The 57,671-nt window shown below is 61.7% G+C and carries 37 protein-coding genes, 5 tRNA genes and 1 pseudogene (1 of these 43 cut by a window edge); 27 read left to right on the forward strand and 16 right to left on the reverse strand.

Going from position 1 to position 57,671, the window contains the following annotated elements; genetic code table 11:
- Positions 1-9,873 carry the 3' portion of a non-ribosomal peptide synthetase gene (locus AC07XZ_RS18395; protein WP_102686977.1) on the forward strand. 2,463 nt of this gene lie to the left of the window's left edge, so the window shows 9,873 of its 12,336 coding nt (coding positions 2,464-12,336); its start codon lies beyond the left edge, outside the window; its stop codon occupies positions 9,871-9,873.
- Positions 9,874-9,948: 75 nt separating this feature from the next.
- On the forward strand, positions 9,949-10,905 hold the full coding sequence (locus tag AC07XZ_RS18400) for an alpha/beta hydrolase (RefSeq protein ID WP_102686978.1): 957 nt from the start codon (positions 9,949-9,951) through the stop codon (positions 10,903-10,905).
- A gap of 65 nt (positions 10,906-10,970) precedes the next feature.
- Here the strand turns inward: AC07XZ_RS18400 and AC07XZ_RS18405 are convergent, their stop codons facing one another.
- The 5 genes from AC07XZ_RS18405 to pvdM all read right to left on the reverse strand — a co-directional run bounded on the left by AC07XZ_RS18405 (position 10,971) and on the right by pvdM (position 18,895).
- On the reverse strand, positions 10,971-13,451 hold the full coding sequence (locus AC07XZ_RS18405) for a TonB-dependent siderophore receptor (RefSeq protein ID WP_102686979.1): 2,481 nt from the start codon (positions 13,449-13,451) through the stop codon (positions 10,971-10,973).
- A gap of 113 nt (positions 13,452-13,564) precedes the next feature.
- A complete protein-coding gene (locus tag AC07XZ_RS18410) occupies positions 13,565-15,214 on the reverse strand; it encodes a cyclic peptide export ABC transporter (protein WP_085747863.1) in 1,650 nt (549 codons plus the stop codon).
- Between the two features lie 109 nt (positions 15,215-15,323).
- Positions 15,324-16,211, reverse strand: a complete 888-nt coding sequence (gene pvdO / locus AC07XZ_RS18415; protein ID WP_102686980.1) for a dihydropyoverdine dehydrogenase — start codon at positions 16,209-16,211, stop codon at positions 15,324-15,326.
- A 39-nt stretch (positions 16,212-16,250) separates the two neighbouring features.
- The gene (gene pvdN, locus AC07XZ_RS18420) at positions 16,251-17,528 is read right to left on the reverse strand and encodes a pyoverdine-tailoring periplasmic protein PvdN (protein WP_102686981.1); all 1,278 of its coding nucleotides are present in this window, start codon (positions 17,526-17,528) and stop codon (positions 16,251-16,253) included.
- Complete coding sequence (gene pvdM, locus AC07XZ_RS18425; protein WP_102686982.1) at positions 17,525-18,895, reverse strand: pyoverdine-tailoring dipeptidase-like protein PvdM; 1,371 nt, start codon at positions 18,893-18,895, stop codon at positions 17,525-17,527. Before pvdM ends, pvdN begins: the two co-directional genes overlap by 4 nt.
- A 218-nt stretch (positions 18,896-19,113) precedes the next feature.
- Between pvdM and pvdP the strand changes: the two genes are divergently transcribed.
- Positions 19,114-20,739, forward strand: a complete 1,626-nt coding sequence (pvdP, locus tag AC07XZ_RS18430; RefSeq protein WP_102686983.1) for a pyoverdine maturation tyrosinase PvdP — start codon at positions 19,114-19,116, stop codon at positions 20,737-20,739.
- A gap of 58 nt (positions 20,740-20,797) precedes the next feature.
- On the opposite strand, the gene AC07XZ_RS18435 is transcribed toward pvdP, so the two are convergent.
- Genes AC07XZ_RS18435 through AC07XZ_RS18445 form a run of 3 tightly spaced genes read right to left on the reverse strand, consistent with a single transcriptional unit; the run spans position 20,798 to position 25,337 of the window.
- Positions 20,798-22,192, reverse strand: a complete 1,395-nt coding sequence (locus tag AC07XZ_RS18435) for an efflux transporter outer membrane subunit (RefSeq protein ID WP_102686984.1) — start codon at positions 22,190-22,192, stop codon at positions 20,798-20,800.
- 7 nt (positions 22,193-22,199) lie between these two features.
- On the reverse strand, positions 22,200-24,173 hold the full coding sequence (locus tag AC07XZ_RS18440; protein WP_102686985.1) for a MacB family efflux pump subunit: 1,974 nt from the start codon (positions 24,171-24,173) through the stop codon (positions 22,200-22,202).
- Positions 24,174-25,337: an efflux RND transporter periplasmic adaptor subunit gene (locus AC07XZ_RS18445; RefSeq protein WP_102686986.1), complete on the reverse strand. Its 1,164-nt coding sequence runs from the start codon at positions 25,335-25,337 to the stop codon at positions 24,174-24,176. It lies immediately after the preceding gene.
- Between the two features lie 321 nt (positions 25,338-25,658).
- On the opposite strand from AC07XZ_RS18445, the gene AC07XZ_RS18450 reads away from it, so the two are divergent.
- The 7 genes from AC07XZ_RS18450 (at position 25,659) to AC07XZ_RS18480 (ending at position 36,152) form a co-directional block, all read left to right on the forward strand.
- Entirely contained in the window at positions 25,659-26,141 is a 483-nt protein-coding gene (locus AC07XZ_RS18450) for a sigma-70 family RNA polymerase sigma factor (RefSeq protein ID WP_085747855.1), read from the forward strand.
- A gap of 113 nt (positions 26,142-26,254) precedes the next feature.
- The gene (locus AC07XZ_RS18455) at positions 26,255-27,592 is read left to right on the forward strand and encodes a lysine N(6)-hydroxylase/L-ornithine N(5)-oxygenase family protein (protein WP_085747854.1); all 1,338 of its coding nucleotides are present in this window, start codon (positions 26,255-26,257) and stop codon (positions 27,590-27,592) included.
- 588 nt (positions 27,593-28,180) lie between these two features.
- Complete coding sequence (mgtA, locus tag AC07XZ_RS18460) at positions 28,181-30,880, forward strand: magnesium-translocating P-type ATPase (protein ID WP_102686987.1); 2,700 nt, start codon at positions 28,181-28,183, stop codon at positions 30,878-30,880.
- A gap of 54 nt (positions 30,881-30,934) precedes the next feature.
- Positions 30,935-31,651, forward strand: a complete 717-nt coding sequence (locus AC07XZ_RS18465; RefSeq protein WP_085607898.1) for an MgtC/SapB family protein — start codon at positions 30,935-30,937, stop codon at positions 31,649-31,651.
- A gap of 109 nt (positions 31,652-31,760) precedes the next feature.
- Positions 31,761-32,195 (forward strand): chemotaxis protein CheY, encoded by a 435-nt coding sequence (locus AC07XZ_RS18470; protein ID WP_102686988.1) that lies wholly within the window; start codon positions 31,761-31,763, stop codon positions 32,193-32,195.
- Between the two features lie 107 nt (positions 32,196-32,302).
- The gene (locus AC07XZ_RS18475) at positions 32,303-32,929 is read left to right on the forward strand and encodes a response regulator transcription factor (RefSeq protein ID WP_085747851.1); all 627 of its coding nucleotides are present in this window, start codon (positions 32,303-32,305) and stop codon (positions 32,927-32,929) included.
- 10 nt (positions 32,930-32,939) lie between these two features.
- Positions 32,940-36,152, forward strand: coding sequence for an ATP-binding protein (locus tag AC07XZ_RS18480; protein ID WP_102686989.1), 3,213 nt, complete (start codon positions 32,940-32,942; stop codon positions 36,150-36,152).
- Positions 36,153-36,156: 4 nt separating this feature from the next.
- On the opposite strand, the gene dkgB is transcribed toward AC07XZ_RS18480, so the two are convergent.
- A complete protein-coding gene (gene dkgB / locus AC07XZ_RS18485) occupies positions 36,157-36,960 on the reverse strand; it encodes a 2,5-didehydrogluconate reductase DkgB (RefSeq protein ID WP_102686990.1) in 804 nt (267 codons plus the stop codon).
- Positions 36,961-37,180: 220 nt separating this feature from the next.
- Between dkgB and AC07XZ_RS18490 the strand changes: the two genes are divergently transcribed.
- Together AC07XZ_RS18490 and AC07XZ_RS18495 are read left to right on the forward strand one after the other, a co-directional pair.
- The gene (locus tag AC07XZ_RS18490; protein ID WP_085747924.1) at positions 37,181-38,047 is read left to right on the forward strand and encodes a pirin family protein; all 867 of its coding nucleotides are present in this window, start codon (positions 37,181-37,183) and stop codon (positions 38,045-38,047) included.
- 139 nt (positions 38,048-38,186) lie between these two features.
- Entirely contained in the window at positions 38,187-39,629 is a 1,443-nt protein-coding gene (locus AC07XZ_RS18495; RefSeq protein WP_102686991.1) for a mechanosensitive ion channel family protein, read from the forward strand.
- Positions 39,630-39,633: 4 nt separating this feature from the next.
- On the opposite strand, the pseudogene AC07XZ_RS18500 reads toward AC07XZ_RS18495, so the two are convergent.
- Positions 39,634-40,221, reverse strand: a pseudogene (locus AC07XZ_RS18500) (GNAT family N-acetyltransferase).
- 117 nt (positions 40,222-40,338) lie between these two features.
- Between AC07XZ_RS18500 and AC07XZ_RS18505 the strand changes: the two are divergent.
- Both AC07XZ_RS18505 and AC07XZ_RS18510 read left to right on the forward strand, forming a co-directional pair.
- On the forward strand, positions 40,339-41,133 hold the full coding sequence (locus tag AC07XZ_RS18505; RefSeq protein WP_102686992.1) for an exodeoxyribonuclease III: 795 nt from the start codon (positions 40,339-40,341) through the stop codon (positions 41,131-41,133).
- 101 nt (positions 41,134-41,234) lie between these two features.
- Positions 41,235-42,062 carry an arylamine N-acetyltransferase family protein gene (locus AC07XZ_RS18510; RefSeq protein WP_102686993.1) on the forward strand — a complete coding sequence of 276 codons (828 nt, stop codon included), beginning with the start codon at positions 41,235-41,237 and terminating at the stop codon, positions 42,060-42,062.
- A gap of 3 nt (positions 42,063-42,065) precedes the next feature.
- Here AC07XZ_RS18510 and AC07XZ_RS18515 read toward each other — a convergent pair whose 3' ends face one another.
- Entirely contained in the window at positions 42,066-42,395 is a 330-nt protein-coding gene (locus AC07XZ_RS18515; protein ID WP_102686994.1) for a BrnA antitoxin family protein, read from the reverse strand.
- A 346-nt stretch (positions 42,396-42,741) separates the two neighbouring features.
- Here AC07XZ_RS18515 and AC07XZ_RS18520 point away from each other — a divergent pair, with 346 nt between their 5' ends.
- Entirely contained in the window at positions 42,742-44,262 is a 1,521-nt protein-coding gene (locus AC07XZ_RS18520; RefSeq protein ID WP_102686995.1) for a nucleobase:cation symporter-2 family protein, read from the forward strand.
- Positions 44,263-44,383: 121 nt separating this feature from the next.
- On the opposite strand, the gene AC07XZ_RS18525 is transcribed toward AC07XZ_RS18520, so the two are convergent.
- Positions 44,384-44,459 (reverse strand) — tRNA-Asn (locus AC07XZ_RS18525).
- A gap of 228 nt (positions 44,460-44,687) precedes the next feature.
- Between AC07XZ_RS18525 and AC07XZ_RS18530 the strand changes: the two genes are divergently transcribed.
- Complete coding sequence (locus AC07XZ_RS18530; RefSeq protein ID WP_102686996.1) at positions 44,688-44,918, forward strand: hypothetical protein; 231 nt, start codon at positions 44,688-44,690, stop codon at positions 44,916-44,918.
- On the opposite strand, the gene AC07XZ_RS18535 is transcribed toward AC07XZ_RS18530, so the two are convergent.
- Both AC07XZ_RS18535 and AC07XZ_RS18540 read right to left on the reverse strand, forming a co-directional pair.
- Positions 44,915-45,115, reverse strand: a complete 201-nt coding sequence (locus AC07XZ_RS18535; RefSeq protein WP_007956421.1) for a hypothetical protein — start codon at positions 45,113-45,115, stop codon at positions 44,915-44,917. The two genes, AC07XZ_RS18530 and AC07XZ_RS18535, sit on opposite strands and share 4 nt — an antisense overlap.
- A 112-nt stretch (positions 45,116-45,227) precedes the next feature.
- A complete protein-coding gene (locus AC07XZ_RS18540) occupies positions 45,228-46,424 on the reverse strand; it encodes an amino acid aminotransferase (protein ID WP_102686997.1) in 1,197 nt (398 codons plus the stop codon).
- Positions 46,425-46,759: 335 nt separating this feature from the next.
- Between AC07XZ_RS18540 and uvrB the strand changes: the two genes are divergently transcribed.
- Entirely contained in the window at positions 46,760-48,775 is a 2,016-nt protein-coding gene (gene uvrB / locus AC07XZ_RS18545; protein WP_011333338.1) for an excinuclease ABC subunit UvrB, read from the forward strand.
- Between the two features lie 60 nt (positions 48,776-48,835).
- Here the strand turns inward: uvrB and AC07XZ_RS18550 are convergent, their stop codons facing one another.
- Positions 48,836-50,386: an MDR family MFS transporter gene (locus AC07XZ_RS18550; RefSeq protein ID WP_102686998.1), complete on the reverse strand. Its 1,551-nt coding sequence runs from the start codon at positions 50,384-50,386 to the stop codon at positions 48,836-48,838.
- Complete coding sequence (locus tag AC07XZ_RS18555; protein WP_102686999.1) at positions 50,376-51,425, reverse strand: HlyD family secretion protein; 1,050 nt, start codon at positions 51,423-51,425, stop codon at positions 50,376-50,378. Before AC07XZ_RS18555 ends, AC07XZ_RS18550 begins: the two co-directional genes overlap by 11 nt.
- A 230-nt stretch (positions 51,426-51,655) precedes the next feature.
- Here AC07XZ_RS18555 and gltX point away from each other — a divergent pair, with 230 nt between their 5' ends.
- From gltX to AC07XZ_RS18605, 10 genes are all read left to right on the forward strand, one after another.
- A complete protein-coding gene (gene gltX / locus AC07XZ_RS18560; protein ID WP_007956429.1) occupies positions 51,656-53,137 on the forward strand; it encodes a glutamate--tRNA ligase in 1,482 nt (493 codons plus the stop codon).
- A gap of 202 nt (positions 53,138-53,339) precedes the next feature.
- Positions 53,340-53,415, forward strand: a tRNA-Ala gene (locus AC07XZ_RS18565).
- 79 nt (positions 53,416-53,494) lie between these two features.
- Positions 53,495-53,570: transfer RNA gene (locus AC07XZ_RS18570), tRNA-Glu, on the forward strand.
- A 53-nt stretch (positions 53,571-53,623) separates the two neighbouring features.
- A tRNA-Ala gene (locus AC07XZ_RS18575) sits at positions 53,624-53,699 on the forward strand.
- Between the two features lie 78 nt (positions 53,700-53,777).
- Positions 53,778-53,853: transfer RNA gene (locus AC07XZ_RS18580), tRNA-Glu, on the forward strand.
- 183 nt (positions 53,854-54,036) lie between these two features.
- The gene (locus AC07XZ_RS18585; RefSeq protein ID WP_007956432.1) at positions 54,037-54,576 is read left to right on the forward strand and encodes a TetR/AcrR family transcriptional regulator; all 540 of its coding nucleotides are present in this window, start codon (positions 54,037-54,039) and stop codon (positions 54,574-54,576) included.
- A 30-nt stretch (positions 54,577-54,606) separates the two neighbouring features.
- Entirely contained in the window at positions 54,607-55,440 is an 834-nt protein-coding gene (locus tag AC07XZ_RS18590) for an alpha/beta fold hydrolase (RefSeq protein WP_102687000.1), read from the forward strand.
- Positions 55,441-55,487: 47 nt separating this feature from the next.
- A complete protein-coding gene (locus tag AC07XZ_RS18595) occupies positions 55,488-55,949 on the forward strand; it encodes an acyl-CoA thioesterase (protein WP_102687001.1) in 462 nt (153 codons plus the stop codon).
- 35 nt (positions 55,950-55,984) lie between these two features.
- On the forward strand, positions 55,985-56,944 hold the full coding sequence (locus tag AC07XZ_RS18600; RefSeq protein WP_085747839.1) for a tRNA dihydrouridine synthase: 960 nt from the start codon (positions 55,985-55,987) through the stop codon (positions 56,942-56,944).
- A gap of 121 nt (positions 56,945-57,065) precedes the next feature.
- Positions 57,066-57,509: an Hsp20 family protein gene (locus AC07XZ_RS18605; protein WP_011333344.1), complete on the forward strand. Its 444-nt coding sequence runs from the start codon at positions 57,066-57,068 to the stop codon at positions 57,507-57,509.
- Positions 57,510-57,671: the final 162 nt, after the last annotated feature.

Consider the following 57,671-nt stretch of genomic DNA (forward strand, 5'->3'; position numbering starts at 1 on the left):
AGCCCGATCGGCGAGCCGATCGTCGACCTGTCGTGGTACCTGCTCGACAGCGCGCTGAACCTGGTGCCGCAAGGTTGCATCGGCGAGCTGTACATCGCCGGTGCCGGTCTGGCCCGGGGTTACCTGAATCAGCCGGGCATGAGCGCTACGCGTTTTGTGCCCGACCCGTTCAACCCGCAGGCCGGCGAGCGCCTGTATCGCACCGGCGACCTGGCGCGCCTGCGCGGCGACGGGGTGATCGAGTACATCGGTCGTATCGACCATCAAGTGAAGATCCGCGGTTTCCGTATCGAGCTGGGGGAAATCGAAACCCGGCTCCTCAAGCACCCGGCGGTGCGCGAGGCGGTGGTGCTGGCGGTCGAAGGCCCGAGCGGTCAGCAACTGGCGACCTGGATCGTGCCGAACGAGGCACTGCAAGCCGATGCCGAGGCGACGCTGCGCGATTCGATCAAGGCGCAACTGCGCGACGCCTTGCCGGACTACATGGTGCCGGTCAGCTGGGCATTCCTCGAGCGCCTGCCGCTGACCGCCAACGGCAAACTCGATCGCAAGCAACTGCCGCAGCCGCAGGTCGCTCAGGTGCAGGAAGCGTATGCCGCGCCGCGCAGTGAGCTGGAACAGCAACTGGCCGCCATCTGGCAGGACGTGTTGAAGGTCGAGCGTGTCGGCCTCAACGACAATTTCTTCGAGCTGGGCGGCGACTCGATCATTTCGATTCAGGTGGTCAGCCGTGCCCGTCAGGCGGGCATCCGTTTCACGCCCAAGGACATCTTCCAGCATCAGACGGTGCAGCGCCTGGCCACGGTCGCGCAGCAGAGCGACGTGGTACTCGCGACCCAGGGCGATGTGCTCGGCGAGGCGGTCCTGACGCCGATCCAGCAGTATTTTTTCCACAGCGATATCCCGGCGCGTCATCACTGGAACCAGTCGATCCTGCTGACCCCGACCGCACCGCTGGCGGCGACTGCACTGGAGCAGGCGTTGCAGCACCTGCAACGGCACCATGACGCCTTGCGTCTGCGTTACCGCGACCTGGAGGGTGGCTGGCAACAGACCCACGCGCCGGTCGAACACAATCTGGAGCTGCTGCGCGCCGTGACCTTGCAGGACAGCGCGGCCTTGCCGGCGCTGTGCCAGGAACTGCAACGCAGCCTCGATCTGGACAACGGCCCGCTGATCCGCGCGGTGCTGGTGGACTTGCCGGACGCCAGCCAGCGCCTGTTGCTGGTGATCCATCACCTGGTGGTCGACGGGGTGTCCTGGCGGATCGTGCTGGAAGATCTGCAAACCGTTTACCAACAGCTGACGGCGGGGCAGGTTATGCGCCTGCCGGCCAAGACCACCGCGTTCAAGGACTGGGGTGCGCGCCTGCAAGGGCATGCGCGCAGTGCCGTGCTGGAAGCCGAGCTGGATTACTGGCGCGGGCAGTTGAGCGGCGCAGGCATCGAGCTGCCGCTGGACAACCCGCAAGGTCAGTTGAGCAACCGTTTCGAGCGCAGCGTCGATACGCGTCTGGATGCCGAACGCACCCGGCAGTTGTTACAACAGGCCCCGGCGGTCTATCGCACCCAGGTCAACGACCTGTTGCTGACTGCACTGGCCAAGGTGCTGTGTGAATGGACCGGTGCCGAGAGCGCGCTGGTACAGCTCGAAGGGCATGGTCGTGAAGACCTGTTCGACGATGTCGACCTGAGCCGCACGGTGGGCTGGTTCACCAGCATGTTCCCGGTGCGTCTGACCCCCGGCGCCGGTTTCGAAACCTCGATCAAGGGCATCAAGGAACAATTGCGGGCGATCCCCAACAAAGGCATTGGCTACGGCCTGTTGCGATATCTGGGCAGCGCCGAGGCACAGGCTGCCCTGAGCGGCGCGGCGCAGCCGAAGGTGACGTTCAACTACCTCGGCCAGTTCGACAACAACTTCGATGAAGGCGCGTTGTGGGTGCCGGCCACCGAAGACAAGGGCGCCGGGCAGGACGAGCGTGCGCCGATGGCCAACACGCTGACCATCGATGGCCGGGTTTATCAAGGGCAGTTGAGCCTGACCTGGACCTACAGCGGCGATGTGTTCGAAGACGCGACCATCCATGCGCTGGCGCGCGCCTATGAAGAGGCGCTGGCCGAATTGATCGACCATTGCCTGAATCACGCGAGCGGTGGTCTGACACCGTCCGACGTGCCGCTGGCCGGGTTGTCCCAGACCCATCTGGACAACCTGCCGATCGTTGCCCAGCGGATCGAAGACATCTATCCGCTGGCGCCGATGCAGCAGGGCATTCTGTTCCACAGTCTCTATGACGCCGATGCCAGCGCTTATGTCTATCAGATGCTGCTGGACATCGAAGGTCTGGACGTCGCGCGCTTCCAGCAGGCCTGGCAGCGAGTGGTGGATCGCCATGAAGTGCTGCGCGCCGGTTTCATCTGGGGCCGCGACGGTCTCGACACGCCGCTGCAAGTCATTCATCGCCAGCTGACCCTGGAAATGCCGGAAGTGGACATGCGCCACGAGCCGGACCTGGCCGTGGCCATGGAAGCGCGGGCACGCGCTGATCTGGAGCGCGGTTTCGATTTGCAGAACCCGCCGCTGCTGCGTCTGTGCCTGTTGCGCACGGCTGATGATCGCCATCGCCTGATCTTTACCTGCCACCACATCCTGATGGATGGCTGGAGCAACTCGCGGATGTTCGGTGAGGTGCTGCAGGATTACGCCGGCCATCCGGTGCCGGGTGCGCAGGGCCGTTACCGGGACTTCCTGGCCTGGCTGCAAGGCCAGGACAAACAGGCCGCGCAGGCTTTCTGGCGCGGGCAACTGGCGGAGCTGCACGAGCCGACCCGTCTGGCCTCGGCGTGCCCGGGCAAGGTGCAGCCGGGGGCGGGCAAGGGCGTGCATCGCCTGACGTTCGATGCAGCGTTCACGCGTCGCCTGAACAGTTTCTCGCGCCAGCAGCAGGTCACTCTGAACAGTCTGGTGCAGGCAGCATGGCTGTTGATTCTGCAACGCTACACCGGCCAGCCCACGGTCGCGTTCGGCGCCACGGTGTCCGGGCGTCCGGTGGATTTGCCGGGCATCGAGCAGCAACTGGGGCTGTTCATCAACACCTTGCCGGTGATCGCCAGCCCGCAACCGGGCGTCAGCGTGCGCGACTGGGTGCGCAGCGTGCAGGACAAGAACCTGCAGTTGCGCGACTTCGAACAGACGCCGCTGCAAGACATCCAGCGTCTGGCCGAACTCAACGGCGAAGCGTTGTTCGACACCTTGCTGGTGTTTGAAAACTACCCGGTGTCGGAGACGCTGGAGGCCAATCCGGGCGGCCTGCGCTTCGGTGGTCTGGAACACCGCGAGCAGACCAACTACGGCCTGACCCTGATCGCCGGTGCCGGCGAGGTTCTGAGCCTGGACTTCAACTACCTGACCGAGCAGTTTTCCGAGCGCGGCGTAGTCGGGTTGGCCACGCACCTGGAAGTGGTGTTGCAACAGTTCCTTGAGTCGCCGCAACGCCTGTTGGGTGAAGTCGGGCTGCTGTCGGGTGCCGAGCACAACACGCTGGCGCAATGGAACGACAACCACGCCGGGTATCCGGCTGAGCGTCTGATTCATCAAAGCTTCGAGGCGCAGGTCCAGGCCCGTCCGCACGCTGTGGCCCTGAGCCATGGCGGTGTGGCCCTGAGTTACGCCGAACTCAATCGCCGGGCCAACCAACTGGCGCGTTATCTGGTGTCGCTGGGTGTCGGCGCCGAGGTTCGGGTGGGCGTGGCGATGCCGCGCTCGGCGGAACTGGTGATTGCCTTGATGGCGGTGCTCAAGGCCGGTGGCACCTACGTGCCGCTGGACCCGGACTACCCGGCCGACCGCGTGGCGTACATGCTGGAAGACAGTCAGGCGAAGGTCCTGCTGACGCAACAATCGTTGCTGGCGCAACTGCCGCAGACCGATGCACAGGTGGTGCTGGTGGAGGCGGGCGGCGATGCCTTTGCCGATGCGGCTGCCGATAACCTCGACGTGCGTGGCGATTCGGCGAACCTGGCCTACGTCATTTACACCTCTGGCTCCACCGGCAAACCCAAAGGCGTAGCGATTGCCCATCGTAACGTCCAGGCACTGATCCACTGGTCCGCCGACGTCTACAGCGAGGCTGACCTGCAAGGCGTGCTCGCCTCGACGTCGGTCTGCTTCGACCTGTCGGTGTGGGAGATTTTCGTCACCCTCGCGCGTGGCGGTTCGATCGTCATGGCGCGCAATGCCCTGGAACTGCCGGACCTGCCGGAGCGCGATCAGGTGCGTCTGATCAACACCGTGCCGTCGGCCATCGCTGCCTTGCACCGTGCCGGGCATATTCCGAATGGCGTGCGGATCATCAATCTGGCCGGCGAGCCGCTCAAGCAAAGTGTGGTCGACAGCCTGTACCGCGAGACGTCGGTCGAGCACGTCTATGACCTGTACGGGCCGTCGGAAGACACCACCTATTCGACCTGGACCCGCCGCGAAGCCGGCGGCCAGGCCAACATCGGCCGGCCGCTGGTCAACACCACCGCGTACCTGCTGGACGGGCAACTGCAAGCGTCGCCGATCGGGGTGGCGGCCGAGCTGTATCTGGCCGGTGACGGCATCACCCGCGGTTACCTGTTCCGTCCGGGCCTGACCGCCGAGCGTTTTGTGCCGAACCCGGCCTCGACCAGCGGCGAACGGATGTACCGCACCGGCGACCTGACGCGCCTGGGTGACGACGGTCGGATCGAATACGTGGGCCGCATCGACCATCAGGTCAAGGTGCGCGGTTTCCGCATCGAACTGGGTGAAATCGAAGCGCGCCTGCTGGCCCATGACCGCGTGCGTGAAGGCGTGGTGCTGGCGGTGGACGGCCTCAGCGGTCAACAACTGGTGGCGTATGTGGTGCCGGCCCAATCCGGCCTCAGCCTTCAGGAGCAGGATGAGCTGAGCGAATCGCTGCAATCCGCCCTCAAGGCGCACCTGCCGGATTACATGGTGCCTGCGCAGTGGCTGTACCTCGAGGCGCTGCCGCTGACCCCCAACGGCAAACTGGACCGCAAGGCCTTGCCGGCGCCGGACGTCAATCAGTCGGCCCGGGACTATGTCGCCCCGTCAACGGAGCTTGAGCAACAGTTGGTTGTGGTCTGGCAAGACATCCTGAAGATTGACCGGGTCGGTGTGACCGATAACTTCTTCAGCCTGGGCGGTGATTCGATCATCTCCATCCAGCTGGTCAGCCGTGCGCGCCAGCAGGGCATTCGCTTTACCCCCAAGGATCTGTTCCAGCAACAGACCGTGCAGAAACTGGCGACGGTGGCGTCGGTGGCGTCGGTGGAGTCCGCGCAGCAGGCCGACGGCACGCCGGAAAACTACCCGCTGGCGCGTCTGGAGCAGGCGCAGCTTGATGCGTTGCCGGTGCCGGCGGATCTGATCGAGGACGTTTATCCGCTGTCGCCGATGCAGGAGGGCATGCTGTTCCACACGCTCTCGGACAATGGCAGCAGCCTGTACGTCAACCAGGTCAGCTTGCCGATCCAGGGCCTGGATGTAGAGCGTTTCCGGGGCGCCTGGGAATTTGTCATCGATCGCCAGGCGATCCTGCGGACCAGTTTTCACTGGCAGGACGGGCTGGCCAAGCCGTTGCAAGTGGTCCATCGTCAGGCCCCGCTGCAAATGGAGGTGCTCGACTGGCGCGAGCGTGAGGTCAGCGATGAGTTGATCGCCGAATTCGCCAGCGATGATCGTGCCCTCGGCTTCGATCTGTCCCAGGCACGTCTGCAGCGGGTGACGCTGTTGCGCCTGAGCGATGACCGCTATCAGATGATCTGGACCAGCCACCACATCCTGATGGACGGCTGGAGCAGTTCGCGCCTGTTCGGCGAAGTCTTGCAGTACTACTCCAAGGGCAAGGTCAGCGGTGAGAACGGTCGTTACCGCGACTTCATCGCCTGGTTGCAGGCACAGGATCAGGACGCGCAGGAGCTGTTCTGGAAAGCGCGTCTGGCGGCGGTCAACGAGCCGACGGCGTTGAGCCAGGCGATCCATCCGCGCCATTCGGCCGATGTCTCCGGCCACGATGCGATCTACTCGAACTGGGATCAGGCGCAAACCGCACGCCTGCTGCAGTTCTGCCGCGACCTGCGCATCACCCCCAACACGTTGATTCAGGGTGCCTGGCTGCTGCTGTTGCAGCGCTACACCGGGCAGCGCACGGTCACGTTCGGTGCCACCGTTTCGGGGCGTCCCGAAGGGCTGGCGAATGTCGGCAACATGCTGGGTCTGTTCATCAACACCTTGCCGATCATCCAGACGCCGCAGGCCGATCAGCGCCTGGCGGACTGGCTCGGCGAAGTGCAGGCCTACAACCTGGACATTCGTGACTATTCCCAGGCGCCGCTGGCCGATGTGCAGCGCTGGTCCAACCTCGGTGGGCAGGCACTGTTCGACAGCATCATCGTGTTCGAGAACTTCCCGATCGATGATCGCCTGCAAGAAGAAAACGACACCGACCTGACCTTCGGCAAATCCATCGGCCACGGCGTGACCAACGTACCGATGGACCTCGCGGTAATGCTGGGTGACGAGCTGTCGATCGAGTACCTGTACCTGCGCAGCCACTTCAGCGCCGAGGCCGTGGAAGGCATTCGCCTGACGCTGGAAAACACCCTCGAAGCGATGGTGCGTGCGCCTTACGAGCGACTGGGCAATCTGCAGCGCCTGTCGAACGAGCAGTGGCAGGCGATCCAGGCCTGGAGCGCCGAACCGGTCTCCAGCCACGAACCGGTGCTGTTGCCGCAACTGATCAGCCGGCATGCGCAGCAGCAGCCAGAGGCTATCGCCCTGCAGTGCGCCGGATTGAGCCTGAGCTATGCCGAACTCGAACAGCGGGCCAATCGTCTGGCCCACTGCCTGACCGAACACGGGGCGGGCCCGGAAGTGGTGATCGGCGTGGCGCTGCCGCGCTCGCTGGAAATGGTCGTCAGCTTCCTCGCCGTGCTCAAGAGCGGTGCGGCCTACGTGCCGCTGGACATCGATTATCCGCCTGAGCGACTGGCGTACATGATCGAGGATTCGGGCATGGCCCTGTTGCTGACCCAGAGCAGCCTGCGCGCCACCTTGCCGGCGCCCGAGGGACTGCTGCGTCTGGAAATCGATCATCTCGACGAGTCCCGCTACCCCGATCACGCGCCGGTTTCCCGTGTGCAGGAGCAAGGGTTGGCGTATCTGGTCTATACCTCCGGTTCCACCGGTCGGCCGAAGGGCGTTGCGGTCACGCAAGGGCCGTTGAGCATGCACTGTCAGGCCATCGCCGAGCTGTATGAAATGGACGCCAGCAGCTGCGAGCTGCACTTCATGTCGTTCGCCTTCGACGGTGCCCATGAACGCTGGTTGAGCACGCTCTACAGCGGTGGCCGTCTGGTGATTCGCGACGGTTGCCTGTGGACGCCGGAGCAGACCTACGCTGCCCTGCATGAGTATGGTGTCACCATCGCCTGCTTCCCGCCGGCCTACCTCAAGCAGTTGGCCGAGTACGCGGCGGCCAGCGGCATCGCGCCGCCTGCGGTGCGCATCTACTGCTTCGGCGGCGATGCCGTGCCGGACCAGACCTTCGAACAGGTGAAGGCGGCCCTGCGCCCCGAGTACTTCACCAACGGTTATGGCCCGACGGAAACCGTGGTCACGCCGATGCTCTGGAAGGTGCCGGTCAGCCAGCATTGTGAAGCGGCCTATGCTCCGATCGGTCGTGCCGTCGGCGCACGTTCGCTGTACGTGCTGGACGAGGATCTGAATCCGCTGCCGCCAGGTTTTGCCGGTGAGCTGTACATCGGCGGTTACGGGGTTGCCCGTGGTTACCACGGCCGTGCGGATCTGACCTGCGAGCGCTTCGTACCCAATCCGTTCGCGGTCGGCGAGCGCCTGTATCGCAGCGGCGACCTGGTGCGTTTGCGTCAGGACGGCGTGGTCGATTACGTCGGGCGCATCGACCATCAGGTCAAGGTACGCGGTTTCCGCATCGAGCTGGGTGAAGTCGAGGCCAGCCTGCGCCAACTGGAGGGTGTGACCGATGCGCTGGTGATCGCCCGGGACAATGCGTCCGGCAAGCAACTGATCGGTTATGTGGTGACGCCGACGGGCGAAGACGTGGGCGATGAACTCAAGGCCGGGCTGCGCGCCTCGCTGCCGGAATACATGGTGCCGGCGCAGATCGTCTGCCTGAGTGCTTTCCCGGTCACGCCCAACGGCAAACTCGACCGCAAGGCGCTGCCGGAGCCGGACTTCAAGAGCGAGGAATATGTCGCCCCGCGCAACGAGCAGGAAACACTGCTGGCCGAGATCTGGGCCCAGGTGCTGCAAGTCGAGCAGGTGGGCATCACGGATAACTTCTTCGAACTGGGTGGCGATTCGATCCTCAGCCTGCAGGTCATTTCCCGGGTCAGGAACCACCCGACGTTGCAGATGGATCTGAAGCTGCGCGATCTGATGCGCTATCAGACCATCGCTGGCATCGTCGAACAGAACGTGACGAAGGAAGGCGCCGGACAGCCACTGGTGGACGTCACGCAAGTGGCGGGCGAGGGGTTGTTCAATCTGTTGCCGATTCAGGAGTGGTTCTTCGCCGAGGGCATGTCCGAAGCCCATCACTACAACCAGTCACTGCTGTTGAGTGCGCGCCAGCCACTGGATCTGGATGCGCTCGAGCAGGCCCTGGGCTGGATCGAGCAACACCATGACTCGCTGCGCCTGCGCTTCACTCGGGAGAGCGGGCGCTGGCTGCAACGCTACTGCACCGCCAACGAACAGGGCGAGGCGGTGCTCTGGCGCCGTGAAGCCGAGAACAGCGAACAGGTCGAAGCGCTGGCCAACCTTGCCCAGCGCAGCCTCAAGCTGGACGACGGGCCGGTCTGGCGGGTGATGCATGTTGCCCTGCCGGACGGTCAGGCGCGACTGCTGGTGGTGATTCATCACCTGGTGGTCGACACCGTGTCCTGGCGGATCCTGCTCGATGACCTGAAAACCGCTTATGAAGCGTGTGTGCAAGGGCTGGCGCCGCAACTGCCGATTCGTACCAGCAGCTATCGTTCGTTTGCCGAGGCCTTGCAGGCTCAGGCCCCGGCGATTGCCGAACAGGAGCTGGCGTACTGGCTGGAGCAGCTCGATCAACCGGGCGTCGATCTGCCGTGCGACAACTACCGTGGCAAGAATCAGGTGCGCCAGCAGGCGCAGGCGCGGCTCAAATTGTCCCGCGAGCACACCGAACAATTGCTCAAGCAGGCGCCGGCGGTCTATCGCACGCAAATCAACGACCTGCTGCTGTCGGCACTCGGTCGGGCACTGTGCCGCTGGAGCGGTCAGTCATCGGCGCTGATTCTGCTGGAAGGGCACGGCCGCGAGGATCTGTTCGAATCCATCGACCTGAGCCGAAGCCTTGGCTGGTTCACCAGCATGTTCCCGGTGCGGTTGCGTCCGGACAGCGACGATATCGGACGTTCGATCATCGACGTACAGGCGCAGCTGGCGGCGGTGCCGCAGAAGGGCATCGGTTATGGCGTGCTGCGTCATCTGGCGGGCGCCGAGGTGTCCCGGCAACTGGCGGATCTGCCGCAGGCGCGGGTGACGTTCAACTACCTGGGGCAGTTCGACCAGAGCTTCGACGAGCAGGCACTTCTGGTGCCGGCGCTGGAGGAGACCGGTGACAACTACAGCCTGAAGGCGAACCTGGGCAACTGGCTGGAAATTGTCGGCCAGGTGTATGACGGCCAGTTGGCGCTGCGCTGCATCTACAGCAGCCAGCGTTATCGCGCCGGCACCATGGACGCACTGATGCAGGATTACCAGCGTGAACTTGAAGCGCTGATCGAGCATTGCATGGCGCGTGTGGGCTGATCGCTGCACGCTGGATCATTTTTGAGGGGCGTTGCCGAGGCGCGCCCCTTTTTTGCTGATACAAGGATCTTCGCGATGTCGTTACACCCTGATCTGGAAGCCTTTCTCGACCTGGCTCAAGACAGCCAGGATGCCGGTCTGCCGGCGCTGCACCAAATGACCCCGGCCCAGGCCCGGGACACCTTCGAACAAACCACCGCGCAGTTGCGCTGGAAGGCGCCCGAAGACCTGGACGTGCAGGCCATCAGCGCGACCGCTCGGGACGGTGCGCCGCTGGCACTGCGTCTTTATCGTCCGCACGGTGTGTCGGCGCCAATGCCGGTGCTGGTGTATTTCCACGGTGGCGGGTTTGTGGTCGGAAGCCTCGATTCCCATGACGGCGTGTGTCGCGAGTTCTGCCGGCGCACGCCATGCGCGGTGCTCTCCGTCGGCTATCGACTGGCGCCGGAGTACCGTTTCCCGACGGCACTGGAAGACGGTGAGGACGCCTTGTCGTGGCTGGCCGAACACGCGGCTTCGTTGGGTCTGGACGCGGGCCGGGTCGCGTTCGGCGGTGACAGCGCCGGGGCCACGCTGGCCACCGTACTGGCGGTGCAAGCGGTGGTTCAGCCGCACACCGTGGCCATCGCGCCCAAGGCTCAGTTGTTGTGCTATCCGGTCACCGACGCCTCCCGTGCCCATGATTCGCGGGCCCTGTTCAGCGAAGGCTATCTGCTGGAAGACGAGACACTGGACTGGTTTTACGGGCATTACGCGCGCACCCCGGAAGATTATCTGGACTGGCGTTTCTCACCGCTGCTGGCCGAAGATCTGCGTGGCGTGGCCCCGGCCATTGTCGTGCTGGCCGGGTTCGATCCGCTGCTCGATGAGGGCCAGGCGTATGTCGACAAGTTGCGTGAGCACGGTGTGAGCGTCGAGCTCGAGCACTGCCCGGGGCTGACCCACGACTTGCTGAGGCTGGCGTCGGTGATGCCCGATGTCCTGCAGGTACACGAAACCCTGAGCCGGGCGCTGCATCGCGCATTGAGCTGAACCTCAGACAAATTCGCAGGCCAAAAAAAACCCCGCAATGCGGGGTTTTTTCATGGGCGCTGTAATCAGAAGTCTGCTTTGACCGACATCACGAAATTGCGCGGATCGCCGTAGAAGTTACCGAAACCTTCGGTGCCCACTGTGGCGTAGTAGCGTTTGTCGAACAGGTTGTTGCCGTTGAGGGCGACGGACCAGGTGTCATCGATGCGGTAGCCGATGCGACCGTTCCAGACCGCGTAACCCGACTGGGTGATGTTGTCACCGCCCAGTGGCGAGGTGCGGTAGTTGCCGCTCTGGGCGTTGACGCCGGCACCGATGGTGACGCGATCCAGAGGGCCGCTCAGGCTGTAATCACCCCAGACGCGCAGCAGGTGACGTGGTACGTAGGAGTTGTAGATCACGCCGTCCTGGGTGGCGTCGGCATCTTCCAGCACTTTGGTCTGGGTGTAGGTGTAGCCGGCCAGCAGTTGCAGGCGATCGATCACTTCACCGCTGACTTCCGCTTCGAAGCCCTGGGCGCGGACCTTGCCGGAGTTCAGCGAGCAGGAACTGTCTTCACAGCGCGGGTCATCCTGGGCCGCATCTTTCTGAATGGTGCGGAACAGGTTGAAGGAGCTGTTCAGGCGACCGTCGAACCACTCGCCCTTGATCCCCAGCTCGTAGCTCTGGCCGATCAGGGGTTTGAGGGTGCCGCCGTCGATGGTCTTGTAGCCGCCTTGCGGGGTGAAGATATCGGTGTAGCTGGCGTACGCGGTCAGGTTGTCGTTGAGATCGAACAACAGCCCGGCAAACGGGGTGACCTGTCCGGTTTCGGTGGACTTGGTGTTGACCGGGGTGCCTTCGCCGCGGAAGTACTGCACGGAGTCGGTGTCGGACTTGTACCAGCTGACACGGCTGCCCAGCACGAAGGTCAGTGGATCTGCCAGCTTCAGGCGGGCGGTGGAGTAAACACCGTATTGCTTGATGTGCATATCTACCGGACCGCCCCGGGAGGCATTGGCCAGGTAGTAGCTTTCGTCAGGCTGGGGCAGGTGATGGTTCGGGTTCAGTACGTTCTGGCGCTGTGGCAAGGCCGCCACGGCGTAGAAGTCATCCTTGTGGGAACGGCTGGCGTTGGCGCCGACGGTGAGTTCGTGCTGCTGGCCGAACGCGTCGAATTTGCCGTCCACGTAGGCATCGAAGCCGTAGTCGGTCTGCTCGTAGTCGTAGATGCTCCCCAGCATCAGCGTGTTGGAGCTGGTGGCGCCTACCGGCACCGCGCCGCTCGGGAACGCGTACTCCATGTCCTGGGTGTTGCGCGAGAAGACCCCGGCCACTTTCAGGGACCAGTCGTCGTTGAACTGGTGTTTCACGTCGCCGAAGTAGGTGGCGCGTTTGCTGCGCTGGTTGTTCCACGAGGTGTTCAGGCAGGTGGAGCGCTTGAGGTGCAGGTCGGAGCCATCGGCGTAGCGCGGCAGACCGCCCCAGCAAGGCGTGGCGTCGACGTCTTCATAGGCCATGCCCAGGCCCAGGGTGGTGTCGGGGCTGAGGTCGAAGTCCAGGGCACCGTAGTAGATCTGGTCCTTGCGGCTGGCCACGTCATAGAAGTACTGACGGGTCTGCTGGGTGACCACGGCGCGGCCACGGATGGTGCCGGCGTCGTTCAGCGGGCCGCCGGTGTCGACCTGACCGCGATAGTTGTCCCACGAGCCTGCCGAAAGCGACAGTTGGGTGTGCGGGGTGTCCTGGCCGCGCTTGCGCACGAAGTTGACGCCACCGGCCGTACCGCCTGCGCCTTTCATCATGCCGGCAGCACCGCGCAGCACTTCGACGCGGTCATAAATGGCCATGTCGCTGTTGAAGCTGTCGGCTTGTACGTAGCTGCTGCCGATGTCCAGCGGCACGCCGTCGTACTGGTACTGGCCGGTCATGCGGAAACCGCGCGAGTAGAAATACTTGCCGCCCATGGGCGAATCGTAAACGGTGATGCCCGGAGTCTTTTCCATCACTTGTTCGATGGTGTTGAGGTTCTGGTCGTCCAGCATCTTGCGGGTCATGACCGTGACCGACTGCGGGGTTTCCTTCAGCGAGTGCACGCCCTTGCCGATGGTCACGCCACCGGTGGTGTAGGAGTTGCTGCCTTCGGTAGTGGCCGTCAGTCGTTGCCCATCGATGTTGGTCGGTGCCAGTTCCATCGCGCTGCCGGTGGCGGGGGCCAGCAGGGTCACGGTATTGCCGTCACGCTGATGACGGATGCCGGTGCCCTTGAGGATGGCCGCGATGGCGCTGTCGTCCGCATACCGGCCGTTTAGGGCGGTGGAGCGCAGGCCTTGCAGGCTTTCCGGGCTGTAGATGATTTGCAGACTGGTCTGCTGACCGAGCGATTGCAGGGCCTGGGCCAAAGGTTGCGCCGGGATGTTCAGGGTCCATTCCTGGGCCTGGACATACGGGGCGACGGCCAGCGTCATTGCCAGTCCCAGGCCGGTGGTGGCCAGACGGGAGCGGGTAGCACCGTGCATGAGCAGGGCTCGGGTCAGTGGGCGAAGCATGAAGCGGGATGCGGACATGAGGTTAAGACCTTGGCAGGTATAGTTGTTAATGGTTCTTATTCATCTCATTAAGACGAGAAAGCCGCGGTAAACCGGAAAATATTTTTCCGGTCTGGCCGCGGCTTCGTCGATCAAGCGGTTTGCAGTTCGCTTTTGACCTTTCCGGCCTCCATGCGCACCAGTTGATCGGCAACGTCGAAGTAACGGTCATCGTGGGAGATCACGATGATGGTCTTGCCCAGCCGTTTCAGGTCGGGCAGGAGTTCGGTGTAGAAAATCCGCCGGAATGTCGGGTCCTGATCGGCGGCCCATTCGTCGAACACCAGCACCGGGCGCTCTTCGAGCCAGGCGTTGACCAGTGCCAGACGCTTGCGCTGGCCGGTGGACAGATCGGTGGTGGTGAACGCTCCGTCGCGCACGCTGACCTTGTGCGCGATCTCCAGGCGTTCGAGGTAGCGGGTAGCGTCCTGCGGTACTTCGCGGTCTCCCTGGATCAGGTCGTCGAACAGGTAGTAGTCGGCAAAGATCGTGGTGAAGTTCTGGCGGTAGTCGTCACGGTTCAAAGCGGTGATCGGCTGGCCGTTGACCCGGATCTCGCCTTCGGTCGGCGCATACAGGCCCAGCAGCAGTTTGATCAGGGTGGTTTTGCCGCAGCCGTTTTCACCGACGATGAACACGATGTCGCCTTGCTCGATGCGCAGGTTGACCGGTCCGAGGCGGAACGGTTCGCTGCCTGCAACCGGCGGGAAGGCATAACGCACATTGTTCAATTCCAGACGGTTGACGGCACCGGGCTTCTTGCCCTGGTCTTCCAGCAGCAGGTGCGGCTCGGGCGAGGAGAACTGCTCGCTCAGTTCGGCAATCCGGCGGAAGGCAATCTGCGCGCGGCTGATGATCGGCAGTGTGCTGACCAGATGTTCCAGCGGGCCCTTCATGTACAGCAGCACCAGCACAAAGCCGCTCATCACGGCCTTGTCACCGCTCGGCCAGAACGATTGCAGGGCCAGTGCCATACCGATCACCACGAAGAACAGCATCGATCCGAAGGACTTGGCGATCACGAACGTGTTGATGGATTTGATCTGGGTGTCGCAGATCTTTTCGGCAGTCTTCTGGATACCCGACACAAACATGCGCTGGCGGCGCGGGCGATGGATGCGCAGTTCCTTGGCACCTTCGGCGATCGCGTTGTAGTGCTTTTGCAGCTCGTCTTCGGAGTCGCGCGCCGCATAAAAACCGCGCATGCCCTTGGCGCGGGCAATCGCCTGGATGGTGGTGCCGATGGCGATTGCCACCAGCATCATCAGGAACATCGGCCAGGACAGCATCGCCAGATAACCGAGGCAACCCAGGGTCACGGTCATGGAAATGGCCAGCGGTGCAAACGCGAAGGCGAAGTCGCTGATGGTGTCCACGTCGTGGGTCAGCACCGGAATCAGGCGGTGGCTGCGATAGCGTTCGATCTGGTCGATCGGTGCCGACAGCACTTTCTCCCCCAGCTCTTTGCGCAGGCGGGCAATGATGTGCTGGCCGACGTAGTTGGTGCCGATGTCGGACAGGATCGTGGTCAGCAAGGCCAGGGCGCACAGCCCGGCGAAAATCATGACCACGGTGCGGGTCAGTCCGTCGGCCGAGTGCAAGGCGTTGTTGATGGTCGCCAGCAGCACGGTGACGCTCAGGCCGCCGATCATGCCGAGCACGATGGATACGCAGACAATCAGGCGGAAGGGCTTGAGCAGGGCGAACAATTCGTTGATCGCCCCACGCGTTGGCTTGGTCATGGAGGATTCCTGCTTCGGTGCGGAGGGAGTGCCGGTATGTAAGGAAAACGAATGGTCACGTGGTTTCTTTAAACGACCGCAGACGGGCTGCGGTCGCTGACAGGCGGGATCAGAGGTCGCGCACTACGCGAAAGCCCAGCCAGTCGCCCTTGCTGGTCGGCCAGCTGCTGTTGCGGTTGCCGGAACGGGAAAACACCGGTGCTTCGCCCCAGTCGTTGCCGCGCATGACCTGGCGTTCGCAGTTTTCCTGCACCCACGGACGACCGTCGTTGGGTACGCCGGAGTAATCCTTGTGATAACAGTCAGCCGTCCATTCGTAGACGTTGCCGTGGGCGTCGTACACGCCAAAGGCGTTGGCCGGGAAGGTGCCGGCCGGGGACGTGAAGTTGTAACCGTCGGCGGCGCCGTAGGTGTTGGCGTGTTTGGAAATCTGGTAATCGCTGCCTTCGTCGAACGGGAACGGGAACGATCCGGTGCTGCCGCCACGGGCCGCGTATTCGCGGATCGATTCGCTCGGCAGGCGGTAGCTGTGGCCGGTCTTTTTCGACAGCCAGTCGATGTAGCCCTGGGCTTCGGCCACGTTCATGCAGACGGCCGGGTCGCGTTTGGTCTGTTTGAACTCGGGCTTGCCAGCGGTGCAGCGGCGACCCGGGCGATCATCGAAGTCATAGGGCTTGGCGCCGGTCTCGCGGACATATGCATCCCACTCGCCGACCAGCACCTGAAAGCGGCTGATGGCGAACGGTCGGGTGAAGGTCACTTCGTGGCGCGGGCCTTCGTCGGGTTCGCGGCCGACTTCGTCGTCCGGTGTGCCCATGGTGTAAGTGCCGGTCGGCAACACCACCATTTCCGGACAATCCTTGCAGTCCTTGAACACTTTGCCGGGGGCCGGCGGGGTGGCTGCCAGGGCGGCGCCCGGCAGAAGGCCCGCGCACAGGGCGGTCAGGGCCAGGGCGGGCAATGCCTTGAAGGTGATTGAGGCGTGAGGCTTTTTCATGAGTCGTCTCTGTTTAAAGTAAAACCGGGGGCGCAGGGGTCAGGCGCGCAGCGTCTTGCGCAGCAAATCGAGGAAACGGTCCACTTCGGCTTCAGTGTTGAGCAGACCGGGCGCGGTCCGGATCACCGGGCCGACGTCGCGGCTGACGGCATCGCAGACCACGCGGTGTTTCATCAGGCGGGCGGCGATGTCATCGCTGTCACGGCCCTTGACCCGGAAGAAGCTGAAACCGGCAGAGAACTCCGGATCGACCGGGGTCACCAGTTCGACATTCGGCTGTTCCAGCAAGCGCTGCTTCAAATAGCTGTTGAGCTGATGGATGCGCGCCTGCACGTCGGCCTTGCCCAGTTGCAGGTGCAGCTTGAACGCTTCGTCCACCGCCCAGCGATGTTCGAAGGCGTGATAGCCGCCGGGCGTCATGGTGTTGGCGAAGGTCGTGGCTTCGGAGAAGGTCGGCACGCTGGGGCTGACGTATTTCACTTCGTCACTGCGACTGCAGACGATGCCGGTGCCGCGCGGGCCGAACATCCATTTGTGCGTGCCGGCGATGAAGAAATCGCAGTTCATCTGCGGGAAGCTCAGGTCTTCGACACCGAAACCGTGCACGCCGTCGACCACGTAAATGATCCGGTCCTTGTCGTCGCGGTTTCGGTTGTGTTCGTCGACGAGGCGGGCAATGTCGGCGATCGGCAGTTTCACACCGCTGCCCGAGTGCACCCAGGTCATGCCGAGAACGCGGGTTTCGGGGCGGATGTTGCGATTGATGATGTCGAGCACCTGATCCGTCGAAACGCTTTGCGGGTTCTCGAACAGCGTGAGCTTGCGCACCCGGGTGCCGTCGCGGGCGGTACGGAAGTCGAGGATGTTGCGGGTGGAGTAATGCTCGTGAACCGTGGTCAGGATTTCCTGGTCCGGGCGTACGTGCACACTGCCGTAGATCATCGCCAGACCTTCGGTGGTGCTGCCGGTGAGGGCGATCTGGCTTGGCCTGGCCTGCAAGTACTGGCCGGCCCAGACCCGCACGTTTTCTTCGCGCTGTTCGGTGACGCCCAGATCCCAGTCCATGGCCAGGCCCGGATTGCGGTCGATGTCCGCACGATGGCGAGCGATAGCCTCGCGCACGGGCCTTGGGTGCGATGTCACCAGGAAGTTGGCGAAGTGGATCGCGTCCGGATCCTGTTCGAACATCCCGCGCAAGACCAACCATTTGTCCTGCGGCGAAGCGGCGGCGCGGGCCGGTTCAGCCAGGCTCACGCCCAGAGGCAGGGCGGCGGCCAGTACGCCGGCCTGCTTCAGAAAAGTGCGGCGGTCAGTCATGGTCGGGTCGTGTCCTGACGGGAGATCAGGGCAGGTTTGGCGGCTTTCTGCACCTGATCCCAGACCCGCAGGAAGTTGCCGCCCCACAGCTTGGCGATGTCGGCTTCGGAGTAACCGCGCTGGATCAGTTCGGCGGTGACGTTGCGGATCTCGCCGACGTTTTCCCAGCCCCTGATTCCGCCGCCGTCATTGAAGTCCGAAGAGATGCCGACGTGGTCGATGCCGATCTTGCGCACGGTGTAGTCGATGGCGTCGCCGAAGTCCTTGAGAGTGGCTTTCGGTTCTTCTTCGAGAATCCCGTACAGGCCGCTGGCGTACTGGCCGAGTTTCTGTTCCGACCAGGCGGTGATGATCGGGTCGCCCGGCATCAGCGCCATGGCCAGGTTCGGCAGAGGCGGCAGATCGAAGCGGGCGCGCAGGGCGTTGAGTTTGTCCTGGGTGCCCTGGGTCAGCGGTTTGAGGTACTGCGAGAAACCGACCACCTGCACCACGCCGCCGCTGTTCTTGATCAGCTGCAGTTCCTTGTCGCTTAGATTACGCGGAATGTCCACCGCCGCCCTCGGCGCCGAGTGCGAAGCCACCAGCGGAGTGCGGCTCAGTTGCGCAACCTGCTCCAGGCCCTTGGTCGACATCTGCGAGACGTCGATGATCACGCCCAGGTCGTTCAGGCGGTGCACGGCCTGTTTGCCGATGTCCGAGAGGCCGTCGAGCGCATCCGGGGAATCATTGAAAAACGGCAACGGGCGCGAGGAGTCTGCCCAGCTGTTGTTGCCGATATAGCTGAAGCCGAACATGCGCATGCCACGACCGGCCCACAGGTCCAGTTTGCTCAGGTCGTTGCCCAGCGGGTAGGCGTTGAGCATGCTGATGAAAATCGCAAACTTGCCTTCGCCATGCAGGCGGCGGAAATCGTCAGGGGTATAGGCGATGCCGACCTGATTGGGGAAGTCGCGCACCAGGCCCGAGATGATCTTGTAGCGCACTTCCTGTTGATTGCGGGCCTCTTCGACGAAACCGTCGGTGGGGCGGTGAGGCGCGTTCGGGCCGTTCCACATTTCCGGCCAGCCGAACACCGTCAGCGCCGCGCCGGACAGCCGTCCACGGTTGGCCTTGATCAGGTCGAACTGCCCGGAGCCGTCCTTGTCGGCTTCATTGCCATGGGCGCCGAAACTCAAGGGCACGGTGATGTGGCTGTCGAACGACAGGATCCGCTCCTGCAGTTCGGTGGCCTGTTTCATCACCTTGACCGGGTAGCCGGGGTTGTCCCTGAACCAGTAATCCCAGGCCAGAAAGCCTGCGCCGGCGCTGATCGCCAAGGCCAGCGGCAGGCCGATGTATAGAGCCTTTTTCGAACGCGGTTTTGTCATTGCCATCTCATTCAGGTTCGCCATCGAGGTACAGGCGCAGGGGCCTTTGCTATCTGGGAGGAACGACTGGGGAGGCAAAGAATTTAGCGAGGCGGCAAAAGAACGCGCGAACGCGGTCCGGGCGTTCGGAGATCTTTTCGGGCAGGCGATAAATTTGTCGCACCAGCAAACGTTCTAGCTTGGATAAAGCCTGCTTCATGGCTGACACAGGTAGGGCAATGACGATCTCTCGACGCTGGTTCATGGCGGGCATGGCACTCACGGGCGCTGCGCTGCCTGCCGCTTTTTATGCACATCGTGAGCTGACCCGCGAGGAGGAGCCGATCACGCCGGGCGAGGCCACGGTGGATCTGGCGGACACTGCCGGCCAGCAGTTGGCCGATAACCTGCGCGGTGTCTGGGACATCCGTTTCACAGGCGCCGATGCCGGGCTCGACGGCCTGCCCCGTGAAGGCCTGGAGTTGTTTCTCGATATTGCCCAGCGTGGGCGCGGCTTGCGCGGCTGTCTCGACACCGGCGCGCGGTTGCGGGGCGACGGTTTGCCCCGCTATGACGTCATTGGCGATCTGGTCTCGGGTAATGGCGCGCAGTTGTACTGGCGTCTGATGCGCACGGACCAGCCACAGGCGCCGGCGGTCTACGAGCTCAATGTCAAACTGGACGAAGTCTGGGCGGCCTTCGGCAATGCCGGCAGCGGCACGTTCACCGGGCAGGTGCTGCGCCTGGATCGGCCGCTGGGTTTGCCGGAGCTCGATAACCGGTTCATCGCCATCAAACGCCGTTTCCCCGAGGCGCGTGAGCGAACCGGTCTGAACCCGACGTTGCTGGCGTGGCTGGTATCGCCCGAGCATCGCCTGTTTCACCAGCTCTGGCATGCCTCGCGGGACAAGTGGCACAAACTGTCCGAGAAAAAACGCGACGCGTTGCGCGGCATCGGCTGGCAACCCGGCCCGCGTTACAAGGAGCGTGATGCGCGCGGTCCGCGCAAGGATCGCAACGGCTCGGGCATCGACTTCTTCTTCATGCACCGGCACATGCTGGGCACTGCCCGTTCGATGCAGGACTTGCCGTCCTGGTTGAAATTCCCCGCGCCGCAACCGGAGCTCGAGCGTGATCGTCTGGGGTTCGCCCGCTACTTCGACAACCACGACGGCGATGCCTTGCCGCCGACCTGGCTGACGGAAGGCGATGACGAATACACAAAGTGGGTCAGCGACATCAAGACGGCCGAGACCTACCACAGCAACTTCCAGGTCTGGGAATCGCAGTACACCGATCCGCGCTATCTCTCGAAGCTGACGCTCGGTCAGTTCGGCTCGGAAGTCGAGCTGGGCCTGCACGACTGGCTGCACATGCGCTGGGCATCGGTGGCCCGTGATCCGTCCAACGATATTCCGGTGCCGATGGCCCGGGATCAGGCTGACTTCGCGGCGCGCTGGTATGCCCCGGAAAACGATTTTCTCGGCGATCCGTTTTCCTCCCATGTGAACCCGGTGTTCTGGCGTTTCCATGGCTGGATCGACGACCGCATCGAAGACTGGTATCGCGCTCACGAACGCTTTCATCCAGGTGAAGTGAGCCGCCTGCAAGTCAATGGCGTCCAATGGTTTGCACCGGGGCGCTGGGTCGAGGTCGATGATCCGTGGCTCGGCCCCGACACCCATGGTTGCAGCACCGTTCCCGGCCTTCAGGCGGGACGTTCGGTGGAGATGGACCCGGAGACCATGAAGCTGGCATTGCGCATCACGTTCGGCGATGAAGACAACATGGCCGACCTGTTCCGCAAAGTGCCGCAGCGGCCGTGGTACGCCAGGCATCTGAAGGTCAAGGGGCGACAACTCTGAAGGCAAAAAAAATCGCAGCGTCGGGCTGCGATTTTTTTTGCCTTGAACAAAGCGCTGTTCAGATGACTTGCCAACCCCCGCCCAGCGCCTTGTACAGCGCGATGCTGGCCTGCAGGCGTGACAGCCGCAGCTGCACGTTCATGTCCTGGGCGGCATACAGCGTGCGTTGAGTCTGCAACACCGTCAGCAGATCCTCGGCGCCGGCCTGATAGCGGCTCTGGGCGATATCGAACGCGGTCTGTGCCTGGCGCAGTTCCTCGCCTTGCCATTGACGCTGTTCATCGAGGCCGCGAATGCTCGTCAGGGCTTTTTCCACGTCCGCGAAACCATTGATGATTGCGCCGCGATAGGTCTCCAGCAATTCTTCCTGGCGCGCCGTGGCCTTGTCGCGCTCGGCACGCAGGCGGCCATTGTTGAAGATCGGTGCCACCAGACCTGACGACAGGTTGTAGAAGGTCGTGCGCAGCAGATTCGATGCGAGGTCCGCGCCGGTGCCGAGGCTGGCGGTCAGCGTGACCTTGGGCAGCATGGCGGCGCGGGCGACGGTCACATCGGCCTGGGCGGCGGCCAGTCTGGCTTCGGCGCTGGCGATGTCCGGGCGCCGTTGCAGCAGATCGCTGGGCACACCGCTGGCGATGTCCGGCCATTGCAGTTGGGCGAAAGCCTGTCGGGGTGTCGGCAACTCCTGCACCGGTTGGCCGAGCAGCGCGGCCAGGGTGATCAGTGCCTCGCGGGCCTGTTGTTGCACCAACGGCAGTTTGCGCTGTTGTTCGGCGACCAGGCTTTTCTGCTGAGCCAGTTCCAGCGCGGTGGCGCTGCCAGCGTCGTAGCGGGTCTGCACCAGATGCAGAACGCTTTGCGCATTGGTCAGATTGAGTTCGGCGATCCGCGCCTGTTCGCGCAGCGCCAAGGCCTGTGTGTAGCTATTGGCGACGGCACTTTGCAGGGTCAGTTCCACCGTCGAGCGATCGAACTCGCTGGCCTGCACGCCGAACACCGCGCTGTCCCGGGCGGCGCGTTTGCCGCCCCAGAAATCGATTTCGTAACTGGCGCTCAACTCGGCGTCGTAGTAATCCAGCGAGCGGTTGTCGGGGTTCACGTCGAGCTGGCTGTAGCCTTTGCCGTGCAGGAGTTTCTGGCGATTGGCATTCAGCCCGGCCTTGACCTCGGGCAGCAGCGGCGCACCGGCGATTGTCGCGCTGGCCTGCGCCTGCCTCACTCGGGCGACGGCGGCGGCCAGGTCATGGCTGCCCAGTCGGGCCTGTTCGATCAGATGATCGAGTTCCGTGCTGCCGAAATGAGTCCACCATTGTCGATCGCTTTGGCTGGCGCCGGGATGTTCGGGCGATTGCCAGGCGGGCGGTGGTTGCAGGCCGCTGTTGGGGCGTGGCGCGGGGCTGCCGCAGGCCGCCAGCAAAACACTGGCGGCGAGAAGTGTCAGGGGGGCTTTCATAGGTCGATCATTCACTGGTGAGGGCCTTGACCGGATCGAGCCGGGCGGCCTTGCGGGCAGGCATGAAGCCGAAGATGACACCGGTGGCCAGCGCGCAACCGAAGGCGCCGAACACTGCAATCCACTGGAACGCCATGGCGACGCCGCTGAGTTGCAGCACACCGCCGACCAGCATCGCCAGGCTGATCCCGGCAACGCCGCCGACCACCGAGAGCATCACTGCCTCGGTCAGGAACTGGCGCAGGATGTCGCGCTGACGGGCGCCGGTGGCCATGCGGATGCCGATTTCCCGGGTACGCTCGCGCACGGTCATGAGCATGATGTTCATCACGCCGATACCGCCCACCAGCAGGGAAATGGCGGCAATCGCGCCGAGCATCAGCGACAGCGTGCCCTGGGTTCGCGCCTCGGCCTGAATCATGGCGGCGTTGTTGGTCAGCTCGAAATCCTTTTTGCCGTTGTGCCGGCGCAGCATCGATTGCTTGATGGCCTGCTCAGCCTCCTTGACCTTGCGGGCATCGCGCGCAGCGATGACCACATACTCGGGATTGCGGCTGCCGAACAGGCGCATGCTGGCGGCGGAGTAGGGCACGGCGATCCGGTTGTCACTGTCCGAGTCGCCAGAGCTGGAGCCTTTTTCCGCAAGGACTCCGAGCACCTGGAACGGTACGTTTTCGATCAGGATGTATTGACCGACGGGATCGGCGACATCCTTGAGCAGCTTGTCGCGAACCTTGGTGCCGATTACCGCCACGGCAGCGGCGCTGTCTTCGTCGGCTTGCGTGAAGTAGCTGCCCTGGACCACCGGCCAATTGAAAATGGTCGGGAAATTGGTGTCATTGCCGCCCACGTAACTGGTGTGGTCGGCATTGCCGAAGCGCACGCCGGCGGTCGAGCCGTTGACCGGCATGATGCGCTCCACCTGGGGCAGGGCGGCCAGTTCGGCAACGTCATCGAGGGTGATGATGCCCGGTGGCGTGCGCGGGTTTGGGGCGGCGCCGCTGAGGTAAATGATGTTGGAGCCGAAGGCGCCCATTTGCGCCATCACCTGGCGCTTGCTGCCTTCGCCCACCGCCAGCATCACCACCACGGACGCGACGCCGATGACGATGCCCAGCAGGGTCAGCGCGGTGCGGAATCGGTTGACCCACATCACTCGCCACGCCGCTTGCACGGCGTCCACCAATTCGCCTTTCCAGGCGCCGGTCTGGGTGCTGCCGGTGTTCAGACGCTCGCGCAGATCCACGGCCTGCAATGCGCCGGAACCGACGGCGGGCGAGGGGGGCGATGACGGATCGGCGGTGTCGCTGATGATCAGGCCGTCGCGGATCTCAATGATGCGCTTGGCGCGTTGCGCAACTTCGCGGTCGTGGGTGATGAGAATCACCACATGGCCCTGATCCGCCAGTTCATCGAGCAGGGTCATGACTTCGGCGCCGCTTTGGCTGTCGAGTGCACCGGTGGGTTCGTCGGCGAGAATGATATGACCGCCATTCATCAGCGCACGGGCAATCGATACCCGCTGCTGCTGTCCGCCGGAGAGTTGGTGCGGGCGGTTGGCGGTGCGCCCGGCAAGACCCAGGCGAGTCAGCAACGCGTGGGCTCGGGCGTGGCGTTCGGCGGCCGGTGTGCCTGCGTAGATGGCCGGCATTTCGACGTTTTCCTGGGCCGAACCTGACGGAATCAGGTGATAGCCCTGAAACACGAAGCCGAACGCCTCGCGTCGCAGCCAGGCCAGAGCGTCGGTGTCCAGCCGCGCGACCTCTTCACCGGCAAACAGGTATTCGCCGCTGGTCGGTCGGTCGAGGCAGCCGAGGATGTTCATCAGTGTCGATTTGCCGGAACCAGACGCGCCGACGATCGCCACGAATTCGCCGGCATGAATCGACAGATCTATGCCGCGCAGCACTTCCACCCGCGGACTGTCGCCGCCGCCGTAGGCTTTGCGGATCTGCCGCAGGTCAATCAAGGGCGTTTGCATTCAGCCTCCGTTGCCAGTGGCCGGGCTGCTCAGGACATGATCGCCTTCGACAAGTCCTTCAAGGATCTGCGTGCGCAAGCGGTCGCGGATGCCGGTGCGCACTTCCCGGGACTGGACGTCGCCATTGGCGGCGACCACCTGCGCCAGTTGCCAGTCCGCGCGAGCGCTGCGTTGCAGGGCGGCGGTGGGCACGGTCAGGGTGTTCTGTGCCTGCTGCGAAACAAAGAACACCTGGGCGGTCATGTCGGTCATCAGGGTGTTATCGGCGTTATCGACATCCAGCAATACCGTGTAAAGCACCACTCGTTCGCTGCCACTGCGACCGCTGGTGGGGCTGGCGCCCTGACTCTGTTCGAGCGGGCGCGGCGGCACCGGCAGAATCTGCCGTACGGTACTGCTCCAGCGACGGCTGCCGCCGCTGAGGGTGGTGAAGTAAGCGGTCATGCCCGGTTTGACGTGACCGATGTCGGCCTCGGAGACCTCGGCCCACACGGTCATCGGAGAGAGCCGCGCGATCCGCAGAATCAGCGGGGTCTGCTGTTGCGCGTTGAGTGTCTGGCCTTCCCGGGCGCCTACCGCCACCACCGTGCCGGACATCGGCGCATAGATGCGCGTGTAGCCGAGCTCGGCTTCGTCGCTGCGCAGACTGGCTTGCGCCTGGCGGATCTGCGCCTGGAACATGTCAATGCGCGCCTGCGTGGCGCGCACTTCGGCCCGGGCGGTCTGGACGTCTTCCTCGCGGGTGGCGCCGCCGGCGGCGAGTTTTTGCTGGCGCTGGTACTTTTGCTGCGCCAGCTCATGCTGGGCGCGTTGCTCCTGCAACTGCGCCTTGAGGTTCTCGATGGAGAACCGGCCTGCGTCGAGCTTGGCCTTTTGCGTGGACGGGTCGATTTCCACCAGCAACTGGCCTTCCTTGACCACATCGCCGGCCTCGACATGAATTTTCTGGATCTGCCCGGACGCCTGGGCACCGACATCCACATAGCGCCTCGGTTGCAGGGTGCCGAGTGCAGTCACGCTGTTTTCGATATCGCCGCGTGTCACTTGAACGGTGGCGAGGGTCTCGCGGCCCGGCGGCAACACCTGCCATGCAGCAACAGCGATGACAGGGATCAGGCAAAGGGCAACGAACAGGGCGCGTCGGGCGGGGCGGGGACGTTTCATGCAGGGTTCCGGCCAGTGGAATTCGGCCCGTCGTTCAGCAGGTGAACAGGTTCGGTGGGTCGCTGAACGCTGTCGCAAGGCACGACAGACACGGGGAGCTGTCCTGTAAACGATGAATGCGCAAGGGAATTTAAGTGCTCACACACGAAGTTACAGGTTGCCCGGCAGGACTATTTGTCTGGTGAAGAGAATCACTACTTTAAATCTATATGAGAATTACTATAAATTACGCCCCTCAAGTTGCCACTATCTTGCTACTGCCCACTGGGCGGTCAGGATCGGGCTCAAGGACAGAAACCGCACCCCACGCGGCCGGGAGTCATGTTGGAAAACTACTATCGCGAATTGGTGTGTTTCCTGAACGCCAAGCTCGGCAACCGCCAGGTCGCCGAAGATGTGGTGCATGACGCTTATGTGCGGGTGCTGGAGCGCTCCAGCGACACGCCGATCGAGCAACCCCGGGCTTTCCTCTACCGCACCGCGCTCAATCTGGTAATCGACGACCATCGGCGCAATGCCCTGCGTCAGGTTGAATCACTGGATGTGCTCGACAGCGAAGAACGCTATTTCACTCCGTCCCCTCACAGTACCTTCGACCACAGTCAGCGCCTGGAGATGCTTCAGCGTGCCCTGGCAGAACTTTCGCCGCTGTGCCGCGAAAGTTTTCTGCTGCGCAAGATCGAAGGTCTGTCGCACCCCGAGATTGCCGAACACCTAGGGATTTCCAAGGCTCTGGTGGAAAAGCACATCGTCAACGCCATGAAGCATTGCCGCCTGCGCATCAAACAATGGGACGCCCATTGAGCCGTCGTCGTTAAATTTTATTTCACTGTCCTCGTTCCTACTCAACAGACGATCTGCTGTCCTGCTCAAGGCCGGTCAGGTCACTCAGGCTTTTCGTCCAGAGGACACTGGAAATGACACAGGCAATTGCATCGCCCATCGTTCACGACCTGATCGGCGTCGGTTTCGGCCCTTCGAACCTGGCGCTGGCCATCGCTCTGCAGGAGCGCGGCCCGACCCAGGGGGAACTGGATGTTCTGTTTCTCGACAAACAACCTAACTACAGCTGGCACGGCAACACCCTGTCGACCCAGAGCGAGTTGCAGATTTCCTTCCTCAAGGATCTGGTGACCCTGCGCAATCCGACCAGCCCGTACTCGTTCGTCAACTACCTCAAGCACCACGGTCGCCTGGTTGACTTCATCAACCTCGGCACCTTCTACCCGTGCCGCATGGAGTACAACGACTACCTGCGCTGGGTCGCCGCGCAGTTCACCGAGCAGAGCCGCTACGGCGAAGAAGTGCTGACCATCGAGCCGGTGCTGCACAACCATCAGGTCGAAGCGCTGCGGGTGATTTCCCGTGATACCGAAGGCCAGCAATTCGTGCGCACCGCGCGTTCGGTGGTGGTCAGCGCCGGTGGTACGCCGCGCATTCCCGAGGCGTTCAAGGCACTGAAGGGCGACGGTCGGGTGTTCCATCACTCGCAATACCTGGCCGAGATGGCCAAGCAGCCGTGCAACAACAACCAGCCGATGAGCATCGCGATCATCGGTGGCGGCCAGAGCGCGGCGGAAGCCTTCATCGACTTGAACGATTCGTTCCCGTCGGTACAGGTCGACATGATCCTGCGCGGCTCGGCCCTGAAACCGGCGGACGACAGCCCGTTCGTCAACGAAGTGTTCTCGCCGGAATTCACCGACCTGATCTTCCAGCAGAAGAGCAGCGAGCGTGAGCGTCTGGTCAACGAGTACCACAACACCAACTATTCGGTGGTCGACATCGACCTGATCGAGCGCATCTACGGCATCTTCTATCGCCAGAAGGTTTCCGGTGTTGCGCGCCATGCGTTCCGCACCCTGACCACGGTCGAGAAAGCCACCGCCACCGAGCGCGGTATCGAACTGACCGTGCGCAACAACGCCACCGGCGAAGTCACCGTGCGTGCCTACGACGCGGTCGTTCTGGCCACCGGTTACGAGCGTCAGATGCATCGCAAACTGCTGGCGCCGCTGGAGGAATACCTGGGCGATTTCGAGGTCGACCGCAATTACCGGCTGATCACCGACGAGCGCTGCAAGGCCGGTCTGTACATGCAGGGCTTCTGCCAGGCCAGCCACGGTCTGAGCGATACGCTGCTGTCGATCCTGCCGATCCGCGCGGACGAGATTGCCGGCTCGCTGTATGAGCATGGCAAGAACCGCGGGCACAGCCGTTCGGTGATGGATCTGTTGTTGGCGACTGCCAGCTAAGTATCCTTTCAGCCTCCACACTGATCGTTCCCACGCTCTGCGTGGGAATGCCTCAAGGGACGCTCCGCGTTCCAATGGGGCGCAGAGCGTCCCCGGCTGCATTCCCACGCAGAGCGTGGGAACGATCTCGGCGATCTCGGGGGCAATCCTGAACCCTTCCTGAACACCCGCCACATTCCCCGACACACTTCCTTTTGCGGGTTTACTCTCCAGACATCGGGGCGTAAGCTTCGCGCGTTTTCATCAATAGCGGAGACCCACAGTGGGTACTTGTTCGAGTGACAGTTGTCGGCCGGTCCTTGTAACCGGCGGATTCTCGGCAAGATAACGCGCATTCCTTTGTGCCGTTGTCTCGCCGAACAGCGAGCAGCGGCATCCCGATCATGACCGGTCCCGGTCATGTCCCGACGTCCTTCTCATCGACACTGAAAAGCCTGTGAAGTCGACTTTATCGTCGTCATTTGCAGCCCTATCGACACGCCTGTCTTTTCTGACCGGCGCGCCACGCCTTGCCGTGCCGGTTTTCGGTGCCCGAGACGAGGACGTACCTGCTCGACGGTTTCCCGGCTGACCATAGGGGCAACAGCCATGAAACTTACGCTCAAGGAATTTTTCGCAGGCTTCCTGCGGACCCGCCACATCGCCCGGCATTTCCGTCGCCTGGCCTTGCTGGAAACCCTCAACGACACCACGGTCAGCCGTGAAGTGCCGCCGACTCTCGCCAATACACTGGTGGACGCCGCCCATTGCGACAGCGGCGTGCTGCTGTCGAACCTCGGCACCCACACCGACGGTCTGACCGATTTCGAAGTCGATGTGCTGCGCGCGCAGCATGGCCTCAACGAAGTCGAACACGAGCAACCGCTGCCATGGTGGACCCATCTGTGGCACTGCTACAAAAACCCGTTCAACCTGCTGCTGACCCTGTTGGCGGTGATCTCGTGGCTGACCGAAGACCTCAAGGCCGCCATCGTGATTTTCTCGATGGTTGTGCTGTCGACGCTGCTGCGCTTCTGGCAGGAAAGCAAATCCAACCAGGCCGCCGACGCGCTCAAAGCGATGGTCAGCAACACCGCCACCGTGCTGCGCCGGGATGCGCCGCGTGCTGAGTTGCCGATCAAGCAACTGGTGCCCGGCGATTTGATCGTGCTCTCGGCCGGCGACATGATTCCTGCCGATTGCCGGGTGCTCAGCGCCAAGGACCTGTTCGTCAGCCAGGCGGCGATGACGGGTGAATCGATGCCGGTGGAAAAATTCCCGCGTCAGGCCGATCGCGACACGCGCAATCCGCTGGAACTCGACAACATCCTGTTCATGGGCACCAACGTGGTGTCAGGGACGGCGGTGGCGGTGATTCTCACCACCGGCAACAGCACCTATTTCGGTGCACTGGCACAGCGGGTCGGGGCGACGGATCGTGCGGTGACTTCGTTCCAGCAAGGCGTGAACAAAGTCAGCTGGCTATTGATCCGTTTCATGTTTGTCATGGCGCCGCTGGTGTTGTTCATCAACGGTTTCACCAAGGGCGACTGGACCGAAGCGCTGCTGTTCGCGCTGTCGATTGCCGTGGGCCTGACCCCGGAAATGCTGCCGATGATCGTCACCTCGACGCTGGCCAAAGGCGCGGTGTTCCTGTCGCGCAAGAAAGTCATCGTCAAACGTCTTGATGCGATCCAGAACTTCGGCGCCATGGACGTGCTGTGCACCGACAAGACCGGCACCCTGACCCAGGACAAGATCTTTCTGGCGCGCAATGTCGACGTCTGGGGCGAAGACTCCGATGACGTGCTGGAAATGGCTTACCTCAACAGCTACTACCAGACCGGCCTGAAAAACCTGCTCGACGTGGCGGTGCTGGAACACGTGGAAATCCACCGTGAGCTGAAGGTCGGCACGGCGTTTCGCAAGGTCGACGAGATCCCGTTCGACTTCAACCGCCGGCGCATGTCGGTGGTCGTCGAGGGACGCGGTCAGCCGCATCAACTGATCTGCAAAGGCGCGGTGGAGGAGATTCTGTCGGTGTGCAGCCGGGTTCGTCACGGTGAAGTCGACGAAGCCTTGAGCGATGAATTGCTGGCGAAAATCCGTCAGGTCACCGCAGCATTCAACGCTGAAGGCTTGCGCGTGGTAGCAGTGGCAGCACGGTCGATGCCGGAGGGGCGTGACACTTACAGCCTGGGCGACGAGCAGGAACTGACGCTGATCGGTTACGTGGCGTTTCTCGATCCACCGAAGGAAAGCACCGCCCCGGCACTCAAGGCCCTGGCCGAACACGGCGTGGCGGTGAAAGTGCTGACCGGCGACAACGAGCTGGTGACCGCCAAGATCTGCCGCGAAGTCGGCCTGGCCCAGCAAGGCCTGCTGATGGGCAACGACATCGAACGCATGAGCGATGCTGAACTCGCCGTGGCGGTGGAAACCACCAACGTGTTCGCCAAGCTGACGCCATCGCACAAGGAGCGCATCGTGCGCATCCTCAAGGGCAACGGCCACGTGGTCGGGTTCATGGGCGACGGCATCAACGACGCCCCGGCGCTGCGCACCGCAGACATCGGAATTTCCGTGGACAGCGCAGTGGATATCGCCAAGGAAGCGGCCGACATCATCCTGCTGGAGAAGAGCCTGATGGTGCTGGAGGAGGGCGTGCTGGAAGGGCGCCGGACCTTCGCCAACATGCTCAAGTACATCAAGATGACCGCCAGCTCGAACTTCGGCAACGTGTTCTCGGTGCTGGTGGCCAGCGCGTTCATTCCGTTCCTGCCTATGCTGCCGATGCACCTGCTGGTGCAGAACCTGCTGTATGACATTTCGCAGATTGCGATCCCGTTCGACAACGTCGACGACGAGATGCTGAAACAGCCGCAACGCTGGCAGCCGGGGGACGTCGGGCGCTTCATGCTGTTCTTCGGCCCGATCAGTTCGATCTTCGACATCACAACGTTCGCCTTGATGTGGTACGTGTTCGATGCCAACACCCCGGATCACCAGACCCTGTTCCAGTCCGGCTGGTTCGTGGTGGGGCTGCTGACCCAGACGCTGATCGTGCACATGATCCGCACGCCGAAGATTCCGTTCCTGCAAAGCCGCGCGGCCATGCCGTTGCTGGTGATGACCGGAATCATCATGGCCGTGGGCATCTTCCTGCCGATGGGGCCGCTGGCGCACTACTTCAAATTGCAGGCGCTGCCGTCGATGTACTTCGTGTTCCTGCCGGTGATCCTGCTGGCGTACATGGCGCTGACTCAAGCCGTCAAAGGCTTCTACATCCGCCGCTTCGGCTGGCAGTAACAGGCAAGATTCCCCCCTTGTGGGAGCAAGGGGGGCGGTTTCAAGGAGTTCGACATGCAAGCGATCAACAATCTCAACCTCACCTCATTGCTCGACACTTTGGTCAGCCTCAGCGCAGCGTTCATCCTCGGCGGCCTGATCGGCTTCGAACGCCAATACCGGCAACGCACGGCGGGCTTGCGCACCAATGTGCTGGTGGCGGTCGGCGCGGCGATTTTCGTCGACATGGCCAACCGTCTCGCCGGTGCCGAAGGGGCGGTACGGGTGGTCGCGTATGTGGTTTCCGGCATCGGTTTTCTCGGCGCCGGGGTGATCATGCGCGAAGAAGGCAACGTGCGCGGGCTCAACACCGCCGCCACGCTCTGGACCTCGGCGGCCGTCGGCGCCTGCGCCGGTGCCGACCTGCTGGCCGAAGCGGTGCTGGGCACCTTGTTCGTGCTCGCCGCGAATACCTTGCTGCGGCCGATCGTCAACAACATCAACCGTCAGCCGCTCGATGTGGTCTCGGCGGAAGTCACCAACATCGTCTACGTCATCGCCCGGCGTTCGCAGCAAACGGCCGTGTTCGCCTTGCTTGAAGCCGAGCTCGAACGCAGCAACTACCCGGCCAGTGACGTCGATGTGCACGCCTTCGGGGCCGATGAAATCGAGATCGAAGCGACGCTGGCGACCACTTCGGTGGACGGCGATGAGCTGGATGCACTGGTGAAGCGGATTTCCACTTCAAGCCTGGTGGTGCAGGCTTTCTGGAGTCCGAGCACTACGGAATAAAGCGTTCAATGCGGATGAATGACGGTGTTTTTCGGAAAAGTCCTACAGAGTGCGCCTCGGCGCTTGGGTAGTCTTGCCGCCACTTGAAGCAACTTCCCGGACTTCCACGTTGACCGACAAGACCCTGCGCATCCTGATCGCCGACCCGCAGCATTTTCACCGGATGAAGATCGAACGAATGTTCAACGGCCTCGATTACTACCGTATTGCACCGGTGCAAAACCTTGCCGAACTGCTGACGCTGGTCGACTACGGCTGTCAGCCGTTCGATGTCCTGGTGATCAACGCCGAACTGGCGGTCGGGATCGCGGATCTTCGCGGTTTCCTGTTTGACCATCCGCAAATCCGGCGGGCGCTGGTCTATGGTGAGCCGGCGGATTCTTCAGGTGTTCCCCGGCAATTCGGGGCAAAGATCATCACCAGTCCTGCGCCGTTGCCATCCATCCGAGCCATCGAGCAGTTGATGACCTCAGTCGAGGCATCGCTTGGGCGCTCTTCGCGTGTTCGATCACAGATCGGTCTGGCGCACAACTGTCAGATCTGACAGGTGAAGCAACGTGCACAGCGTGTAACAGTTGTGGCGCAGCTACCAATAGTCCCGTTCATGCAAGATCGGTGGCGTCATGTCATGTATTCGCCCCGGGAGTGTTCATGGGTTCAGCATTGATCGTCGATGATCATCCCGTTGTGGTCAGTGCCGTTCGCCTGGTTCTGGAGTCGCTCGGCTACAAGCCGGTTTATGTCACCTCGGACAGTAGTGAGGTGGTGTCGTTGGTCCGTTTATACGAGCCGGATCTCATGGTGCTCGATCTGAACTTACCAGGCCCGGGTGGCCTGGAAACGCTGGAGCACCTAAAGAAAGTCGGACTGTCCTGTAAAGTCGTGGTTTTTTCCACTGCCAATCCCGATCAATTTCTGATGCGTTGCCGGCGAGCCGGTGCGATGGCCTTCGTCACCAAATCCGCCGAATTGCAGCAGTTGCAGAGTGCGATCAAGGCTGTCCGCGCGGGCTATAGCTATTTCCTGGACTTGCCGAACGTCACCGCAGGGCAGACTGAGTTGCACAGTGATGAAGGCAAGCTGATCGCTTCGCTGTCCGATCGCGAGTTGCAAATCCTGATAGAGCTGGCGCGAGGCATATCGAACAAGCAGATTGCCGAGGATATGAACCGAAGTCACAAAACCATCAGCACCTACAAGACCCGCTTGATGCTCAAGCTCGGGATCAAGTCGTCGGTGGTACTGCGAGAGTTTGCCATTCGCAACCATTTGCTCTGAGAGGATCCCCATGATGAGCCTTTTGCGATGCGTCCTGCTGCTGATGCTGCTTGCGGGCACAGCGCAGGCGGCGACTAGCGCGCAAAGGCTGGAAATAGTCTCCCGCACCCGTCTGGAAGGCGTGCAGGTCCGCCTTGATGAGCAGGATAAACAGTGGCTGAGCGCCAACCCGGTATTGCGCATCGGCGCCTCCTGGCCGGATTACCCGCCGTTTGAGTTGACCCGCAAACGCCATGAACTGGAAGGTCTTACGGCCGATTACGCCGACGCGATTGCACAGATTTTGAACATCGGCGTCGAAGTCTGGTGCTATCCCGACCGCGCAAGCGCCATGGCTGCGCTCGTGGCTGGTAAAGTGCACCTTCTGGGCACGTCGAACAAGTTTGAAGACGCTAATCCTCGCCTGATGCTGTCCCGTGCCTACGCTGAAGATCAGCCGATGTGGGTCACTCGGATCGACAATCCGTTGCCCGGCGATCTTGCTGGCAAGCGCATCGCCATGGTGGACGACTACCTGCCAGCCTCGACCATCGAAGAGGCTTACCCGCAAGCTTCCCTGCAGCGTTATCGATCGATTCTCGATGCTCTCGGCGCTGTCGCGTTCGGCCGGGATGATCTGTACCTGGGCGACTTCATCAGCGCCAGCTACCTGATCAACACCCATTTTCACAACGACTTGCAACTGGCCGGGCCTTCGGGCCTTGATGCCAACCCGTTCGGCTTTGCCCTGGCCCGCAGCAACCCGCGTTTGAAACGTCTGGTCGACAAGGCCCTGCTGGCCATTCCCATGGAGCAGCGCCTGGCCATGGAGCTGCGCTGGAGCGCCGGTCGCGCCGACATGGCGGCGCAGTCGCGGGTGAGCCTGAGCGACAGCGAGCAACAATGGCTGGATCAGCATCCGGTGATACGGGTCGGCGCTGTCGATGATTTTGCCCCGCTGACATACTTTGACGCCGATGGCCGTTTCAGTGGTCTGGCCGCTCAATTGCTCAACCTGATCAGTCAGCGCAGCGGCCTGACCTTCGAGGTGGTGCGCGGTCAAACTCTGGATCATCAGGTCGAGCAGCTCAAAAGCGGTGAGCTGGACCTGTTGCCGGTGATGACACCGAGCCGCGAGCGCGAAACTGCAATGCTGTTCACTCGGTCGTACGTGAACAGCCCCTTTGTGCTCATTACCGACTCGAAGGCGCAGGCGCCGCGCAGTCTGGACGACATGGCGGGTAAACGTCTGGCGCTTTATCGCCGTAGTCCGTTGCACGATTATCTGCTGGAGAACGTGCCGCAGATCCGCCTGATCGAGTTGCCAAGTCCGGCCGACGGCACGCAGGCGCTGCTCGACGGCAAGGCTGACGCGACATTGAGTTCGTTGCTGGTGGCGCGCTACCAGATCGATCACCAGTACCGCGATCGTTTGCGGATTGTCTCCACGCTGGGTGATTTGCCGGCGCGGGTTGCCATGGCGACGTCGCTTGAGGCCCCGCAGCTGCAATCGATTCTGAACAAGGCACTGCTGAGCATCGCACCCCAGGAAATCGACGGACTGGTCGCGCGTTGGAGTCGTAACGTGGTGCTGCAAGACAGCTATTGGCAGCGTCATCAAACGCAAATACTGCGCGGGTTTGCAGTGGCGGCAGGGCTGTTGCTGTTGGCGTTGGGCTGGATCGGCTTTCAGCGTCGGCAGATCCGCCAGCGCCAGCAATGGCTACGGCAATTGCAGGAGGCCAAGGACGCAGCCGATGAAGCCAATCGCGCCAAGAGCACGTTTCTGGCGACCATGAGCCATGAAATCCGCACACCGATGAACGCCCTGATCGGCATGCTCGAACTGGCCCTCAAGCGTGCCGATGAAGGCGTGACCGATCGCCAGGCGATCGAGGTGGCGTCCAGCGCCGGGCAGCAACTGCTGGCATTGATCGGCGATATTCTCGACATCGCACGCATCGAGTCCGGGCATCTGTCACTGGCCCCCGAGCGCGTCAATCTGCATGAAGTGGTGGCGTCGGTGTGTCGGATTTTCGAAGGCCTGGCCCGGCAGAAACAATTGTTGTGGCATGTAGAAATGGATGAGCGCAGCAACGTCGTGGTGATGCTCGATCCCCTGCGGTTCAAACAAGTGCTGTCGAACCTGCTGAGCAATGCAATCAAGTTCACCGAGGACGGCGAGGTGAGCCTGCGCCTGCGCGTGTTCGGCGAACAGGACGGGCTGATTGAAGCGGGCGTGATCATCGAAGACAGTGGCCGAGGGATCAGCGCCGAGGATCAGCAGCGGTTGTTCCGCCCGTTTGTGCAGGTCGGCGATCATCAGTCTGTGGCGCATGGCGGTTCTGGTCTGGGGCTGGTGATCAGCCGCAACCTGTGCCGGATGATGGGCGGTGATTTGTGGATGACCAGCGAACCGGGAAGGGGCACTCAGGTCATGCTGCGAATGGAACTGCCGGTGCTGGCGGCGCTTGTGCAAGAGGCCGCACCGGCGCCAGCGGCGACGATGGTTAACTCGCTGAACGTGCTGGTGGTGGATGACCATCCGGTGAATCGCCTGTTGTTGTGCCGGCAGTTGAGTGAACTCGGGCACCGTGCCGTTGACGCCGGTGGCGGTGAGGAGGGGCTGGCGCTTTGGCGCGGGCACGCCTTCGATGCACTGATCACCGACTGCAACATGCCGGGGCTCAACGGTTACGAGCTGACGCGAGCGGTGCGTCAGGAAGAGGCCGCGACGGGCAGGGCGCCTTGTCTGATCCTCGGATTTACCGCCAATGCGCAGATGGAAGAGAAGCAGCGATGCCGGGCGGCCGGGATGGACGATTGCCTGTTCAAGCCGGTGCTGCTGCGTGAATTGAGCCAGGCGCTGATGGCCGCCGCATCCGGGGGAGCGCCAGTCGAGAGCGTAGACGATCCGGCAGTGGCCGAATTCGATCTGAGTGCGCTGTTGCAACTGGCGGGTGCGGACAACCCGCTGATCGGGCAATTGCGTGAGGAGGTGCTGAGCAGCCTGCGCATCGACCTGAAGCGCCTGGACGCATCAGGTCGGGATCGCGAAGTCTTGCGTGATCTGGCGCATCACGTCACGGGCGGGGCGCACATGATCGGTGCCGAACGCGTGGTTTCGGCGTGTCGGGTGCTCGAACAGGCTTGCCGTGACGATGAGCCCGAAGCGGCATTGACGACCGCCATCGAATTGCTGCGCGTGGCCATGCACGACCTCGCGCAGCAGCTTCAGGCCTGATCGGTCAATCCCACTGCGGCGCGATGCCATTGGGGCTGGTCAGGCGATGGCCGCGATCCAGTGTGGCGATCCGCGCCATGTCGGCGTCGCTCAGGATCAGCGCCGTGGCGCCGAGGTTGCCTTGCAGGTTGGCGCGCTTGGTCGACGACGGAATCACCGCGTAACCCGATTGCATCGCCCACGCCAGGGTGACCTGCGCCGGGGTGGCTTGCAGACGCTCGGCGATCTGCACGATCAGCGGATCCTTCAACACTTCGCCATAGGCCAGGGTCATGTACGACGTGATCTGGATGCCCTGACTCTGGGCGAATTCCACGACCTTGCGGTTTTGCAGGTACGGGTGCAATTCGATCTGATTGGTAGCGATATTTTCCGCGCCGACCGCAGCAATCGCCTGTTTCATCAGGTCGATGGTGAAGTTGGACACGCCGATCTGTCGGGTCAGGCCCAGGCGTTTGGCTTCCAGCAGCGCGCCCATGAATTCTTCGACCGGCACCTGATCTTCCGGCGACGGCCAGTGGATCAGCGTCAGGTCGAGGTAATCGGTCTGCAGCTTTTGCAGGCTCTCCTTGAGGCTTTCGATCAGCCGGTCTTTGGCGAAGTTGGCGATCCAGATCTTGCTGGTGATGAACAGTTCTTCGCGGGCGATGCCGCTGGCAGCGATGGCCTCGCCAACGTCAGCTTCGTTTTCATAGATCTGTGCGGTGTCGATGACCCGGTAACCGAGTTCAAGGGCAGTGCTCACCGAATCGATGACCACCTGACCTTGCAGGCGAAACGTACCAAGACCGAAAGCGGGAACAGACATGCAGGACTCCAGGGTTGCAGTGGGAATGGGCAGGAGTATCCGCGTCTGATTCCCTGGGAAAAACCGCTGTCGGGGCAAAGTACTGTTGACTGAAAGTCACGAATCACCGCAATCGGTATCGTTCCACCAATAGAACGATGAGGACGGTTTTGGCTGACTAGTACTAAATACGTGGCGAATTTATGATCGCTCCATGATCAACCTGATGACGGAGTCCACCATGAAAAACCTTATCGGTATCTACACCAGCCCTCGCGGCCACTGGGTCGGCGATGGGTTTCCGGTGCGTACCCTGTTTTCCTACGACAACCTGGGCAAGCACGTCAGCCCGTTCCTGCTGCTGGACCACGCCGGCCCCGCGCAATTCACCCCGACCACCGAACGCCGTGGCGTGGGCCAGCATCCGCACCGCGGCTTCGAAACCGTGACCATCGTTTACGAAGGCGAAGTGCAGCACCGCGACTCCACTGGCAGTGGCGGCACCATCGGCCCGGGCGATGTGCAATGGATGACGGCGGCTTCCGGAATCCTGCATGAGGAATTCCACTCGGAAAACTTCGCTCGAACTGGCGGCAATCTGGAAATGGTGCAGCTGTGGGTCAACCTGCCGGCCAAGGACAAAATGGCTGCGCCGGGTTACCAGACCATTCTGGACAGTGAGATTCCGAATATCGCGCTCAAGGATGGCGCCGGCAGCCTGCGTCTGATCGCCGGTGAGTTCGACGGTCACAAGGGCCCATCCCGCACGTTCACGCCTATCGATGTGTGGGATCTGCGGCTGAACACCGGCAAGTTGCTCTCGCTCGATCTGCACGAAGGCCGCAACACCGCACTGGTGGTGTTAAAGGGTTCGGTACAGATCAACGGTGGGGAGTCGATGCGTGAAGGTCAGTTGGCGCTGTTCGAGCGTGATGGCGATCGCATCACCCTCGAAGCCAGCCAGGACGCAGTGGTGCTGCTGCTTAGCGGCGAGCCGATCGACGAGCCGATCGTCGGCCACGGCCCGTTCGTGATGAACACCGAGCAGGAAATCCATCAGGCTTTCGCCGACTTCCAGTCCGGCCGTTTCGGCCAGATGCACGGCTGAAAATCCCGGCAGGTGCCACGTGCGCCTGCCGGTTTTTTTCGAGCGCGTTCGGTGGCGCTCATCCCGCCAAATCAATTACTCCTACACTGAGCCCAATCTGTGCGATCTTCTCGCGACTGGCCCCTGTCGGAGTTGTTTGATGCTGTCTCTGCTCACCGATCATCCGTTGTTTTGCGCCTTGATCCTGATCCTGATCGATCTCGGTCTGTGGCGTCTGATCAGCTCCCACGGCAGTTCGTGGAAACTGTTGGTGCGGGTGCTGATTTTTGCCCTGTTCAGCATTTTGCTGTTCAACGAAGGGCTCAATCCGATGGAGCCGGCGCCGTGGGCCGACAACGTGCCGTTGCACCTGGCGGCGACCGGGTTGCAGATTGGCTGGTGGCTGTTCGGCGCGCGGACCCTGACGGTGTTGATCGGCGCGGTGATGATGCAGCGGGTCGGGCACACCGGGCGGCTGTTGCAGGATCTGCTGGGCGCGGTGATCTTCCTGATTGCGATCATCGCGGCGCTGGCCTACGTGCTGGACCTGCCGGTCAAAGGCGTGCTGGCGACGTCCGGGGCGTTGGCGATCATCGTCGGTCTGGCGTTGCAGAGCACTTTGAGCGACGTGTTTTCCGGGATCGTGCTCAACACCACCAAGCCTTATCAACTGGATGACTGGATCTCCATCGACGGCACCGAAGGCCGGGTCACCGACATCGACTGGCGCGCCACGCGGCTGCAAACCAGTCAGGGCAGCATGGCGGTGATTCCCAACTCGCTGGCGGCCAAGGCCAAGATCATCAACTTCAGCCGGCCGAGCAATATGTTCGGGGTTGCCGTCAGCGTGCAGGTCAGTCCCCATGCTCGGCCCAGCTCGGTGATTGATGCCCTGGAGCGGGCGATGCAGGGTTGCCGCCAATTGCTGGAGAGCCCCGCGCCGAGCGTTGCGCTGAAGAACTCCAGCAGTGCCGGCACCGAATATGAAATCAGCGGGTTTGTCGCCTCGATGAGCGAAAAACGTGTGGTGCGCAATCAGCTGTTCGACCTGGCGTTCCGGCACCTGCAGGCGTCCGGGGTCAATCTGCTGTCGAGCGATGAGCCTGGCGTGCCGAGCAATCTCTCAAGGCCACGGGCGTTGCTCGACAGCTCGCCGATTTTCTCCACGCTGCGTCAGGAGGAGAAGGAAACCTTCAGCCAGAACATGACCCTGCAGACTTTCCGTGCCGGCGAGGTGATCCTCGCGGGCGGCGAGGTCAGCGATCACCTGTTCATCATCGAGTCCGGCGTGGTCTCGGTGACGCTCAAACGCCACGGCACACCGTTCGAGTCCGGGCGGATGGGCCCGGGCGAAGTGATCGGCGAGGCGGGGATTCTGTCCGATACATCATTGCCGGCCGACTTCTCCGCCAAGACTTTCTGTGCGCTGTACCGCATCGAAAAGTCTTATCTCAAGCCGTGCCTGGACGCCCGTCACGACATCAACGACGCGATGCAGGCGCTGCTCGATTTCCGTCTGCACAAGGCGCAATCCCTGACCGAAGAAACGCCGGTAGCGGCGCCGAAGAAAGGCTTCCTGCAATGGCTGCGCAATCGCGTCTGACCGTTCAGCGCAGGCCGTAATCCGCGAGTTTGCGTTCCAGGTTCACGCGCACTTGCGGCCATTCGTCATCGATGATGCTGAAGCGTACCGAGTTGCGCTTGCGGCCGTCCGGCATGATGCGTTCGTGGCGGACGATGCCTTCCTGCTGCGCGCCGAGCCGCAGGATCGCATTGCGCGACTTCTGGTTGTTTTCGTCGGTGGTGAACTGCACCCGCACGCAATCGAGCACCTCGAAGGCGTGGCGCAGCATCAGGTACTTGGCTTCGGTGTTAACGAAGGTTTACTGAAAACGTCCCGAAATCCAGCTGCTGCCGATCTCCAGCTTGCGGTTGAGCGGGTCGATCTTCCAGAAGCGGGTCGAGCCGATCACTTCGCCGGTTTCCTTCAGCACGATGACAAACGGCATGACCGTCCCAGCCTCACGGCCGTCGAGGGCTTTCTTCAGGTAAGCGTCGACGGTAGAGGCTGACGGCACCACGGTGACCGTGAGATTCCACAGTTCACCGTCGGCGGCAGCGCGGAGCAGGGCATCGGCGTCGGAGTATTGAAGCGGGCGCAGGATGATGCCCTGGCCTTGCAGCGTGGTTTGCATGTGGAGATTCTCGGCGATCGGGCGATGGCTTATTACGCCGTACGGGAAGGATCCGACGCAACCGTCGCGGTGGGTGGATGTCACAGTTTTTATCGGTCAATGGCAGGAATCCGGACGATGAAAAAAATGCGCATTGCCACGTTCAACGTCAACGGCTTGCGGGCCCGACTGCCGAACCTGCTGGAGTGGCTCAGGCGCGAGCAGCCGGACATCGTCTGCTTGCAGGAGCTGAAACTGGTGGACAGCGCGTTTCCTGCCGCCGATCTGGAGGCCGCCGGTTATGGCGCCATCTGGCACGGACAGGCGTCATGGAACGGCGTGGCGATTCTTGCCCGTGATACGCAACCGCTGGAGAGCCGGCGCGGCCTGCCCGGCGATCCCGACGATAAACACAGCCGCTACCTCGAGGCGGCGGTGCACGGGGTGTTGGTGGGGTGCCTGTACCTGCCCAATGGCAACCCGCAACCGGGGCCGAAGTTCGACTACAAACTGGCCTGGTTCGAACGCCTGATCAAATACGCCCGGGATTTGCAAAGCAGCGATCATCCGGTGGTACTGGCCGGCGATTACAACGTGGTGCCTACCGATCTGGATATCTACAACACCCGTTCCTGGCTCAAGGATGCGTTGTTGCAACCGGAGAGCCGCGAGTGCTATCAGCGCCTGCTGGATCAGGGTTGGACGGACTCTTTGCGGCATCTGTATCCCGAAGATCGGCTGTATACCTTCTGGGATTATTTCCGTCAGCACTGGCAGAAGAACTCCGGGCTGCGGATCGACCATCTGCTGCTCAATCCAAAGCTGAGCCCTTATCTGCACGAGGCCGGTGTGGATGCCTGGGTGCGCAACGAACCGCATGCCAGCGACCACGCGCCGACGTGGATTCGCATCGATTCGCGTAAAAGGCGCTAGCAGGTGATTGGTTAATTCAATTGTCGATTCGATGCCCGGATCCCGTATACATGGCGACCATCGGCGGAACGATCCGCGCCCCCATGCAGAAGGACCCAGCCATGAGCGAGCCACGCCTGACGAATCTGAAACAGTACCTGCAACGCCTGGGATTCGATGCGCCCCCGGCACCGACCCTCGAAACCCTGCGCCTGTTGCAACTGCGCCATACCGGCGCCTTTCCATTCGAAAACCTGTCGACGCTGAGTGGCGAGCCCGTCCTGATCGATCTGCCGTCCATCGAACGCAAAGTTTTTAATGACGCCCGTGGCGGTTACTGCTACGAGCTGAACAACCTGTTTCTGGCCTTGCTGCTGGAGCTGGGGTTCGATGCGCGGGGGATCAGCGGGCGCGTGGTCATGAATCAGCCCGAGGGCAGCTGGACGGCGCGCACTCACCGCTTGAGCCTGGTGACCATTGACGACGTGCGCTACATCACCGACGTCGGCTTCGGTGGCATGGTGCCGACCGCACCGCTGGTGCTCGATACCGACGCCGAGCAATCCACGCCGCACGAACCGTATCGCATCGAAGTGCAGGCGGATGGTTACATGCTGCGAGCCAAAGTCGCCGGCGAATGGCGGCCGATGTACCTGTTCGACCTGCAACGCCAGGAAGACATCGATTACACCCTCGGCAACTGGTACGTCTCGACCCACCCGGACTCGCCATTTGCTCAGCGCCTGATGGTTGCGCGTACCGGCGACGGCTGGCGGCGCACACTGAACAACGGCAGTTTCGCGATCCATCGCATGGGCGCCGAGAGCGAGCGGCGTGAAGTGACGGATGTCGATGAACTGATCGAATTGCTGGAACGGGAATTCGGCCTGCGCTTGCCGCACCAGCCCGGTGCACGAGAGGCTCTGGCGCGCTTGATTCAGCCAGTTTGAACGCTACGGTTTGACGTCCGGTTCCAGTACCCGCCGGATCTCGTTCACGGCCGCCGACAGTTTTTTCTCAAGGCTCTTGAGGTCGGTGGCGGTGATGCCTTGCTTGAATGGCCCGCTGGAATGTTCGAGTTCCTCGGTAGCGTCACGGCTGTTAAGCAATGCGTGGCGCAGGGTGTTGTTGATTACCGTCTGATAGCCAAACCCCTCGCTTTCAGCGACCTCGCGCGCGGCTTCGATCACCGCGTCATCGAGCATGATGGTGATGCGCGTTTTACCCTTGGTGGGAGCAATGGCGCCGCGTTTACCGTCGCTGAAATTGTATTCATCTTTCATTGATCACCTCTGCACAAAGTTGCCATCGCTCGCTGGGCTCGAATGCGTTGGCAGCATTCTTGCTTTTATCGGACCGAATCTTGAATGACTTCATTATGCATACTTTATATGTATAAAAAGAACGCGACCGCGCCGTCGGTTGCCATGAACACTTCAGCTTGGGCGGATAAAGCGTGGACTCGATTGGGGATGTGTTGCCGAATTTGTGGGATGAAAGCAGCGAGATAGAAGGTTGGGTGGCTAGCTAACCATTATGTGACTGATAAGTTGTATACAAGTCTATGGACATTTGTCCTGACTCTTGCATACAGTGTGCGCATAACAAAAACCAGGGAACTCCCCCACCATGAAAACGCCCCATGTTTCACACCAACGGCCCGAGGACGAGAATCTCGGGGTCGGCGCGAATATGGCTTACGGCCTGCAACACGTTCTGACCATGTATGGCGGTATCGTCGCGGTGCCACTGATCATCGGTCAGGCCGCCGGGCTTTCGCCGGCGGACATCGGTCTGTTGATTGCTGCTTCATTGTTTGCGGGGGGGCTGGCCACGTTGCTGCAAACCCTGGGTTTACCGTTTTTCGGCTGTCAGTTGCCGCTGGTGCAGGGCGTGTCGTTCTCCGGCGTTGCCACCATGGTGGCGATTGTCAGCAGTGGCGGGGAGGGCGGCTTCCAGTCGGTGCTCGGCGCAGTGATAGCCGCGTCGTTGATCGGTTTGCTGATCACGCCGGTTTTTTCGCGAATCACCAAGTTCTTTCCTCCGCTTGTTACCGGCATCGTGATCACTACCATCGGCCTGACGCTGATGCCGGTGGCCGCACGCTGGGCCATGGGCGGCAACAGCCACGCGCCTGACTTCGGCAGCATGCAGAACATCGGTCTGGCGGCGGTCACGCTGGTGCTGGTGTTGCTGCTGAGCAAGGTCGGCAGTTCCACCATCTCGCGTCTTTCGATCCTGTTGGCCATGGTGATCGGCACGGTGCTGGCGGTGTTCCTCGGCATGGCGGATTTCTCCAACGTCACCCAGGGCCCGATGTTCGGCTTCCCGACGCCGTTCCATTTCGGCATGCCGACCTTCCACTTCGCCGCGATCCTGTCGATGTGCATCGTGGTCATGGTGACCCTGGTGGAAACCTCGGCGGACATCCTGGCGGTCGGTGAAATCATCGGCACCAAGGTCGACTCCAAACGCCTGGGCAACGGCCTGCGGGCGGACATGCTGTCGAGCATGTTCGCGCCGATCTTCGGCTCGTTCACCCAGAGCGCCTTCGCCCAGAACGTCGGGCTGGTGGCGGTGACCGGGATCAAGAGCCGCTATGTGGTGGCGACCGGCGGTATTTTCCTGGTGATTCTCGGCCTGCTGCCGTTCATGGGCCGGGTCATCGCAGCGGTGCCGACCTCGGTACTCGGCGGTGCCGGTATCGTGCTGTTCGGCACCGTGGCGGCGAGTGGTATTCGCACGCTGTCCAAGGTCGATTACCGCAACAACGTCAACCTGATCATCGTCGCCACCTCGATCGGCTTCGGCATGATCCCGATTGCCGCGCCGAACTTCTACGATCACTTCCCGAGCTGGTTCGCGACCATTTTCCATTCGGGCATCAGCTCGTCGGCAATCATGGCGATCCTGCTGAACCTGGTATTCAACCACTTCACGGCGGGTAACTCGGATCAGCAGTCGGTGTTTGCGGCGGCAGAAGAGCGGACCCTGCGTTATCGCGATCTGGCAGCGTTGCGTGAAGGCGACTACTTCAGCGACGGCAAACTGCATGACTGCGACGGCAATGAAGTGCCGGTGATCGATCCGGATGCGGATCACGGTCACGGCGTGCCGAAGGTACATGCCAAGAGCAGCGAGCACGTCTGACCGTTGTAGTTGAATGAAAAGGGCCGATCAGTTGCGAAACTGATCGGCCCTTTTTATGGCGCTGACTTTTTCAATGCCCACAAAAAAGCCCCTGAATCTCTCGATTCAGGGGCTCTGTATTTGGCTCCACAACCTGGACTCGAACCAGGGACCCAGTGATTAACAGTCACTTGCTCTACCAACTGAGCTATTGCGGAATTGGTGCGTATGTTACTGATTTAAAAAGACTAGTCAAGCGCGAGATGTAAATTTGTTGGAAAGGTCAGGACGGGCGGCGGTTTATCGGCGATTGGCGGTTACCAGAACCGTAGCAGAGGTCTACCATGGCCGCCCGGAAGTGGTCACACGCGCTGCCGGCCATTCGCCGAAAAGGTACGCGCCATGAATAGCCCCATCCTCACTCATCGTCCTGTCGAGGTGTTCGCATGAGCACCGCACAAATCAGCCTGCCCAAAGGCGTCGGTACACACGCCGAAAAGCTTTTCGACGCGATCACTCAGGCCGCCACGGCTGAAGAGCTGAACCGTGCAGGCGGCAAGGCCGAAGGTTTTGTCCTCGGTCTGGAAAGCACCAAGGCCATCAAGAGCCAGATCGCCGAATCGCTCTACGTCGTTTATGACGATGCGGCGACTCAGCGTGCAGCGGAACTGGCTTAACCGCCGAACGTGAAGGTGCCGAGCATCAGTTTGGCGTACAGCATCGTTGCGCCCAGTTGCACCAGCCACAGCGCCAGCCCGCCGAGAAACACCCCGGCCGCGACTTGCAGCACCAGGTTGTTGCCGCGTTTGGCCGGGGCGCGGGGGATGAAGTCATCCAGATCGTCGCGGTCGGCGCGCAGGTCATCGTTTTTCATGTCGTCTCTCTGAAATATCGTTTGGGTGCAGTCTAGAGGGTGTATCGGTTTTTCTTTAGACAAATAAAAAACGGGAAGCCCGAAAGCTTCCCGTTTTTAGTGCCGCGTCGGGTCAGATGACCTGAACGATGGCGTCCGTCACGGCTTCGATGTTGCTCTGGTTCAGCGCGGCGACGCAGATGCGGCCGGTGTCCAGGGCGTAGATGCCGAACTCATTGCGCAGGCGGTGAACCTGTTCGGTGGTCAGGCCGGAGTAGGAGAACATGCCGCGCTGACGACCGACGAAGCTGAAGTCACGCTGCGGGGCTTTCTTCGCCAGCAGAGCAACCATCTGCTCGCGCATGCCGCGAATGCGCAGGCGCATTTCAGCCAGTTCGGCTTCCCACTGAGCGCGCAGTTCCGGGCTGTTCAGCACAGCGGCAACGATGCTTGCGCCGTGGGTCGGCGGGTTGGAGTAGTTGGTGCGGATCACGCGTTTGACTTGCGACAGGACGCGGGCGCTTTCTTCTTTCGATTCGCTGATGATCGACAGTGCACCGACACGCTCGCCATACAGCGAGAACGACTTGGAGAACGAGCTCGAGACGAAGAAGGTCAGGCCGGATTCAGCAAACAGACGCACGGCAGCGGCGTCTTCGGCGATGCCGTCACCGAAACCCTGGTAAGCCATATCGAGGAACGGCACGTGACCTTTGGTCTTGACCGCTTCCAGCACGTTGTTCCAGTCCGCCGGGCTCAGGTCGACGCCGGTCGGGTTGTGGCAGCAGGCGTGCAGCACGACGATCGAGCCGTTCGGCAGGGCGTTGAGGTCTTCCAGCAGGCCGGCACGGTTCACGTCGTGGGTGGCGGCGTCGTAGTAGCGGTAGTTCTGCACCGGGAAACCGGCGGTTTCGAACAGGGCGCGGTGGTTTTCCCAGCTCGGGTCGCTGATCGCTACAACGGCATTCGGCAGCAATTGCTTGAGGAAGTCGGCACCGATTTTCAGTGCGCCGGTCCCGCCGACGGCCTGAGTGGTGACAACGCGGCCAGCTGCAAGCAGTGGCGAATCATTGCCGAACAGCAGCTTTTGCACGGCCTGGTCGTAGGCCGCGATGCCGTCGATTGGCAGGTAGCCGCGCGAGGCGTGCTGAGCGGCGCGAATTGTTTCGGCTTCGATGACGGCGCGCAGGAGTGGAATTCGCCCCTCTTCGTTGCAGTACACACCCACCCCAAGGTTGACCTTATTGGTCCGGGTATCGGCGTTGAATGCTTCGTTGAGGCCCAGGATTGGATCGCGGGGTGCCATTTCGACAGCGGAGAACAGGCTCATTTTTACGGCAGCTCTATTGGAGAGTGGAGGGACGTGTGGCGCTCCAGCCGAATGCACTAGAGCGGTGCACAAACGGGGAGCTAGTATAGAGGCCATCATCGATCAATGGCGACAGGCGAATCGGCTTTTAAGGTAAGTTTTTCCGATTATTTCTCGACCGTTAGTCGAATGAGCTTGTCGGAGACTTTACCGGATGTAGGACGTTTGCCTTGAAAGGCGAGGCAATCGGCTCCACATTCAGCACAATCTTCGTTTTTCCTTGCGCGACATCGGTCGTTTGCGGTCTTTCTCGTGGTGCTGCGGTTACCCGCCGCATCGCGATTCCAGAGGTGTTTATGTCTGAATTCCAGCTCGTCACCCGTTTCGACCCTGCCGGCGATCAGCCTGAAGCCATTCGCCTGATGGTCGAAGGCATCGAAGCCGGGCTGTCGCACCAGACGCTGCTCGGGGTGACCGGGTCGGGCAAGACCTTCAGCATCGCCAACGTGATCGCCCAGGTGCAGCGTCCGACGTTGGTGCTGGCGCCGAACAAGACCTTGGCCGCGCAGTTGTACGGCGAGTTCAAGTCGTTCTTCCCGAACAACGCCGTCGAGTACTTCGTTTCCTACTACGACTACTACCAGCCCGAAGCCTATGTGCCGTCGTCCGACACCTTCATCGAGAAGGATGCGTCGATCAACGACCACATCGAGCAGATGCGTCTGTCAGCGACCAAGGCATTGCTCGAGCGCAAGGACGCGATCATCGTCACCACGGTGTCGTGCATCTACGGTCTGGGCAGCCCGGAAACCTATTTGAAAATGGTCTTGCATGTCGATCGCGGCGACAAGCTCGACCAGCGTGCGCTGGTGCGGCGCCTGGCCGACCTGCAATACACCCGCAATGACATGGATTTCGCCCGTGCGACCTTCCGGGTGCGCGGCGATGTGATCGACATCTACCCGGCGGAATCCGACCTTGAAGCGATCCGCATCGAGTTGTTCGATGACGAGGTGGAAAGCATTTCCGCGTTCGACCCGCTGACCGGTGAAGTCATCCGCAAGCTGCCGCGCTTCACCTTCTATCCGAAGAGCCACTACGTGACGCCGCGGGAAACCCTGCTCGACGCCATCGAAGGGATCAAGGTCGAGTTGCAGGAGCGCCTCGAGTATCTGCGCAACAACAACAAATTGGTGGAAGCCCAGCGTCTTGAGCAGCGCACCCGGTTCGACCTGGAGATGATCCTCGAGCTCGGCTACTGCAACGGCATCGAAAACTACTCGCGCTATCTGTCGGGTCGTCCGGCCGGCGCTGCGCCGCCAACGCTCTACGATTACCTGCCGGCGGATGCGCTGCTGGTAATCGACGAATCCCACGTCAGCGTGCCGCAAGTCGGCGCGATGTATAAGGGCGACCGTTCGCGTAAGGAAACCCTGGTTGAATACGGCTTCCGCCTGCCATCGGCACTGGACAACCGGCCGATGCGCTTCGACGAGTGGGAAGGAGTGAGCCCACAGACGATTTTCGTCTCGGCCACGCCCGGCAACTACGAAGCCGAACACGCCGGTCGGGTGATCGAACAGGTTGTGCGCCCGACCGGTCTGGTCGACCCGCAGGTTGAAGTGCGCCCGGCGCTGACTCAGGTCGACGATCTATTGTCGGAAATCACCAAGCGCGTGGCGGTGGAGGAGCGAGTGCTGGTCACCACGCTGACCAAGCGCATGGCCGAAGACCTGACCGATTACCTGGCCGATCACGGCGTGCGCGTGCGTTATCTGCACTCGGACATCGACACCGTCGAGCGGGTCGAAATCATCCGCGACCTGCGTTTGGGCACGTTCGATGTGTTGGTGGGGATCAACCTGCTGCGTGAAGGTCTGGACATGCCGGAAGTGTCGCTGGTGGCGATTCTCGATGCGGACAAGGAAGGCTTCCTGCGTTCCGAGCGCTCGCTGATCCAGACCATCGGCCGGGCTGCGCGTAACCTCAATGGCCGGGCGATTCTCTACGCGGACCGGATCACTGGTTCGATGGAGCGGGCGATTGGCGAGACCGAGCGCCGTCGCGACAAGCAGATCGCCTTCAACCTGGCCAACGGCATCACGCCGAAGGGCGTGTTCAAGGACGTCGCCGACATCATGGAAGGCGCCACCGTGCCCGGCTCGCGCAGCAAGAAGCGCAAAGGCATGGCCAAGGCCGCCGAAGAGAACGCCAAGTACGAAGCCGAATTGCGCTCGCCGAGCGAGATCACCAAACGCATTCGCCAACTGGAAGAGAAGATGTACCAGCTGGCCCGCGACCTGGAATTCGAAGCGGCAGCACAGATGCGCGACGAAATCGCCAAGCTGCGTGAGCGGCTGTTGGCCGTTTAACGGATCGTTCCCACGCTCTGCGTGGGAATGCAGCCCTGGACGCTCTGCGTCCGCTCAAGGTTAATGTGCCTCGCCGGCCTTCAGTCCGGCGGGCAATTTCTTGGTCAGCAAAATCGCAAACATGCTGATGCCCAGCGCAATCCCGACAAAATGAAACGCATCGTTGTAGGCCATGATCAGCGCCTGCTGATGCACGATCTCGCTCAACTTGCCCAACGCCGCCGTGTCACTGCCGAAACGATCGGTCATCGACGCCAGGCGTTCGGCCACCTGCGGATTGGTCGGCACCACCGCTTCGCGCAGGTAATCGAAGTAGGTCTTGGTGCGCGCGTCCAGCAGGGTGGCGAGCAGGGCGATGCCGATGGCGCCGCCGAGGTTGCGCAGGATGTTGAAAAGGCTCGACGCCGAACCCGCGTCCTGCGGCAGGATATAAGCCGTGGCGATCAGCGAAATGGTCACCATGATCAGCGGCTGGCCCAGCGCGCGGATGATCTGGATCTGGTTGAACTGCGGCCCGGCGAAATCCGGGTTGAGCACGCCGGAGGAAAAACTCGCCAGCCCGAACAGGCCGAAACCGATCGTGCACAGCCATTTCGGCGAGACGAATTTCATCAGCTTCGGCACCAGCGGAATCAGGAACAGCTGCGGCACGCCCATCCACATGATCACTTCGCCGATCTGCAAGGCGTTGTAGTTCTGGATCTGCGCCAGATACAGCGGCAGCAGATAGATCGAACCGTACAGCCCGACGCCCATGCCGAGGCTGGAAATACTCGACAGCCCGAAGTTGCGATTGCGCAGAATGCCGAGGTTGATCAGCGGATTGGGCTTGGAAATCTGCACGATTACGAAGGTGATCAGGCTCAGCAGGGCGATGCTGCCCAGCGTCACGATCAGGCTCGATTCCAGCCAGTCCTTGCGATGACCTTCTTCAAGAAACACCTGCAGGCAACCGAGGCCGACACCCAGGGTGAGAATGCCGGTGTAATCGGTGCTTTTCAGCAGCTCCCAATGCGCTTCTTTCTTCTCCAGCCCGTACATCAGCCCGGCGATCATGATCAGCCCCGGCGGGATGTTGATATAGAAGATGTACTCCCAGCCCCAGTTTTCCGTGAGCCAGCCGCCGAGGGTCGGGCCGATGGACGGGGCGAAGGTGGCGGTCATGGCGAACATTGCCATGCCTTTGGCCCGGTGGTGTTCCGGGAGCTTGATCAGGGTCAGGGTGAAAGCCAGCGGGATCAGCGCACCGCCGGTGAATCCCTGCATGGCGCGAAACACGATCATGCTCTCCAGGCTCCAGGCCATCGAGCACAACAGCGACGAAATCAGAAACCCCAGCGACACCCACACTGCCAGCCGTCGGGCCGACAGCAACTGCACCAGCCACGCCGTCAGCGGAATCATGATGATTTCCGCCACCAGATAAGACGTCGAAATCCACGAGCCTTCTTCAAGGGTCGCCGACAGGGCGCCCTGAATATCCTTGAGCGAGGAGTTGGTGATCTGGATGTCGAGCACCGCCATGAAGGCGCCGAGCATTACGCTCATCACCGCGATCCAGTCCCGCCGGGTCGGTTCGCCGACCGGGCGGATCAGTGAATCACCGGCCATTGTCAGGGGCGTCTTTGATGTTCACGGTGGCGGTGACGGACATGCCCGGACGGATCTTGCCGTGCAGCGGGTTATCGGCCTTGAAGGTCAGCTTGACCGGAATCCGCTGCACGACCTTGGTGAAGTTGCCGGTGGCGTTGTCCGGCGGCAACAGGCTGAACTGCGCGCCAGAGGCGGCGAACAGGCTGTCGACCCGGGCCTCAATCGGCGTATCGCCATAGGCGTCGAAGAGCAGTTCGGCCTTCTGACCCGGCTGCATGTGGCCGATCTGGGTTTCCTTGAAGTTGGCCTGCACCCAGATGTCCTCGTCCGGAACGATCGACAAAAGATACGCGCCGGCCTGTACCACCTGACCATTGCGCGCGGCACGCTGGCCGATCAGGCCGCTGATCGGCGCGTGGATTTCGCTGCGGGTCAGGTTCAGTTCGGCCTGGGCGAGGTCGGCGCGGGCGTTGGCGATCTGCGCGTCGAGGCGTTTGATTTCGGCGGTCAGTGCGTTGACCTGCTGGCGCTGGCTCTGGGCATCGGCCTGGGCCTTGGCCACTTGCGAGCGGGCGATGTGGGCGTCGGCGGAGAGGGTGGTGACCCGCTCCTCGGAGACGTAGCCGGGTTTGCGCAGGGTTTCTGCCCGCGACAGATCCATCTGCGAGCGCCCGAGCGTCGCCTGGGTAGTGGCGACCTGCGCTTCGCTGGCGGCGATCAGGCTCGATTGCTGAGTCAATTTGCTCTGAGCCTGCAGGCGTTCGGCTTCGCGGGTGGCGAGGGCGGCATTGGCGCGATCGACGGCGAGGCGGAAATCATTCGGTTCGAGACGGATCAGCAACTGGCCTTTTTCCACGTGCTGGTTGTCCTGCACGAGCACTTCCTCGATGCGCGCGCTCAACTGGCTCGACACGCGGGTAATTTCACCCTGGACATAGGCGTTGTCGGTGCTTTCATAAAAGCGTCCCTTGAAAAACCAATGGGCGAAAAAGCCCCCGGCAATCAGCAGGACCAGCAACAGGAAAATGAACAGGCGACGCTTGAGTTGGGCAGGCATGGGCAAACTGTAGTCGAGGAATTGTAAGGAAAGTTATCAGCAGGCGAATCTGGCATACAGCCGATGAGCGGTAAATGCCGTTTGTTGATATTCGGCCATTCACCACGGCCAGCGGGCGTTCCAGACGCAACCTTGGCTTAAATGCCCTGCCCGCTGGAGCGGGGCGGGTGTCGCCTGTTACCATTCGCCGCTTGATCGTTCTTTGCTTTTCATTCTTTTCGAGACATGCCATGACCACCGTCCGCACTCGCATCGCGCCATCGCCTACCGGGGATCCCCACGTAGGTACCGCTTACATCGCACTGTTCAACTACTGCTTTGCCAAGCAGCACGGCGGTGAGTTCATCCTGCGGATCGAAGACACCGATCAGTTGCGTTCGACCCGCGAGTCTGAACAGCAGATCTTCGACGCCCTGCGCTGGCTGGGTATCGACTGGAGCGAAGGCCCTGACGTTGGCGGCCCGCACGGCCCGTACCGTCAGAGCGAGCGCGGCGATATCTACCAGAAGTATTGCCAGCAACTGGTCGACATGGGCCACGCCTTCCCGTGCTTCTGCACCGCCGAAGAGCTGGACCAGATGCGCGCCGAGCAAATGGCACGCGGCGAAACCCCGCGTTACGACGGCCGTGCGCTGCTGCTGTCCAAGGAAGAAGTCGCCCGTCGCCTGGCTGCCGGCGAGCCGCACGTGATCCGCATGAAGGTGCCGAGCGAAGGCGTCTGCGTGGTTCCGGACATGCTGCGTGGCGACGTCGAGATCCCGTGGGATCGCATGGACATGCAAGTGCTGATGAAGACCGACGGTCTGCCGACGTACTTCCTGGCCAACGTGGTTGACGATCACCTGATGGGTATCACCCACGTGCTGCGCGGTGAAGAATGGCTGCCGTCGGCGCCGAAACTGATCCTGCTCTACGAGTACTTCGGCTGGGAACAACCGGAGCTGTGCTACATGCCGCTGCTGCGTAACCCGGACAAGAGCAAGCTGTCCAAACGCAAGAACCCGACTTCGGTGACGTTCTACGAGCGTATGGGCTTCATGCCTGAGGCGATGCTCAACTACTTGGGCCGCATGGGCTGGTCGATGCCGGACGAGCGCGAGAAGTTCTCGCTGCAGGAAATGGTCGACAACTTTGACCTCAAGCGTGTGTCGCTGGGCGGTCCGATCTTCGACATCGAGAAACTGTCGTGGCTCAACGGCCAGTGGCTGCGTGATCTGCCGGTGGAAGAGTTCGCCGCTCGCGTGCAGAAGTGGGCGTTCAATTCCGAATACATGATGAAGATCGCGCCGCACGTTCAGGGCCGTGTCGAAACCTTCAGCCAGGTTGCACCGCTGGCCGGGTTCTTCTTCGCCGGTGGCGTGAATCCGGATGCCAAGCTGTTCGAATCGAAAAAGCTTTCGGGCGATCAGGTTCGTCAACTGATGCAGTTGATCCTGTGGAAGCTGGAAAGCCTGCGTCAGTGGGAGAAAGACAGCATCACCGCGACGATTCAGGCGGTGGTCGAATCCCTCGAGCTGAAGCTGCGTGATGCAATGCCGCTGATGTTTGCCGCGATCACCGGGCAGGCGAGTTCGGTGTCGGTGCTCGATGCGATGGAAATCCTCGGGCCGGACCTGACCCGTTTCCGTCTGCGCCAGGCAATTGACCTGCTGGGCGGTGTGTCGAAGAAAGAAAACAAAGAGTGGGAAAAGCTGTTGGGCGCCATCGCCTGATTGCGTTTGACTCTGCAGGACGCACCGAAGGTCAGGATCTTTTGATCCTGTCCTTCGGTGTTTTCCCCCGAATTTACGGGGGGAGGGCGGTAAGTGATTGTAATGCCGACAAAAAATTTTGATTTTTTTCAAAAATAAGTTTGACAGCCTTTCGATACGCCCTTAAGATTCGCCCCGTCCTCAGCGATGACATCAACGATGAGGGGCTATAGCTCAGCTGGGAGAGCGCTTGCATGGCATGCAAGAGGTCGACGGTTCGATCCCGTCTAGCTCCACCAATTTAAACTTCGAAGCCTGGCCACACCGGCTTCGAAGCGATCAACACTCAGCGTTGATCAGTTGTATAGAAGGGTTTGCGTCCCCTTCGTCTAGTGGCCTAGGACACCGCCCTTTCACGGCGGTAACAGGGGTTCGAGTCCCCTAGGGGACGCCAGTTTTACAGAAGCGATGTTGCAAGATGTCGCTCCGCCGAGAGGCGAAAAATCCGGGGCTATAGCTCAGCTGGGAGAGCGCCTGCATGGCATGCAGGAGGTCAGCGGTTCGATCCCGCTTAGCTCCACCAATTTACAGTTCAAGGTCTGGCCACACCGGCCTTGAATCGATCAGTACTCAGCGCTGATCAGTTGTATAGAAGGTTTGTGTCCCCTTCGTCTAGTGGCCTAGGACACCGCCCTTTCACGGCGGTAACAGGGGTTCGAGTCCCCTAGGGGACGCCACGATTACCCGCTCTGCGGGATTTTATAAGGGTCATTCAATTATTGAATGGCCCTTTTGTTTGTCTGGCGTTTGGCCAAATCCTCTTTTTCCTTAACACTGTGCTTCAGACCAGCGGTCACGCTTGTGACTTGCGGAATATTATTATGAGAATAATATTGCTATCGTAATATTCGGAGGCGACGATGAACGACAAGAAAGCTCAAACCCGCGAACGCATTCTCAAGGCCGCCAGCGCTGCACTGATCCAGCGCGGCCCGGCTGAACCGAGCGTGGGCGAAGTGATGGGTGCAGCCGGCCTGACCGTCGGTGGCTTCTACGCCCACTTCGAAAGCAAGGACGCAATGATGCTTGAGGCGTTCAAGCAATTGCTCGGTCGCCGTCGCGACCTGATTGCCGACATGGACAGCGAGCTGACCGGTGAAGAGCGCCGCGCCCTGGTGGCGGCGTTCTACCTGTCGCGCAAACATCGCGATTCCAGCGATTCGGCCTGCCCGATTCCGGCCTCCATCGGCGAGCTTGGGCGGCTGCCGGAAGAATTCCGCATAGCGCTGAACGAGCACCTGGAACTTATGATTGCGCAGTTGGCTTCAAGCCCTGAAGACATCGATAAAGCGTTGGCCGACGTGGCCCTTATGGTAGGTGGTCTGGCGCTCTCAAGGGCGTTGGGACCTGGTGATTTATCCGATCGATTGCTGCGCGCTGCCAAGTCGGCGGTGCGTTGACCTGAAGGCTACAAGCCCGAGGAGAGAGCGATGAGCACGTTGAAGTGGGTTCGCGGCGTTAATGGCACCTTGGGCTGGTTCGCACCGAAACTGGTGGCGAGCAAAATGCGGCTGGCGTTCATGACGCCGCGCGCGAATGCACCGCGGGACTGGGAATTGCCGCTGCTGGCCAAATCCGAGCGCATTACCTTGCGTTTCGGTCTCTCGGCCCTGCGTTGGGGGCAAGGCCCGACTGTCTTGCTGATGCACGGTTGGGAAGGGCGGCCCACCCAGTTTGCTGCATTGATCACTGCGCTGGTCGAAGCGGGCTACACCGTAGTCGCGCTTGATGGTCCGGCCCACGGCCGCTCGCCGGGGCGTGAAGCCAATGTCGTGCTGTTCGCTCGTGCGATGCTTGAGGCCGCTGCCGAATTACCACCGCTGCAAGCGGTCATCGGCCACTCCATGGGCGGCGCCAGCGCCATGCTCGCTGTGCAACTGGGGTTGCGTACCGAGACCTTGGTGAGCATTGCCGCTCCGGCGCGAATTCTTGGTGTTTTGCGCGGATTTGCCCGCTACGTCGGCATGCCACCCAGAGCTCGTTCCGCGTTCATTCGCGAGGTTGAACAGGACGTCGGCATGCGCGCCGCCACCCTCGATGTCGCCCACTATCAACTGGATATACCGGGCCTGATCGTGCATGCCGAAGACGACACTTTCGTTTCAGTCAAGGAATCCCAACTGATCCACGAATCCTGGTTCGACAGTCGCTTGCTGCGTCTGGAAGCCGGCGGCCATCAACGCGTACTGGCCGACCCTCGGGTGATTGATGGCGTGTTATCACTGCTGGCCGGGCGCAGCCTTCAGGCGCGGCAATCGGCCTAGTCATCCGTTACACTGCCCCGGTTGAATCATTTGACCGGGAGTAGGGCATGGGCTGGGATCGGGCAACGCCGTTTACCATTGATCTGCAAGTGGGCGCCGAGGACATCGACGGGCTGGGCCACGCCAACAACGCGGTCTACGTGACCTGGCTCGAGCGCTGCGCCTGGCGCCACTCACAGCGTCTGGGTCTGGATCTGGTCGAGTACCGGCGTCTGGATCGGGCGATGGCCGTTGTGCGCCACGAAATCGATTACCTGGCCGCCGCCTACGAAGGCGACGAGCTGCAACTGGCGACCTGGATCGTCGATTGGGATCAGCGCCTGAAAATGACTCGTCACTTCCAGCTGATTCGCCCCAGCGACAACGCCACGCTGCTGCGCGCCCAGACCACCTTCGTCTGCATCGAGCTGTCCACCGGCAAACCCAGGCGCATGCCCGCCGAGTTCATCGAGGGCTACGGCCCGGCCATACAGACGGCGGACATGGGTTTCGCCCGCGAAACCCAGTAAACTGCCGCACGTTTTTCCTTGAGTGTGTGTTTCCCATGCAAATTGCTCTGGCGCCGATGGAAGGGTTGGTCGACGACATCCTGCGCGATGTCCTGACCCGTGTCGGCGGTATTGACTGGTGCGTGACCGAGTTCATTCGGGTCAACGATCAGTTGCTGACCCCGGCCTATTTCCACAAGTTCGGCCCTGAACTGCTCAACGGTGCGCGCACCGCTTCCGGCGTGCCGCTGCGCGTGCAATTGCTGGGTTCCGATCCGGTGTGCCTGGCAGAAAACGCGGCGCTGGCCTGCGAGCTCGGTTCTGAAGTGATCGACCTGAACTTCGGTTGTCCGGCAAAAACGGTCAACAAATCCCGTGGTGGCGCGGTACTGCTCAAGGAGCCGGAGCTGCTCAACCGGATCGTCGAGCACGTGCGTCGCGCCGTTCCTGCACACATTCCGGTTACCGCCAAGATGCGGCTGGGTTTCGACAGCCCGGACGGCTCGCTGGTCTGCGCCACGGCGCTGGCCGAGGGCGGTGCCGAGCACATCGTGGTTCACGCCCGGACCAAGGTCGACGGCTACAAGCCGCCAGCGCATTGGGAATGGATCCCGCGCGTGCAGGACGTGGTCAAGGTGCCGGTGTTTGCCAATGGCGACATCTGGAGCGTCGAAGACTGGCGCCGCTGCCGGGAAATCAGCGGCGTCGAAGACATCATGCTCGGTCGTGGTCTGGTGTCGCGTCCGGATCTGGCCAGGCAGATCGCCGCCGCCCGTGCCGGCGAGGACGTCGTCGAGATGACCTGGACCGAACTGATGCCGCTGATCCAGGACTTCTGGCTGCAAGCCAAAGCACAAATGACCGCGCGCCAATCGCCGGGCCGTTTGAAGCAGTGGTTGGCCATGTTGACCCGCAATTATCCCGAAGCCGTTGAGCTTTTCACCGTGCTGCGCCGGGAGACCGAGCCGGATCAGGTCTCGCGTTTGCTGGGTTTGCCGGTCGCCGAAGCCGCCTGAAAAAAATCTTCAAACGATCTCTTGAAAACAAAACGCAGGTCCCTATCTAAGGGTTACGCGATGCCGAATTCGGGTCGCGGAGACAAAAAAACTTGCTGATTGTTTTCAGGAGATTTGAATCATGAGTACTGCATTTTCCCTCGCTCCACTGTTCCGTTCTTCGGTGGGTTTCGACCGTTTCAACGACCTGTTCGAAACCGCTCTGCGCAACGAGCCAGGCAGCACCTATCCGCCTTACAACGTGGAAAAACACGGTGACGATCAATACCGCATCGTCGTGGCGGCGGCCGGTTTCCAGGAAGAAGACCTGGAACTGCAAGTCGAGAAAGGCGTGCTGACCATCAGTGGCGGCAAGCGTGATGCCAACGAAGGCGTCACGTTCCTGCACCAGGGCATTGCCCAGCGTGCATTCAAGTTGTCCTTCCGTCTGGCCGATCACATCGAGATCAAGGCCGCCGGCCTGAGCAACGGTCTGTTGAGCATCGACCTGTTGCGCGTGATCCCGGAAGAGGCGAAAGCCAAGCGTATCCCGATCAACGGAGCGCAGCCGGCTCTGCAACACTGAGTCACTTGCAGAAACAAATCGTCTGAACGGGCGATAAGCCGCTGAATGAAGGCCCCGATACGTCGGGGCCTTTTTTGTGGGCGCAAGAAAATGGCTGTTCGACTTTGCCGCCAGCGGCGGTTTCTCTACAATCCGCCGCAGTTTTGCCGACCCCCATCCTTA

It is taken from the genome of Pseudomonas sp. GW458-11-26-14-LB4 (assembly GCF_059423925.1).

What these genes read in the sequence shown, in the direction of transcription:
- AC07XZ_RS18400 (WP_102686978.1), top strand. Translation starts at nt 9,949, where the DNA reads ATGTCGTTACACCCTGATCTGGAAGCCTTTCTCGACCTGGCTCAAGAC.
- AC07XZ_RS18405 (WP_102686979.1), bottom strand. Translation starts at nt 13,451, where the DNA reads ATGTCCGCATCCCGCTTCATGCTTCGCCCACTGACCCGAGCCCTGCTC.
- AC07XZ_RS18410 (WP_085747863.1), bottom strand. Translation starts at nt 15,214, where the DNA reads ATGACCAAGCCAACGCGTGGGGCGATCAACGAATTGTTCGCCCTGCTC.
- pvdO (WP_102686980.1), bottom strand. Translation starts at nt 16,211, where the DNA reads ATGAAAAAGCCTCACGCCTCAATCACCTTCAAGGCATTGCCCGCCCTG.
- pvdN (WP_102686981.1), bottom strand. Translation starts at nt 17,528, where the DNA reads ATGACTGACCGCCGCACTTTTCTGAAGCAGGCCGGCGTACTGGCCGCC.
- pvdM (WP_102686982.1), bottom strand. Translation starts at nt 18,895, where the DNA reads ATGACAAAACCGCGTTCGAAAAAGGCTCTATACATCGGCCTGCCGCTG.
- pvdP (WP_102686983.1), top strand. Translation starts at nt 19,114, where the DNA reads ATGACGATCTCTCGACGCTGGTTCATGGCGGGCATGGCACTCACGGGC.
- AC07XZ_RS18435 (WP_102686984.1), bottom strand. Translation starts at nt 22,192, where the DNA reads ATGAAAGCCCCCCTGACACTTCTCGCCGCCAGTGTTTTGCTGGCGGCC.
- AC07XZ_RS18440 (WP_102686985.1), bottom strand. Translation starts at nt 24,173, where the DNA reads ATGCAAACGCCCTTGATTGACCTGCGGCAGATCCGCAAAGCCTACGGC.
- AC07XZ_RS18445 (WP_102686986.1), bottom strand. Translation starts at nt 25,337, where the DNA reads ATGAAACGTCCCCGCCCCGCCCGACGCGCCCTGTTCGTTGCCCTTTGC.
- AC07XZ_RS18450 (WP_085747855.1), top strand. Translation starts at nt 25,659, where the DNA reads ATGTTGGAAAACTACTATCGCGAATTGGTGTGTTTCCTGAACGCCAAG.
- AC07XZ_RS18455 (WP_085747854.1), top strand. Translation starts at nt 26,255, where the DNA reads ATGACACAGGCAATTGCATCGCCCATCGTTCACGACCTGATCGGCGTC.
- mgtA (WP_102686987.1), top strand. Translation starts at nt 28,181, where the DNA reads ATGAAACTTACGCTCAAGGAATTTTTCGCAGGCTTCCTGCGGACCCGC.
- AC07XZ_RS18465 (WP_085607898.1), top strand. Translation starts at nt 30,935, where the DNA reads ATGCAAGCGATCAACAATCTCAACCTCACCTCATTGCTCGACACTTTG.
- AC07XZ_RS18475 (WP_085747851.1), top strand. Translation starts at nt 32,303, where the DNA reads ATGGGTTCAGCATTGATCGTCGATGATCATCCCGTTGTGGTCAGTGCC.
- AC07XZ_RS18480 (WP_102686989.1), top strand. Translation starts at nt 32,940, where the DNA reads ATGATGAGCCTTTTGCGATGCGTCCTGCTGCTGATGCTGCTTGCGGGC.
- dkgB (WP_102686990.1), bottom strand. Translation starts at nt 36,960, where the DNA reads ATGTCTGTTCCCGCTTTCGGTCTTGGTACGTTTCGCCTGCAAGGTCAG.
- AC07XZ_RS18490 (WP_085747924.1), top strand. Translation starts at nt 37,181, where the DNA reads ATGAAAAACCTTATCGGTATCTACACCAGCCCTCGCGGCCACTGGGTC.
- AC07XZ_RS18495 (WP_102686991.1), top strand. Translation starts at nt 38,187, where the DNA reads ATGCTGTCTCTGCTCACCGATCATCCGTTGTTTTGCGCCTTGATCCTG.
- AC07XZ_RS18505 (WP_102686992.1), top strand. Translation starts at nt 40,339, where the DNA reads ATGAAAAAAATGCGCATTGCCACGTTCAACGTCAACGGCTTGCGGGCC.
- AC07XZ_RS18510 (WP_102686993.1), top strand. Translation starts at nt 41,235, where the DNA reads ATGAGCGAGCCACGCCTGACGAATCTGAAACAGTACCTGCAACGCCTG.
- AC07XZ_RS18515 (WP_102686994.1), bottom strand. Translation starts at nt 42,395, where the DNA reads ATGAAAGATGAATACAATTTCAGCGACGGTAAACGCGGCGCCATTGCT.
- AC07XZ_RS18520 (WP_102686995.1), top strand. Translation starts at nt 42,742, where the DNA reads ATGAAAACGCCCCATGTTTCACACCAACGGCCCGAGGACGAGAATCTC.
- AC07XZ_RS18530 (WP_102686996.1), top strand. Translation starts at nt 44,688, where the DNA reads ATGAGCACCGCACAAATCAGCCTGCCCAAAGGCGTCGGTACACACGCC.
- AC07XZ_RS18535 (WP_007956421.1), bottom strand. Translation starts at nt 45,115, where the DNA reads ATGAAAAACGATGACCTGCGCGCCGACCGCGACGATCTGGATGACTTC.
- AC07XZ_RS18540 (WP_102686997.1), bottom strand. Translation starts at nt 46,424, where the DNA reads ATGAGCCTGTTCTCCGCTGTCGAAATGGCACCCCGCGATCCAATCCTG.
- uvrB (WP_011333338.1), top strand. Translation starts at nt 46,760, where the DNA reads ATGTCTGAATTCCAGCTCGTCACCCGTTTCGACCCTGCCGGCGATCAG.
- AC07XZ_RS18550 (WP_102686998.1), bottom strand. Translation starts at nt 50,386, where the DNA reads ATGGCCGGTGATTCACTGATCCGCCCGGTCGGCGAACCGACCCGGCGG.
- AC07XZ_RS18555 (WP_102686999.1), bottom strand. Translation starts at nt 51,425, where the DNA reads ATGCCTGCCCAACTCAAGCGTCGCCTGTTCATTTTCCTGTTGCTGGTC.
- gltX (WP_007956429.1), top strand. Translation starts at nt 51,656, where the DNA reads ATGACCACCGTCCGCACTCGCATCGCGCCATCGCCTACCGGGGATCCC.
- AC07XZ_RS18585 (WP_007956432.1), top strand. Translation starts at nt 54,037, where the DNA reads ATGAACGACAAGAAAGCTCAAACCCGCGAACGCATTCTCAAGGCCGCC.
- AC07XZ_RS18590 (WP_102687000.1), top strand. Translation starts at nt 54,607, where the DNA reads ATGAGCACGTTGAAGTGGGTTCGCGGCGTTAATGGCACCTTGGGCTGG.
- AC07XZ_RS18595 (WP_102687001.1), top strand. Translation starts at nt 55,488, where the DNA reads ATGGGCTGGGATCGGGCAACGCCGTTTACCATTGATCTGCAAGTGGGC.
- AC07XZ_RS18600 (WP_085747839.1), top strand. Translation starts at nt 55,985, where the DNA reads ATGCAAATTGCTCTGGCGCCGATGGAAGGGTTGGTCGACGACATCCTG.
- AC07XZ_RS18605 (WP_011333344.1), top strand. Translation starts at nt 57,066, where the DNA reads ATGAGTACTGCATTTTCCCTCGCTCCACTGTTCCGTTCTTCGGTGGGT.